Raw genomic sequence first — 55,345 nt, forward strand, 5'->3', positions numbered from 1 at the left:
GTGGAAGGCGTGGCTGTGCGCGTTCGCCAGGCCGGGCAGGGTGAGCCCGCGCAGGATCTCGGCGCCGGGCGGCGGCGTGGGCACGCCGGTGCGGACGGCGGTGATCCGGCCGTCCCGCGTCGTGAGGGCCACGCCCGGCTCGACGTGCGTGCCGAGCCAGGCGTGCTCCAGCCAGTAGGTCCGCGTGGTCACGTGCAGGCCAGCCCTTCCAGTACGTCGGCGAGCGCGTTCACCCCGGCCACGCAGTCGTCCTCGGCCGCGTACTCGGCCGGTGAGTGCGAGACACCGGTGGGGTTGCGCACGAACAGCATGGCGGTCGGGATGCTGCCGGAGAGGATTCCGGCGTCGTGTCCGGCACCGGTGCCCAGGACGGGCACCGTCAGGCCGGTGCCCTTGCCGAGGATGCGGCCGAGTTCGTCGCGCAGGGCGTGGTCGAACTCCACGACCGGCGTGAAGGACTCCCGGACGACGTCCAGGCCGGCGCCGTGGGCGTCGGCGTACTCGCGGGCCGCCTTCTCGATGCCGCCGACCACCGTGTCCAGGGTCTCCTGGTCGGCGGCGCGGGAGTCGAGCCAGCCGCGCACCAGCGAGGGGATCGCGTTGACCCCGTTCGGCTCCACCGCGATCTTGCCGAAGGTGGCGACGGCGCCGGCGAGTTCGGCCTCGCGGCGGGCGGCGAGGACGGTCTCGGCGTAGGACAGCATCGGGTCGCGGCGGTCCACCAGACGGGTGGTTCCGGCGTGGTTGGCCTCGCCCCGGAAGTCGAACCGCCAGCGGCCGTGCGGCCAGATGGCGCTGGCGACGCCGACCCGGTCGCCGGACAGGTCCAGCGCACGGCCCTGCTCGACGTGCAGCTCGACGAAGGCGCCGATCCGGGCCAGCCGCTCCGGATCGGCCCCGATGCCCTCGGGGTCGTACCCGGCGGCCTCCATGGCCTGCGGGAGGGTGACGCCGTTCCCGTCGGTGAGCCGGTGCGCCTGCTCGACGGTCAGCTGCCCCGCGGTGAGCCGGGAGCCGACGCAGGCGAGCCCGAACCGGGCGCCCTCCTCGTCGCCGAAGTTGACGACGGCGAGGGGCTTGGTGAACCGCGCTCCCCTGCCGCGCAGTTCGTCGAGGGCGGCGAAAGAGGACACGACTCCGAGGGGCCCGTCGAAGGCCCCGCCGTCCGGCACCGAGTCCAGGTGCGATCCGGTGACGACGGCGTCCCCGGCGGCCGGGTCCCCCAGCCAGGCCCACTGGTTGCCGTTCCGGTCGACCTCGTAGGCGAGCCCACGCGTCTCGGCCTGCTCCCTGAACCAGGCCCGGCAGTCGGCGTCGGCGCCGGTCCAGGCGTAGCGCCGGTAGCCGCCGGAGGCGGAGCTGCGGCCGACCGGCAGCAGCTCCGCCCACATGCTGTGGAAGCTCAACGCTCGCCGCCCTCACGCATGGGCACGCGCACGCCCCGCTCCCCGGCCACGGACTCCGCGATGTCGTACCCCGCGTCCACGTGCCGGATGACGCCCATGCCGGGGTCGTTGGTGAGCACGCGCCGGATCTTCTCGCCGCCCAGCTTCGTGCCGTCGGCCACCGTCACCTGGCCGGCGTGGATGGACCGTCCCATACCCACGCCGCCGCCGTGGTGGAGGGAGACCCACGAGGCGCCCGAGGCCACGTTGACCATGGCGTTGAGCAGCGGCCAGTCGGCGATCGCGTCGGAGCCGTCGAGCATGGCCTCGGTCTCGCGGTACGGGGAGGCGACGGAGCCGCAGTCGAGGTGGTCGCGGCCGATGGCCAGCGGTGCGGCCAGCTCGCCGGAGGCGACCATGTCGTTGAAGCGCTCGCCGGCCCTGTCGCGCTCGCCGTAGCCGAGCCAGCAGATGCGCGCGGGCAGGCCCTGGAAGTGGACGCGCTCGCCGGCCATCTTGATCCAGCGGGCGAGGGACTCGTTCTCGGGGAACAGGTCCAGGATCGCCTTGTCGGTCTTGGCGATGTCGGCCGGGTCGCCGGACAGGGCCGCCCAGCGGAAGGGGCCCTTGCCCTCGCAGAAGAGGGGGCGGATGTAGGCGGGGACGAAGCCGGGGAAGGCGAAGGCGCGGTCGTACCCGGCGAGCTGGGCCTCGCCGCGGATGGAGTTGCCGTAGTCGAAGACCTCGGCGCCGGCGTCCATGAAGCCGACCATGGCCTCGACGTGCTTGGCCATGGACTCGCGGGCCCGCGTGGTGAAGCCGGCCGGGTCCTTGGCGGCGGCGTCGGCCATGTCCTCGAAGGCGACGCCGACGGGCAGGTAGGCCAGCGGGTCGTGGGCGGAGGTCTGGTCGGTGACGATGTCGATGGGGGCGTTCATCGCGAGCAGCTGCGGGACCAGTTCGGCCGCGTTGCCGAGGACGCCGATGGACAGCGGCCTGCGCTGGTCGCGGGCCTCGGTGGCGAGCTGGAGCGCGTGGTCGAGGGAGTCGGCCCTCACGTCCAGGTACCGGTGCTCGATGCGGCGCTCGATGGCGCGCGGATCGCAGTCGATGCAGATGGCGACGCCGTCGTTCATGGTCACCGCGAGGGGCTGGGCGCCGCCCATGCCGCCGAGTCCGGCGGTGAGGGTGATGGTCCCGGCGAGGGTGCCGCCGAACTTCTTGGCGGCGACCGCGGCGAAGGTCTCGTAGGTGCCCTGGAGGATGCCCTGGGTGCCGATGTAGATCCAGGAGCCGGCGGTCATCTGGCCGTACATGGTCAGGCCGAGGGCCTCCAGGCGGCGGAACTCCTCCCAGTTGGCCCAGTCGCCGACGAGGTTGGAGTTGGCGATGAGGACGCGCGGGGCCCACTCGTGCGTCTGCATGACGCCGACCGGGCGGCCGGACTGGACCAGCATGGTCTCGTCCTGCTTGAGGGTGCGCAGCGTGCGGACCATCGCGTCGAAGGAGCGCCAGTCGCGGGCGGCCTTGCCGGTGCCGCCGTAGACGACGAGCTTGTCGGGGTGCTCGGCGACCTCGGGGTCGAGGTTGTTCTGCAGCATCCGCAGGGCGGCTTCCTGCTGCCATCCCAGGGTGCTCAGTTCCGTGCCGCGCGGTGCTCGTACGGGGCGGGGTCCCGACATCGTCTGCCTCCTCCTTGTTGCTGCGTCTATTCACATCCTGACCGCCTGAATAGAACTAGTCAATACATGGGGTCGGCCGCGTCCGCGCCCGGCAGGTGTTTGGCTGGAAGCACCGGTGGCCGAGAGGACGGGGAAGCGGTGGAGCACGACATCCACGACATCGAGGAAGCGGCCGGGGAGCGCGCCGGCCGGCGGGACCGGGCGGTGCGGGCGGCGGTCGAGCAGGGCCTGCTGGGCCCGGACGCGGCCGTGGTGGGGCTGCTGGACGTCACCGGCATCCGGCGGTCGGCGGCGGCCCTGCGGGCGGCGTTCGAAGCGGTGACGGCGCCCGGCACGCCGGTGCTGCACGCCTTCGCGGTGAAGGCGACCCCGCTGGTGCCGGTGCTGCGGCTGCTGCACGAGGCGGGGATCGGCGCGGAGGTGGCGAGCCCCGGCGAGCTGGCGCTGGCGCGGGCGGCGGGGGTGCCGCCCGCGCGGACGGTGCTCGACTCGCCCGCCAAGACGCCGGCGGAGCTGCGCGAGGCGCTGGCGCTCGGCATCGCCGTGAACGCCGACAATCCGCAGGAGCTGGACCGGCTGGACGACCTGATGCGGTCCGCGCCCAGCCGCTCCCCGCTCGGCATCCGGGTCAACCCGCAGGTCGGCGGCGGCTCGATCGGCGCCACGTCCACGGCGACCCGGACATCGAAGTTCGGGATCGCCCTGCGCGACGAGGGGGCGCGCGAGTGGGTCGTGCGGGCGTACCTGGAGCGGCCGTGGCTGACCCGGCTGCACGCGCACACCGGCTCGCAGGGCATCCCGCTCCCGTTGCTGGCGCGGGGCGTGGCGGAGACGTACGCGCTCGCCGAGGAGATCAACGGGCGCGCCGGGCGGCGGCAGGTCGACACCCTCGACATCGGCGGCGGGCTGCCGGTGAACTTCGCCGCCGAGGAGACGGCGCCGACCTACGCCGGGTTCGCGCGGCTGCTCGCCGAGGAGGTGCCGGGGCTGTTCGACGGCCGGTACGGGCTGGTGACCGAGTTCGGACGGTCGCTGCTGGCCAAGCACGGCACGGTGGTCGCGCGGGTGGAGTACACCAAGAGCGCGGGCGGCCGGCGGATCGCGGTGACGCACGCGGGCGTGCAGGTGGCGACGCGGACGGTCTACGCGCCGGGGGCCTGGCCGCTCAGGATCGCCGCCTACGACGCCGAGGGGCGCCCGAGGACGGGGCCGGAGGCGGTGCAGGACGTGGCGGGACCGGCCTGCTTCTCGGGCGACCTGCTGGCCGAGGGGCGCGCGCTGCCCGTGCTGGAGCAGGGCGACTACGCGGCCGCGCTCGACACGGGCGCGTACTACTTCGCGCACCACTACGCCTACAACTCCCTCGCCCGGCCGGCCATCCACGGCTTCGTGCCGGACGGTTCGGGCGGGATCGCCTTCGCGACCGTCCGGGAAGCGCAGACGATCGCCGAGGTCGTGGCCGAATCCGGCGGGGCGCACGCGTCCGCGCTCACCACCCCGCACGCGCCCGGGAGCCGTTGACACGCTCCCGCCGCCCCCGGACAGATGGAGCAACCGCCCTGGAAGACAGGTCAGTTGACCCACTCTAGTACGCCGGGCGCACGTTCCACCGGAAAATGCCAAAGGCCTCACCCGCCGCACATACGTTGCGTAGTCTCTCTGTCACTCAACCGGAGTCACAGGCGGGAGGGGAAGCCAAGGTGCCCGGAATCGACGAGTGCCTGCTGGAAGCGATGCGACTGCCCGGCGCCCGGGGGGCCGCGCTGGTGGACTGGACGAGCGGGCTGGCCCTCGGCACGGTCGGGGACGCCCCGGGCGGCGACCACGAGACGACCGCGGCCGAGGCCGCAGAACTGGCCCGGATGGCCGCCGAGCACGGCGCGTTCACCGCCGGGGGCCGGCCGGACGACCGGCCCGCGCTGGAGGACGTGATCGTCAGCAACCGCGACAGCTACCACCTGCTCCGGTTCGTGGACACGTCCTTCGACAGCAGCGTCTTCCTCCACCTCTGGCTCGGCCGCGAGGAGGGCAACCTCGCCCTCGCCCGCATCCGGCTCGGCGAGATGGCCGCCCGGCTGGTGCTGGGATGACCGCGCTGAGAACACCGCCGCCGCCCCTGCCGGTACGGGACAAGGCGGTCACGCGCGCGCTGTCCCCGATGCTGACCCGGCTGGCCGAGGAACGGGCCACCGGTGTCCTGCTGCGCGAACACGGCACCCTGTACCTCGCCGAGGGCCGGGTGGTGCACGCCGAGAGCGCGTTCGCCCCGGGCCTCGACGTGCTCCTCACGGCCCACGGCACCCTCGCCGGCGCCGCCTGGCAGCGGGCCGTCGCCGACACCCCGGGTCCGCTCCAGGCCGCCGAACTCCTCCTGGACCTGGGGCGGCTGCCGGCGGGCGCGCTGGAACTGTGCCATCTGGACGCGCTGTACGACGCCGGGTACTTCGCACTGGCGCCGAGCAGCAGCCCGGGCCGGTTCCGCTACGACAACACGCCCCGGCTCGGCCCCCTGCCCTCGGTCCCGGTCGTGGCGCTGGAACGCGAGACACTGCGCCGCCGCCTGCTGCTGCACCGGCTGTGGCCCGACCCGGCCACCGACAGCGCCCCGCTGGTGCGCGCGGAGCAGCGGAGCGCCTCACCGGTCACGCCCCGGCAGCGGGCGGTGCTGGACCGCGTGGACGGCGTCCGCACGGCCGCCGGGATCGCCCGGAACCTGGGCCGCCAGGCCTTCCACACGCTCGTCGACGTGCGCCGGCTCGCGGCGGCCGGCCACGTCGTCCCGGCGGCGCAGGTGTTCGCGCATCCCGCCCCGCCGCCCCCACCCCCGGTCACCGACCCCGACATCGCGCTGCTGAAGAGGCTCAGGGATGCGCTGGAGGCGCTTTGAACGGCACCGCCCCGCCGAGAGGAGAGAGCTGATGGTGTCCGAGGAGGACCACCGGACCGTCCTGGCCGAGCTGCACCGGCTGCGTAGCCGGGTGCCCCAGCTCACCGGCGCGCTCGCGGCCGGCGTCGACGGCCTCGTCGTCGCCCACGACACCCCCGGGGTCGACCCGGAGGGCCTGTCGGCGCTCACCGCCGCCGCGCTCGGCGTCTCGGTCCGGGTCGCCGACGCCACCGGACACGGCGGCCTGCGCGAACTGCTGGTACGCGGCGAGCGCGGCTACGTCGCCACCTACGCCGCCGGCCGCACCGCCGTGCTGACCCTGCTGGCCCAGGACCGGGTCAACGTCGGCCGGCTGCACCTCGAGGGACGCCGGGCCGGCGCCCGGATCGGGGAGCTGCTCGACGCGGCCGAAGCCGCGGCCCGGACCGCCCGCGCGGCCGAACGGCCACTGGGCGCCGTCAGCGCCGCACCCCCCACCCGTGTCCGAACCACCCGAACACCCCGCACCAACGGCGCCGACGCGCGCACCGCAACCGACAGTTGAACCCTCCGGGAGGAACCGCCATGGCCAACACCGAGACCGCGCTGAAGGAAGCCCTCACCTCCATCGAGGGCGCCACCGGGGTCGCGCTCGTCGACTACACCAGCGGCATGGCGCTGGGCACGATGGGCGGGAGCAAGACCTTCGACCTGAACGTGGCCGCCGCCGGCAACACCGACGTGATCCGCGCCAAGATGCGCACGATGGAGATGCTGGGCCTCAAGGGCGACATCGAGGACGTCCTCATCACCCTCTCGGACCAGTACCACCTGATCCGCCTGCTCAAGAGCCGCGGCGGCAACGGCCTCTTCCTCTACCTGGTCCTCGACGCGGCCCGGGCGAACCTGGCGATGGCCCGGCACCAGCTGAAGCGGATCGAGGCCGAGCTGGAGGTCTGAGGCCGCCCGCCGGACGGCGTCAGACCGGGGCAGCGGTACGGCGGCGGGCCCCGCCCGGGGCCGCGTCGCCGGCCGCGACGCCCGTGCCGCGCAGCCCCTTGACGGCCTTGCCCGCCGGGCCGCCGCCACACCGGTCGAGCCAGTCGACCCGCACCCACAGCAGCGTCTGCCCGGCCCGCTCGCGCCGTCCGAGCCACGCGGCCTTCAGCCGGAGCCCGGCACCGAGCCCGGCCAGCAGCATGCCGCCCGCCGCGGGCACGGCGAGGGAGCCGCCGAGCGCGGCCACGAAGGCCAGGAGCAGCCACCAGCGGTGCCCCCGGCGCCAGTTGCGCACGGTCACCGCCCGGTCCTGCAGTACGTCGTACCTGCCCGCGCGTACCACCCCGCGCAGCAGCGCGGTGTACCGGCGCCGCCGGACCAGCGCCGCTGCGGCCCCGCCCACCAGGAACAGCGCGGCGCCGGTCAGCACACCGATCCGGCGTCCGGTCACGCCGGGCACCAGCACACCCGTCCCCGCGGCGAACACCCCGAGCCACCACAGCGGTGCGGCCCCGGCCCGTACCACGACGGCCACCCGGGCCAGTCCCTGTCCTCCTCGTCCTCCACGCCCTGCGCGTTCTCCACGTTCCGCGCGCGCCACGTCGGCCTCCCGTGTCACGTCCGTGCCCAACACCCCTGTCGGGCAGGGAAGCTAGCGGCAGAACGTGAGACGAATATGAGAGCGCCCCCGCGTCACTCCACGAACAGGCCGCGCGAGGACGCCTTCGCGTCGAACTCCTCCAGGCGGGCCTGGGCGTCCGGCAGGTCGTCGCAGAGCGCCTCCAGCAGCACCCGGCCGAGCAGCATCGGCGCGCACGCCGTGTCGAAGGCCAGCCCGGTGCCGACCGCGGCGGGCAGCAGCAGGTCGGAGTGCCTGGCGACCGGCGCGAACGCCGAGTCGGCGACCGTGACGACGGTCAGGCCCGCGTCCTGGGCGTAGGCGAGGGTGTCGACGACCTCGCGCGGATGCCGGGGCAGCGCGAAGCACAGCAGCGCGGAGGCGCCCGCGCGTACGGCGGCGTCGATGCGGTCGTGGATCATCGTGCCGCCCTCGTTGAGCAGCCGGACGTCCGGGTGGACCTTGGCGGCGAAGTACGCGAAGCCGTAGGCCTGGGATGCGGCGGCGCGCAGCCCGAGCACCGGCAGCGGCCGGGACGCGGCGAGGATCCGGCCGGCCCGCTGCACCGGCCGGGGGTCGGCGAGCAGCTCGGCGAGGTGCCGGAGATTCTCGATCTCGGCCTCGACGGCCTGCTGGTACTCGTTGTACTCGCCGGCCCCGGCGGTGGGCTCGGCCGGGACGACCTCGCGCAGGTGCCTGCGCAGGGCGGGATAGCCGTCGAAGCCCAGGGCCACCGCGAACCGGGTCACCGAGGGCTGGCTGACCCCGGCCAGCTCGGCCAGCTCCACGCTGGACAGGAAGGGCACGTCGGCGGCCCGGCGCACCATGCTGTGCGCGATGCGGCGCTGGGTCGGCGTGAGCCGGTGGCCCTCGAACAGCGCCTGGAGCCGGGTGGCCGGGCTGTCGGCCGCACCGGACGTCCCGGCGGACGTCCCGGCGGCCGTCGCGGCCGTACTCCTGTCCACGCTCATGACGCGCTCCCCCTCCAGATGTCCGTCGGCCGGTCGAGCGGCGGAATCTGCCCCTCGGCGGGCGGGGCGCAGGCCGCGCGTACCCCGGTGCTCCGGGAGAGTACAGCGGTGCGGAACGGCATCGGGCCTCCTCCCGGAACCTATTCAGACACCATGAACTCTGCATGACTCTATGCATCCGGGCAAGGGGCGTCCGCCCCGGACAGGGGGGTTGTCCCCAGTGCGCCGGGGTCCGCCCGCTCCCTAAGGTGGCCTGCATGAGCGCACTGGACCCCCGGGACGTCGACCTCACGAAGGACCCGGACCTGAGGAAGGACCTCGACGCCACCGTGCGGGCACGCGCGGAACTGGGCGAGGAGTACGACTCCGCGCTGGCCGACTCCTTCCTGGAGCAGGTCGGGCGGCGCATCGACGACATGGTGGACCGGCGGGTCCGGCGGCACCTGGCCGAGGAGCAGATGGCCGCGGCACGCGGGAGCCGGCGGCCGAAACCGGCCGACTCCTGGGCCGAGCGGTACGGGTTCGCCCTGATCACGCTGGTCCTCGCGATCCCGCTGTCCTCGATCGCCGCGGCCCTGGCCGGCCTGGCCGGCCTCGTGGTGGCCTGGCTCGGCATCGTCGGCGTCAACGTCGTGCAGGCCGTCCGGCTCAACCCGGAGCTGTTCGCCGGCCGGCACACCACCCGGGACCGGCCCGCCGAGGACGACTGACCGCACCGGCCGCGGTGGCCGGCGCGGCCGGCGCGCTCGCCCGTCCGGGCCTCACTCCACGGTCACGGACTTCGCCAGGTTGCGCGGCTGGTCCACCTCGTTGCCCCGGGCGGTGGCCAGTTCGCACGCGAAGACCTGCAGCGGCACCGTCGCCACCAGCGGCTGCAGCAGCGTCGGCGTCACCGGGACGCGGATCAGATGGTCGGCGTAGGGGACCACCGCCTCGTCCCCCTCCTCCGCGATCACGATCGTACGGGCGCCCCGGGCCCGGATCTCCTGGATGTTGGAGACGATCTTGTCGTGCAGGACCGACCGGCCGCGCGGCGACGGCACGACCACGACCACCGGCACGTCCTCCTCGATCAGCGCGATCGGCCCGTGCTTGAGCTCGCCCGCCGCGAAGCCCTCGGCGTGCATATAGGCCAGCTCCTTGAGCTTGAGCGCGCCTTCGAGGGCCACCGGGTAGCCCACGTGCCGGCCCAGGAACAGCACCGTGTTCTTGGTGGCCAGGGTGCGGGCCAGGGCCCGTACCGGCTCCATCGTCTCCAGGACCCGCTCGACCTCCTCCGAGATGCGGGACAGGTCCCTGATGACCGCCTGGATCTCGTCGCCCCACTTGGTGCCCCGGACCTGCCCGAGGTACAGGGCCACCAGGTAGCAGGCGACGAGCTGGGTGAGGAAGGCCTTCGTGGAGGCGACGGCGACCTCCGGGCCCGCGTGCGTGTACAGCACCGCGTCCGACTCGCGCGGGATCGTGGAGCCGTTGGTGTTGCAGATCGCCAGCACCTTGGAGCCCTGTTCGCGGGCGTGCCTGAGGGCCATGAGGGTGTCCATGGTCTCGCCGGACTGGGAGATGGCGATCACCAGCGACCGCCCGTCCAGGATCGGGTCCCGGTAGCGGAACTCGCTGGCCAGCTCCACCTCGCACGGGATGCGCGTCCAGTGCTCGATGGCGTACTTGGCGATCAGGCCGGCGTGGAAGGCCGTACCGCAGGCGACGATGACGACCTTGTCGATCTCGCGCAGCTCGGAGGGGCTGATCCGCACCTCGTCCAGGGTCAGCGAGCCGGACGGGTCGATCCGCCCGAGGAGCGTGTCGGCGACCGCCTTGGGCTGCTCGGCGATCTCCTTGAGCATGAAGTAGTCGTAGCCGCCCTTCTCCGCGGCGGAGGCGTCCCAGTCCACGTGGTAGGAGCGGACGTCGGCCGGGCGGCCGTCGAAGCCGGTCACGGTGACGCCGTCGCGGCGCAGCTCCACCACCTGGTCCTGGCCCAGTTCGATCGCCGACCGCGTGTGGGCGATGAACGCGGCGACGTCGGAGGCCAGGAACGCCTCGCCCTCGCCGACGCCCACCACCAGCGGGGAGTTGCGCCGCGCGCCGACGACCACGTCCGGTTCGTCGGCGTGCACCGCCACCAGCGTGAACGCGCCCTCCAGCCGGCGGCACACCAGCCGCATCGCCTCCGCCAGGTCGGCGGTCGCCGAGAACTCCTCCGCCAGCAGGTGGGCGACCACCTCCGTGTCCGTCTCGGAGGCCAGCTCGTGGCCCCGCTCGGCCAGCTCCGCCCGCAGCACCGCGAAGTTCTCGATGATGCCGTTGTGGACCACCGCGACGCGGCCGGCGTTGTCCAGGTGCGGATGCGCGTTCGCGTCCGTGGGGCCGCCGTGCGTGGCCCAGCGCGTGTGGCCGATGCCCGTCGAGCCCGTCGGCAGCGGCCGCTCGACCAGGGCCTTCTCCAGGTTGACCAGCTTGCCGGCGCGCTTGGCCGCGGCCAGCCCGCCGTCCGCGAGCACGGCGACGCCCGCCGAGTCGTACCCGCGGTACTCCAGTCTCTTCAGCCCGGCCATCACGACATCGAGCGCCGACTGCGACCCTACGTATCCCACGATTCCGCACATGAGCGGCAGCCTACGGCGCGCCGACGCCCCGAACAGGGCTCCGTCTGCCCGAAAGCGGAAATTCCCACCGCCGTACGAAGGCGGCTTCCGGCCGGTACGGGTGCGTGACGGAGCCCACCCGCCGTCCCGTTCAAACTCCGTTAACAATGGACTGTGATCTCACCGGTCTCCTCGATGCCCCGGAGCGCCCACCGGCACAGGCCGGAGGCGACTCCCTACGTCGACCTCACCCGCGCCGAGTGGAGCGCGCTGCGCGACAAGACGCCGCTGCCGCTCACCGCCGAGGAGGTGGAGAAGCTCCGCGGCCTCGGCGACGTCATCGACCTCGACGAGGTGCGGGACATCTACCTGCCGCTCTCCCGGCTCCTCAATCTCTACGTCGGCGCCACCGACGGTCTGCGGGGCGCGCTGAACACGTTCCTCGGGGAGAAGGGCTCCCAGTCCGGCACCCCGTTCGTCATAGGGGTCGCCGGCTCCGTGGCCGTGGGCAAGTCCACCGTGGCCCGGCTGCTCCAGGCCCTGCTCTCCCGCTGGCCCGAACACCCGCGCGTGGAGCTGGTCACCACGGACGGCTTCCTGCTGCCCACCAGGGAGCTGGAGGCCCGCGGCCTGATGTCGCGGAAGGGTTTCCCCGAGTCCTACGACCGCCGGGCCCTCACCCGCTTCGTCGCCGACATCAAGGCCGGCAAGGACGAGGTCTCCGCGCCCGTCTACTCCCACCTCATCTACGACATCGTCCCCGGCGAGAAGCTCACCGTGCGCCGCCCGGACATCCTGATCGTCGAGGGCCTGAACGTCCTGCAGCCCGCCCTGCCCGGCAAGGACGGCCGCACCCGGGTCGGTCTCGCCGACTACTTCGACTTCAGCGTGTACGTCGACGCGAGCGCCGAGGACATCGAGCGCTGGTACCTCAGCCGCTTCCGGAAACTGCGCCGAACGGCCTTCCAGAACCCGAACTCGTACTTCCGCAAGTACACCCAGGTCTCCGAGGAGGAGGCCCTCGACTACGCCCGCAGCCAGTGGCGGACGATCAACAAGCCCAACCTGACCGAGAACATCGCCCCCACCCGCGGCCGCGCCGCCCTCATCGTGCGCAAGGGCGCCGACCACAAGGTGCAGCGGCTACGCCTGCGCAAGCTGTGACGTGTCCCTGCCGGGGCTGTTAGAAAGGGCGTCATGCTGCATCTGCGCCTGATCACCCCGGCCGGGACGACGGACGAGGTGGTGCGCCTGATCGACAAGACGGTCGGCACCGCACACCTCGTGGTCCTGCCGGGAGCCGCCCGCGATCCCGCCGGGGACGTCGTGCTGTGCGACGTGGCCCGCGAGGCGGGCGACGAACTGCTCACCTCGCTGCGCGAACTGGGACTGGACCGGACCGGGTCCATCGCGGTGGAGACCGTCGACCTCTCCTTGTCCCGGCGGGCGGACGAAGCGGAGCGGGAGGCCCCGGGTGAGGGCGCGGACGCGGTGCTGTGGGAGGGCCTGACCGACGCGACCCACGAGGAGTCGACGCTGTCGGTCACCTACGTGGCCTTCATCACCCTGGCCACCATGATCGCGGCCTGCGGCGTGGTGCTGGACAACGCCGTGCTGATCGTGGGCGCGATGGCGGTGGGCCCGGAGTTCGGCCCGCTGGCCGGCATCTCCACGGCGCTGGTGCAGCGGCACCCGCGTCTGGCCTGGCGGTCGGTGATCGCGCTGCTGGTGGGTTTCGCGGCCGCCATGGCGCTGACGTCCGCGTTCAGCCTGTTCATGGACGCGGTCGGGCTGTTCAGCAAGGACCGGCTGGAGGCCGACCGGCCCAACACCGGCTTCATCTACGCCCCGGACTGGTTCTCGTTCGTCGTGGCCGTGCTCGCCGGGATCGCCGGCACCCTGTCGCTGACGTCCGCCAAGTCCGGTGCCCTCGTCGGCGTCGCCATCTCCGTGACGACCGTGCCCGCCGCCGCCAACGCGGCCGTGGCACTCGTCTACGGCGACACCCACCAGGCCGTGCGTTCCTCCGAACAGCTGCTGCTCAACCTGCTCGGCATCGTCGTCGCCGGAACACTCACGCTGCTGGCCCAGAAGCACTTCTGGAAACGGCGGCGACAGCGGGCCTGAGAGCGGGGCGCCGGTGCGCCCCGCACCCGGGTCTCAGCCCAGCGCCGACTTCACGGCGTCCGCCAGCCGGCCGGCGACGGAGCGGGCCTGCTCGATGTCAGCGGCCTCGACCATGACCCGCACCAGCGCCTCGGTGCCCGAGGGCCGCAGCAGCACCCGGCCCGTCCCGCCCAGCTCACGCTCGGCCTCGGCGACGGCGGTGGCCAGGTCGGCGGAGGTCTTCACCCGGGACTTGTCCACGTCCGGCACATTGATCAGCACCTGCGGCAGCCGCTCCATGACGGACGCCAGCTCCCGCAGGGACCGCCCGGTCTGGGCGACCCGGGCCGCCAGCAGCAGGCCGGTCAGCGTGCCGTCACCGGTCGTCGCGTGGTCGAGGACGATCACGTGCCCGGACTGCTCGCCGCCCAGGGCGTAGCCGTGCGCCTTCATCTCCTCCAGCACGTACCGGTCGCCGACGGCGGTCTGCACGAACCGGATGCCCGCCCGCTCCATCGCCAGCTTGAAGCCGAGGTTGGACATCACGGTCGCGACGACCGTGTCGGCCCGCAGCTCGGAGCGCTCCCGCATCGCCAGCGCGAGCACGGCGAGGATCTGGTCGCCGTCGACCTCCTCGCCGGTGTGGTCCACGGCCAGGCACCGGTCGGCGTCGCCGTCGTGCGCGATGCCGAGGTGCGCACCGTGCTCGACGACGGCGGCCTTCAGCTTGCCCAGGTGGGTCGAGCCGCACCCGTCGTTGATGTTGAGCCCGTCCGGCTCGGCGCCGATCGTGACGACCTCGGCGCCCGCGCGGGAGAACGCCTGCGGCGAGACGCCCGAGGCCGCGCCGTGCGCCTCGTCCAGGACGATCCGCAGTCCGTCGAGCCGGTTGGGCAGCACCGACAGGAGGTGGGCGATGTACTGCTCGGCGCCCTCGTCGTACGGCCGCACGCGGCCGACCCCGGCACCCGTCGGCCGCTCCCAGGGCTCGCCGTGACGGTGCGACTCGTAGACCGCCTCGATCCGGTCCTCCAGCTCGTCGGCGAGTTTGTGCCCGCCGCGGGCGAAGAACTTGATGCCGTTGTCCGGCATGGCGTTGTGACTGGCGGAGAGCATCACGCCGAGGTCGGCGCCGAGCGCGCCGGTGAGGTGGGCGACGGCCGGGGTGGGCAGCACGCCGACGCTGAGCACGTCCACGCCCGCGCTGGCGAGGCCCGCGACCACGGCGGCCTCCAGGAACTCCCCGGACGCGCGTGGGTCCCGTCCGACCACCGCCGTCGGCTTGTGGCCCTCGAAGGTGCCCGACTCGGCCAGCACGTGCGCCGCGGCGACGGAGAGGCCGAGGGCCATCTCGGCCGTCAGATCCGCGTTGGCGACACCGCGCACGCCGTCCGTGCCGAAGAGTCGTCCCACTTGTCCTCCTGAGGAGCTGTCAGTTGCGATGGCGGTCGCCGCCTGAACATCCCATCACACTAGCCTTTGAGCGTCTTGTGCCGTTATACGCCCTTGGGCTGGGATAGACGAACGCCCCGGCAGCACAGTGGCGTGCCGCCGGGGCGTTCGGAGTACGAGCAGGCAGCTGTGATTAGCGCTTGCTGTACTGCGGAGCCTTGCGGGCCTTCTTCAGACCGGCCTTCTTGCGCTCGACCGCACGGTCGTCGCGCTTGAGGAAGCCGGCCTTCTTCAGCGGGCCGCGGTTGTTGTCGACGTCGGCCTCGTTCAGCGCACGGGCGACACCGAGACGGAGCGCACCGGCCTGACCGGAGACACCGCCACCCGCGATGCGGGCGATGACGTCGTAACGGCCCTCGAGCTCGAGCACCTTGAAGGGCTCGTTGACTTCCTGCTGGTGCACCTTGTTCGGGAAGTAGTCCTCGAGGGTGCGACCGTTGATCTTCCACTTGCCGGTGCCCGGGACGATCCGGACGCGGGCGATGGCGTTCTTGCGGCGGCCCAGGCCGGCGGCCGGCTGGGGCTCGCCGAAGCGGGAGGCCATGGACTCCGAGGTGTACTCGCCCTCGACGGGGACCTCGGACTCGGTGGTGTAGCTGTCGATGTCAAGCTCTTCGAGCGGCTGCTCGGCAGTGGTCTCGGCCACGATTCTCCTCAGATTCTCTTCAGTCTTAGGGGGTGGCCGGACTTACTGCGCGACCTGGGTGATCTCGAACGGCACCGGCTGCTGGGCAGCGTGCGGGTGCTGGTCACCCTTGTAGACCTTCAGCTTCGAGAGCATCTGACGGCCCAGGGAGTTCTTGGGGAGCATGCCCTTGACGGCCTTCTCGATGGCCTTCTCCGGGTTCTTGTCCAGCAGCTCGTCGTAGCGCACGGAGCGCAGACCGCCCGGGTAGCCCGAGTGGCGGTACGCCATCTTCTGGGTGCGCTTGTTGCCGGAGAGGTGCACCTTGTCGGCGTTGATGACGATGACGAAGTCACCAGCGTCGACGTGCGGCGCGTAGATCGGCTTGTGCTTGCCCCGGAGGAGGGTCGCTGCGGTAGTGGCGAGACGGCCCAGGACGACGTCCTGAGCGTCGATGACGTGCCACTGGCGCGTCACATCGCCGGGCTTGGGGCTGTACGTACGCACGGTTCGTAGCCTTCGCTTCGAGTGAATGGTCCTGAACAGGTCACCGAAACGATCACGACAGCCCTGACCGCACAGCGGTGACGCAAACCGCGTGCTGGTCGCTGGTCATCGGCCCGGTGGACCGGTGTAAGGGCCCGTCCCGTGAGAATGAGCAAGCCAATACACAACGAAGAAGCAGGTTACCTGGGCGCCCCCGGACGGGTCAAAACGAGGCCCTTCCCCCTCATGTCGCGGGACAAACGAGGCATGAGGGCAACGGCGCTCCTGCACCCCGCGCCCCCCGTCTAAGATGCGCCCCATGAGTTACGGGCAGGGGGGACCCCAGTCTCAGTGGGATCCCTGGAAACCTAATTCCCAGCAGCCGTGGAGCAGCGGGGGCGATGACGGGACTCCGGACTGGGCCGCGCTCGCGGAGGCCTCGGAGACCCGCACCAAGCGCCGCAAGCTGCTCTTCATCGGCGGTGGCGCACTCGCCACGGTCGCGGTCGGCACGGCCGTCGCGATGGCCGTCGTCTCCGCGAACGGCGGCGACGACCCGCAGGCCGGTCCCAGCAACCTGCCCGCCAGCGCCTCCGTGCCCGGTTCGGGCAGCGCGGAGCCGTCCTTCGAGCCGACCAGCGCCCCGCCGCCGCTGGACCCGAAGGACTTCATATCCAGCGCCAAGAAGGACACCGCCCCGCTCAGCCCCGTCACCCTGTTCCCGGGCACGCGGCTGACCATGGGCGACACGGTGTACAGGAAGGGCGCCACGGCCGACACCACGAACTGCGCCTCGGCCGTCGGCGGCAACCTGCCGAAGGTCCTCACGGCCAACGGCTGCACCCGCCTGATCCGCGCCAGCTACGCGAAGGACGGGATCGCGGTCACCGTCGGCGTCGCCGTCTTCGACACCGAGGCCCAGGCCACCAAGGCCAGGACCGAGGCCGGCAGCAAGAAGAGCCTGGTGCACTCCTTGCCCGGCAAGGGCATCAAGAACTTCTGCGACGCCGCGATCTGCCGCACCACGACCAACGCGTACGGCCGCTACGCCTACTTCACGATCAGCGGCTTCACCAACGGCAAGAACGTCACCACCAAGGACACCAAGGTCTTCGGCGCCGGTGACGACCTGGCCCAGTTCGCCTTCAACCAGATCCACCGCCGCGGTGAGGCCCAGGCCTCCGCGGCGGCGAACCACCAGTAGGTCAGCAGCACCCCGCCGAGGGGAGCGAGCGCTTGTTCCGCGCCTCCCTGCTGCGCGCGGCGAGCAGCTCGTCGGCGGGGTAGCCGACCTCCTCCAGGGTCAGCCCGTGCGGCCGTACGACGTGCACGGCGGAGTCCCGGACCCCGGCGGCCAGCACCTTCCCGGGCCACTCGGGCCCCCGGTGCCCGTCCCCGACGAACAGCAGCGCGCCGATCAGCGAGCGCACCATGTTGTGGCAGAAGGCGTCCGCCCGGACCGTCGCGGTGATGACCCCGTCCGCGCCCTTGACCAGGCTCAGCTCCTGGAGCGTGCGGATCGTGGTGGCGCCCTCGCGGCGCTTGCAGTAGGCGGCGAAGTCGTGCTCGCCGAGCAGCGCCCGCGCGGCCTCGTTCATGGCGTCGACGTCGAGCGGCCAGTCGTGCCACAGCACGTGGCCGCGCAGCAGCGGGTCCACGCCTCCGGGGTTGTCGGTGACCCGGTACGCGTAGCGCCGCCAGACCGCCGAGAAGCGGGCGTTGAAGCCGCTGGGCGCCTCCCTGAGCGCCCACACCCTGACGTCCCTGGGCAGCCGGCCGGCGAGCCGCTTGAGCAGCTTCTGGTGGTGCTCGCGCCAGACCGCCTCCGGCAGGTCGACGTGGGCCACCTGCCCGCGCGCGTGCACCCCGGCGTCGGTGCGGCCGGCGACCGTCAGCTCGTACGTCTCCCGGGACCTCGTGACGGTCCGCAGCGCGTCCTCGATCTCCCCCTGCACGGTCCGCCTGCCGCCGGCCTGCTTGGCCCAGCCGTGGAAAGCGGTGCCGTCGTAGGACAGGTCGAGGCGGACACGGACGCAGCCGGGCTGTACTTCATCGCTCACGTGGAAATCCTCTCAGTACGCGAAAGCGGGCCCGCCCACAAGGGGCGGACCCGCTCAGCGCGAGGGCGTGCCTCAGGCGTCCTTGGACTCCTCGGCAGCGGCCTCCTCGGCCGGAGCCTCGGTGGCCTCGGTCTCCTGCGCCTTGGCCTCGTCGGCCTCCTTGACCGCACGCTTGGTGGCGGCCTCGGCCTCACCCACGGCGTTCTGCTGCACCGTCAGCGCCTCGACCAGCTCGATGACGGCCATGGGCGCGTTGTCGCCACGGCGGTTACCGATCTTGGTGATGCGGGTGTAGCCACCGGGACGGTTCTCGTACCGCGGGCCGATCTCGGTGAAGAGCGTGTGGACGATGCCCTTGTCCGTGATGACCTGGAGCACCTGGCGGCGGTTGTGAAGGTCGCCCTTCTTCGCCTTGGTGATCAGACGCTCGGCGTACGGGCGCAGGCGGCGGGCCTTCGCCTCGGTGGTGGTGATGCGGCCGTGCTCGAACAGCGACTTCGCGAGGTTCGCGAGGAGCAGCTTCTCGTGCGCGGCGCTGCCGCCCAGACGGGCACCCTTGGTGGGCTTCGGCATGGTTCTTCTCCTGTGTGTCTGCTCCGGCCGTATCAGGTACCGGAGTCAGTATCCGAGCAGACGGTCGTCTGTCGAAGATCCGGGCGCCTTTCAGGCGCCCGGAGGGCCCGCGCCCCTGGGGGCGCGGGGAACTGCGCGACCGGCCACGACCGGCCCGCAGCCGCAGTACGGCCCTCCTCGCGGAGCGCTCAGTACTGCTCGGTCTCCACGAAACCGGCGTCCGCGTCGTCGTCGGCACCGAACGCGTCGGCCGCGGCGGTCGGGTCGAATCCGGGCGGGCTGTCCTTCAGGGCCAGGCCCATGCCGGCCAGCTTCGCCTTGACCTCGTCGATGGACTTCGCACCGAAGTTGCGGATGTCCAGGAGGTCGGCCTCGGAGCGGGCGACGAGCTCACCCACGGAGTGGATGCCCTCACGCTTGAGGCAGTTGTAGGAGCGGACCGTGAGCTCCAGCTCCTCGATCGGCAGCGCGAGGTCGGCGGCCAGGGCGGCGTCCGTGGGGGACGGGCCCATGTCGATGCCCTCGGCGTCGATGTTCAGCTCGCGGGCGAGACCGAACAGCTCGACCAGCGTCTTGCCGGCGGAGGCCATGGCGTCACGCGGACGCATCGCCTGCTTGGTCTCGACGTCGACGATCAGCTTGTCGAAGTCGGTGCGCTGCTCGACACGCGTGGCCTCGACCTTGTACGTGACCTTCAGCACCGGCGAGTAGATGGAGTCGACCGGGATACGGCCGATCTCCTGGCCCAGCTGCTTGTTCTGCACGGCGGAGACGTAGCCGCGGCCGCGCTCGACGGTCAGCTCCATCTCCAGCTTGCCCTTGCCGTTGAGCGTGGCGAGGACCAGGTCGGGGTTGTGCACCTCGACACCGGCCGGGGGCGCGATGTCGGCGGCGGTGACCAGACCCGGGCCCTGCTTGCGCAGGTACATCACGACCGGCTCGTCGTGCTCCGAGGAGACGACCAGCTGCTTGATGTTGAGGATCAGGTCGGTGACGTCCTCCTTGACGCCCGGCACGGTGGTGAACTCGTGCAGCACGCCGTCGATGCGGATGCTGGTGACAGCGGCACCCGGGATCGAGGACAGGAGGGTACGGCGCAGGGAGTTGCCGAGGGTGTAGCCGAAGCCCGGCTCCAGCGGCTCGATCACGAACCGGGAGCGGAACTCGTCGACGACCTCTTCGGTCAACGAGGGACGCTGAGCGATCAGCATGTGTGGATCAGATCCTTCATTCGTGGACGCCCGCTATTTGACGCCCGACGGAATCCGCGCCCGGGAAAAGCGCGGGTACTGCAAGGGTACGGGCGGCACGGCCCGAAGGAGCCGTACCGCCCGAAGTCCGGAGCCGGACGAAGCAGCCGTGCGTCAGACGCGGCGGCGCTTCGGGGGACGGCAGCCGTTGTGCGGGGTCGGGGTGACGTCCTGGATGGAGCCGACCTCGAGGCCCGTGGCCTGCAGGGAGCGGATCGCGGTCTCACGACCGGAACCCGGGCCCTTGACGAACACGTCGACCTTGCGCATGCCGTGCTCCTGGGCGCGGCGGGCGGCCGACTCGGCGGCCATCTGCGCGGCGAACGGCGTGGACTTCCGGGAGCCCTTGAAGCCGACGTGGCCGGCGGAGGCCCAGGAGATCACGTTGCCGGACGGGTCCGTGATGGAGACGATCGTGTTGTTGAACGTGCTCTTGATGTGCGCGTGGCCGTGAGCGACGTTCTTCTTTTCCTTGCGGCGCACCTTCTTGGCAGCGCCCTGACGTCCCTTGGGGGGCATCTACTAACTCCTACGGGAGGTGGTCGGTCCTACAGCGAAGACCGTGGACAGGTGTCCGCTGCGGACTACTTCTTGCCCGGCTTCTTCTTGCCGGCGATGGCGCGACGCGGGCCCTTGCGGGTACGGGCGTTGGTGCTGGTGCGCTGACCGCGGACGGGCAGACCGCGACGGTGACGGAGACCCTGGTAGCAGCCGATCTCGACCTTGCGGCGGATGTCGGCCTGGATCTCGCGACGGAGGTCACCCTCGGTCTTGATGTTGTTGTCGACGTACTCGCGGATCGCGACCAGCTGCTCTTCGGTCAGGTCACGGACGCGAGTGTTCGGGTCGATGCCGGTCTCGGCCAGCGTCTGCTGGGAGAGGGTCCGGCCGATGCCGAACACGTAGGTGAGGGCGACCTCCACGCGCTTTTCGCGCGGGATGTCAACACCGGAAACGCGTGCCATTCAATGGCTCCTGGTGAATCTTCGGAGGTCTTCCGCAGAACCGGCTCCCAGCTCGCCGTACCAGGTACGAACCGGGTCCCCGGCCTCCGAACCGGGGGTGTCGAGCCCTGTACGGACTCGGGTCCTGCGTATGAACAAATTCAGCTTGCGTCGCGCGAATCTCTGCGATGGCAGAGGGATCGGTCGTGCGTCAGCCCTGGCGCTGCTTGTGGCGCGGGTTCTCGCAGATGACCATGACCCGACCGTGACGGCGGATCACCCTGCACTTGTCGCAGATCTTCTTGACGCTCGGCTTGACCTTCATGGGGTGAGGTTCTCCGGGTCAGTGCCATCGCTCCGGGTGACCCCGGGGCGCGGGCAAGATCTACTTGTACCGGTAGACGATCCGGCCACGCGTCAGGTCGTAAGGAGACAGCTCCACCACGACCCGGTCGTCAGGGAGGATGCGGATGTAGTGCATGCGCATCTTGCCGCTGATGTGTGCCAGGACCTGGTGGCCGTTCTGGAGCTCGACCTTGAACATGGCGTTCGGCAGAGACTCGACGACAGTGCCCTCGATCTCGATGGCACCTTGCTTCTTGGCCACGCTTCGCCCTTCGAATCGACTACCTTGATCGACTCCCTGACCTGCCCCGGGGGGCAGGTGCGAGCGCATGCGGACATGCGGGTGCACGAGAGCCGACGAGTCAGTCTACGTCGGCGCACCCGGAAAGGCGAATCGAGGAAGTCTGCCCCAAGAGGGTGATCGTCATGCGAGGGGGTCGGGCGCGGTCTGGATCCCGTACTCCGCGAGCTTGGCCCTGCCGCCGTCCGGGGCGGTCAGTACCAGCGGGCCCTGTTCCGTCAGCGCGACCGAGTGCTCCCAGTGGGAGGACCAGGTGCCGTCCGTGGTGATGACCGTCCAGTCGTCCGACAGGACCTCGGTGCGCGGGGTGCCGAGGGAGACCATCGGCTCGATCGCCAGGCAGAAGCCGGGCACCAGCTTGGGGCCCTTGCCGCGGCGGCGGTCGACGTAGTTCAGCAGGTGCGGGTCCATGTGCATCTCGGTGCCGATGCCGTGGCCGCCGTAGTCCTCGATGATGCCGTAGCGGCCGCCGCCGGGCTTGGGCTGGCGGCGGATGTACGTCTCGATGGCCCGGGAGACGTCGACGAGCCGGTTGCCCTGCTTCATGGCCGCGATGCCGGCCCACATCGACTCCTCGGTGACCCGGGACAGCTCGACCAGTTCCGGGGCGTGACCGGAGCCCACGAAGGCCGTGTAGGCGGCGTCGCCGTGCCAACCGTCGACGATCGCGCCGCAGTCGATGGAGATGATGTCGCCGTCCTTCAGGACGACGTCGTCGGACGGGATGCCGTGGACGACCACGTCGTTGACCGAGGTGCAGATGGTCGCCGGGAAACCGCCGTAGCCGAGGAAGTTCGACTTGGCGCCGTGCTCGGCGAGCACCTTGCGGGCGACCTCGTCCAGGTCCTTGGTGCTCGCACCCGGCACCGCCGCCTCCCGGGTGGCCGCGTGGATCGCGGCGACCACCAGCCCCGCCGCACGCATCTTCGCGATCTGCTCGGGGCTCTTGATCTGCACCATGGGGGGCCTGCGCTCTCCGTCACTCACGTCGGCTGGGTTACGAACACAACAGTACGGCCGCGGCGCCCGGGCGGGCACCGCGGCCGGAAGGACCGCGATCTACTTGTTCTCGGCCTTCTCCGCCTTCAGCGCCTCCAGCGCCCGCTCGGTGATCTCGTCCACCGGGCCCAGCGAGGAGATCGTGCGGACCAGGCCCTGCGACTTGTAGTAGTCGATGATCGGCTCGGTCTGCGTGTGGTAGACCTCAAGCCGCTTGCGGACGGTCTCCTCGGAGTCGTCGTCGCGCTGGTACAGCTCACCGCCGCAGACGTCGCAGACGCCCTCCTGCTTCGCCGGGCTGTACGTCACGTGGAAGACGTGCGACGAGTCGTTGCGGCAGATGCGCCGGCCGGCGATCCGCTTGACGACCTCCTCCTCCGGGACCTCCAGGTCCAGGACGGCGTCCAGCGTGATGGCCTCGCTCTGCAGCAGCCGGTCCAGCGCCTCCGCCTGCGAGACGTTCCGCGGGAAGCCGTCCAGCAGGAACCCGCCCTCGGCGTCCGGCTGCTCCATGCGGTCCTTGGCCATCGCGATGGTGACCTCGTCGGGCACCAGGTTGCCGGCGTCCATGTACGACTTCGCGAGCTTGCCCAGCTCCGTCTGCCGGCTGATGTTGGCGCGGAACAGGTCGCCCGTCGAGATGTGCGGGACGGCGAGCTTCTCGGCGAGTCGGACGGCCTGCGTTCCCTTGCCTGCACCCGGCGGTCCGACGAGGACGATACGCATCAGCGGAGGAACCCTTCGTAATTGCGCTGCTGGAGCTGGCTCTCGATCTGCTTCACCGTCTCCAGGCCGACACCCACGATGATGAGGATGCTGGTCCCACCGAACGGGAAGTTCTGGTTCGCGTCGAACCCGACCAACGCCATTGTCGGCACGAGAGCGATCAGCCCCAGATACAGCGAACCCGGCCAGGTGATCCGGTTGAGCACGTAGCTGAGGTACTCAGCGGTCGGTCGGCCAGCCCGGATGCCCGGGATGAAGCCACCATACTTCTTCATGTTGTCGGCGACTTCCTCGGGGTTGAAGGAGATCGCCACGTAGAAGAACGCGAAGAACACGATGAGCAAGAAGTACGTAACGATGTAAATCGGGTGGTTGCCCTTGGACAGGTTCTGCTCGATCCAGGTCTTCCAGCCCGAGTTGCTCCCCGAGAACTGCGCGATCAGCGCCGGGATGTAGAGCAGCGACGAGGCGAAGATGACGGGAATCACACCCGCCTGGTTCACCTTGAGGGGGATGTACGTGGACGTTCCGCCGTAGGAGCGGCGGCCGATCATGCGCTTCGCGTACTGCACCGGGATGCGGCGCTGGGCCTGCTCCACGAAGACCACGAGCGCGACCATGACCAGGCCCACCAGGACCACGGTGCCGAACTCGATCCAGCCGCCGGCCAGGCTGCCCTGCTTCTTGATGGCCCACAGCGCGGACGGGAACGTGGCGGCGATCGAGATGAACATCAGGATCGACATGCCGTTGCCGATGCCGCGGTCGGTGACCAGCTCACCGAGCCACATCACGACGGCCGTACCGGCGGTCATGCAGACGACCATCGTGATCGTCGTGAAGATCGCCTGGTCCGGGACGATGCTCGACGCCACGGAGCAGCCGTTGAACAGCGCGCCGCTGCGGGCGGTGGCGACCAGGCCGGTGCCCTGCAGGATGGCGAGCGCCACGGTCAGGTAGCGGGTGTACTGCGTGATCTTCGCCGTACCGGCCGAGCCCTCCTTCTTCAGGGCTTCCAGGCGCGGGATGACCACGGTCAGCAGCTGAAGGATGATGCTGGCCGTGATGTACGGCATGATGCCGAGCGCGAAGACCGTGATCTGCAGCAGCGCACCGCCGCTGAACATGTTGACGAGACCGAACAGGCCCTGGTTGGCCCCCGCCTCGGTCACACACTGCTGGACGGCCTTGTAGTTGACGCCGGGGATCGGGATGTGGGTACCGACCCGGTAGACCACGATGATGCCCAGCGTGAAGAGCAGCTTCTTGCGCAGGTCGGGCGTCCTGAACGCCCGGGCGAACGCGGTGAGCACGGTGCCTCCTGCGACCCCCGCGCAACTGCGTCAAGGGTGACGGTCTTGAGAGTCCGATAAGAACTACGACATAGATAACGGTCGACTGCCGCTCAGGGTGCCCCATGGGAAGCACCCGGTGAAAGTGGGCAGTGCAGGCCACCTTACCGGCGAGAGCACCACCCTTGGAACGACCGACCGGGGATACCCCTTTTGTGGAGTATCCCCGGTCGGGATCGTTCACGTCATCGAGAGACCTGAGGGGCTCAGACCAGCTCGGTGACCGTACCGCCGGCGGCGGTGATCTTCTCCTTGGCGGAGCCGGAGACGGCGTCGACCGTCACCTGCAGCGCCACGGAGACCTCGCCCTGGCCGAGGACCTTGACGAGGCTGTTCTTGCGAACGGCACCCTTGGCCACCAGACCCTCGACCGTGACCTCGCCACCCTCGGGGTAGAGCGCGGCCAGCTTGTCGAGGTTCACGACCTGGTACTCGGTCTTGAACGGGTTCTTGAAGCCCTTCAGCTTCGGGAGGCGCATGTGCAGCGGCATCTGGCCGCCCTCGAAGCGCTCCGGAACCTGGTAGCGGGCCTTGGTGCCCTTGGTACCACGACCGGCCGTCTTACCCTTCGACGCCTCACCACGACCGACACGGGTCTTGGCGGTCTTGGCGCCCGGGGCGGGACGGAGGTTGTGGATCTTGAGCGGGTTCTGCTCCGCCATGATCAGTCGACCTCCTCGACCGTCACGAGGTGGCGGACGGTGTGCACCATGCCGCGGAACTCGGGGCGGTCCTCCTTGACGACCTGCGTGTTGATGCCCTTGAGACCAAGGGAGCGCAGGGTGTCACGGTGGTTCTGCTTGCTGCCGATGTAGGACTTGACCTGCGTGATCTTGAGCTGCGCCATGATCACACCCCCGCCCCGGCACGCGCACGCAGCAGGGCCGCGGGGGCGACGTCCTCGAGCGGCAGGCCACGGCGGGCCGCGACCTCCTCGGGACGCTGCAGGCCCTTCAGGGCCTCCACGGTCGCGTGCACGATGTTGATCGCGTTGTCGGAGCCGAGCGACTTCGACAGGATGTCGTGGATACCGGCGCACTCGAGCACGGCACGCACCGGGCCACCGGCGATAACACCGGTACCGGGGGACGCGGGCTTGAGCAGCACGACGCCGGCAGCCTTCTCACCCTGGATCGGGTGCGGGATGGTGCCCTGGATACGGGGGACCTTGAAGAAGTGCTTCTTGGCCTCCTCAACACCCTTGGCGATGGCGGCCGGCACCTCCTTGGCCTTGCCGTAACCGACACCCACGGTGCCGTCACCGTCGCCCACCACGACCAGCGCGGTGAAGCTGAAGCGACGACCACCCTTCACAACCTTGGCGACGCGGTTGATCGCGACGACGCGCTCGACGTACGCGGTCTTCTCGGCGGCAGCAGCGCCGCCGTCACGGCCCTTCCGGTCCCGCCGCTCGCCGCCACCGGCACCGCCACCGCGGCGCTGGGGTCCAGCCATTGGAATTACCTCTCTCTGTTTCCGCTAGCTACGGCAGGCTCAGAACTTGAGCCCGGCTTCGCGGGCGGCGTCCGCCAGGGCGGCGATGCGCCCGGCGTACTGGTTGCCACCACGGTCGAACACGACAGCCTCGACACCGGCGGCCTTGGCACGCTCGGCGACCAGGGCGCCGACCTGCTTGGCCTGCGAGGACTTGTCGCCCTCGCCCCCGCGGACGGACGCGTCCAGGGTGGACGCGGACGCCAGGGTGTGGCCCTTGAGGTCGTCGATCACCTGCGCCACGATGTGGCGGTTGGAGCGGGTCACGACCAGACGCGGACGCTCCGCCGTACCGGAGATGCTCTTGCGAATCCGGATGTGGCGGCGCTTGATCGCGGCGCGCTTGTAGGCGTCGCCCTTGAGGATCTTCTGTCCGTATGCCATGGCTTACTTACCCGCCTTTCCGACCTTGCGGCGGATGACTTCGCCCTCGTACTTGACGCCCTTGGCCTTGTACGGGTCGGGCTTGCGCAGCTTGCGGATGTTGGCCGCAACCTCGCCGACCTTCTGCTTGTCGATGCCCTCGACCTGGAAGCGGGTCGGGGTCTCCACCTTGAAGGTGATGCCCTCGGGCGCCTCGACGACGATCGGGTGGCTGTAGCCGAGCGCGAACTCGAGGTTCGAGCCCTTGGCCGTCACGCGGTAACCGACACCGCTGATCTCGAGCTTCTTCACGTAACCCTGGGTCACGCCGGTGATCATGTTCGCCACCAGCGTGCGGGACAGGCCGTGGAGGGCCTTGTTCTGACGCTCGTCGTTCGGACGGGTGACGTTGAGCACGCCGTCCTCACCCTTGACGATGTCGATCGGCGCGACGACGGTGTGGGTCAGCGTGCCCTTGGGGCCCTTGACCGAGACCGTACGGCCGTCGATGGTGACGTCCACGCCGGCGGGAACCGTGATGGGGAGCTTGCCAATACGCGACATAGCTGTTTCCTCCGTTCCCTTCCGCTACCAGACGTAGGCGAGGACTTCCCCACCCACGCCCTTCTTGCCGGCCTGCTTGTCGGTGAGGAGCCCGTGCGACGTGGAGATGATCGCCACGCCGAGGCCGCCCAGCACCTTCGGCAGGTTGGTGGACTTCGCGTACACCCGGAGACCGGGCTTGGAGATCCGCTTGATGCCCGCGATGGAGCGCTCACGGTTCGGGCCGAACTTCAGCTCGAGGACGAGGTTCTTGCCGACCTCGGCGTCCTCGACCTTCCAGCCCGTGATGAAGCCCTCCTGCTGGAGGATCTCCGCGATGTGCGACTTGATCTTCGATGCCGGCATCGTCACGGAGTCGTGGTATGCCGAGTTCGCGTTCCGCAGACGCGTAAGCATGTCTGCGATCGGATCAGTCATGGTCATGAATTGGCCTTCGGCCTCTCTCGCCGGGGTTTCCTGGTGCGCCATCCCTCTCCCCGATCCGAGACGGGACGGGTGCGGCGCGGTGGACCTACGGCGTAGTAAGTCGTACGGGCGCGGCAGGCGCCCAACCCCACAAGCCTACGGCATGCGGAGAAGGGCCCCTGCCGACCCAGATGCTTACCGAGAGCTTCAGGAATCCCCTATTACAGGGATTACCAGGAGCTCTTGGTCACGCCCGGCAGCTCGCCACGGTGAGCCATCTCACGAAGGCACACGCGGCACAGGCCGAACTTGCGGTACACGGAGTGCGGGCGGCCACAACGCTGGCAGCGGGTGTAGCCACGCACGCCGAACTTGGGCTTGCGAGCAGCCTTAGCGATCAGAGCCTTCTTCGCCATCTCGCTCACGCCTCCTTGAACGGGAAGCCGAGGTGACGAAGGAGCGCGCGGCCCTCAGCGTCGTTGGTCGCCGTGGTCACCACGGTGATGTCCATACCCCGGGTGCGGTCGATCTTGTCCTGGTCGATCTCGTGGAACATGACCTGCTCCGTGAGACCGAAGGTGTAGTTGCCACGGCCGTCGAACTGCTTGGGGGACAGGCCGCGGAAGTCGCGGATGCGCGGCAGCGCGAGCGACAGGGTGCGGTCCAGGAACTCCCACATGCGGTCGCCACGGAGCGTGACGTGGGCACCGATCGGCTGGCCCTCACGCAGCTTGAACTGCGCGATGGACTTGCGGGCCTTGGTGACGGCCGGCTTCTGACCGGTGATGGTGGTCAGGTCGCGGATCGCGCCCTCGATCAGCTTCGAGTCACGGGCGGCGTCGCCGACACCCATGTTGACCACGATCTTGACGAGGCCGGGAACCTGCATGACGTTCTCGTACTTGAACTCGTCACGCAGCTTGCCCGCGATCTCCTCGCGGTACTTCGTCTTCAGACGCGGAGTGGTGGTGGTAGCCATCAGATGTCCTCACCCGTCCGCTTGGCAACGCGGATCTTGTTGCCCTCGTCGTCGAAGCGGTAACCGACACGCGTGACGACCTTCTGGCCGTCCTTCTCAACGACCAGCTGGACGTTGGAGACGTGGATCGGCGCCTCGGTCGTGACGATGCCGCCGGCCTGCGAACCGCTGGCGGTCGGACCGGCCTTGGTGTGCTTCTTGACCCGGTTGACACCCTCGACCAGGACGCGCTCATCGCGCGGGTAAGCGGCAATGACCTTGCCCTGCTTGCCCTTGTCCTTACCGGTGATGACCTGGACCAGGTCGCCCTTCTTGATCTTCATGCTTACAGCACCTCCGGCGCGAGCGAGATGATCTTCATGAACTTCTTCTCGCGCAGCTCACGGCCGACCGGGCCGAAGATACGGGTGCCGCGAGGGTCGCCGTCGTTCTTCAGAATGACGGCGGCGTTCTCGTCGAAGCGGATGTACGAGCCGTCCGGACGGCGGCGCTCCTTGACGGTGCGAACGATGACCGCCTTGACGACGTCACCCTTCTTCACGTTGCCACCGGGGATCGCGTCCTTGACGGTGGCGACGATGACGTCACCGATGCCCGCGTAGCGGCGACCGGAGCCACCGAGCACACGGATGCAAAGGATTTCCTTCGCACCAGTGTTGTCGGCGACGCGCAGTCGCGACTCCTGCTGGATCACGTCTATCTCCTGTTTGTCTGCCGGTTCCCGGCAGGGGCCTCAGTGACGAGCGCCCCTGCCGAGCCTGGCGGAACTGACCTGCGGGGTTTGCCCCGCAGGAATTACTTGGCCTTCTCGAGGATCTCGACGACGCGCCAGCGCTTCGTCGCGGACAGCGGCCGGGTCTCCATGAGGAGGACGCGGTCGCCGACACCCGCGGCGTTCTGCTCGTCGTGTGCCTTGAGCTTGTTGGTACGACGGATGACCTTGCCGTACAGCGCGTGCTTCACACGGTCCTCGACGGCGACGACGACGGTCTTGTCCATCTTGTCGCTGACGACCAGACCCTCACGGGTCTTACGGAAGCCACGGGCCTCAGTGTTCTCAGTCACGTTGCTCTCGCTCATCAGGCGCTCTCCACCGTCTCGATGCCCAGCTCGCGCTCACGCATCAGGGTGTAGATCCGCGCGATGTCCTTACGGACGGCCTTCAGCCGACCGTGGTTCTCGAGCTGACCGGTCGCCGCCTGGAAGCGGAGGTTGAACAGCTCTTCCTTGGCCTCGCGGAGCTTGCCCAGAAGCTCCTCGTTGCCCAGCTCGCGCAGCTCGGACGCCTTGGTACCGGCCGACATCACGCTTCACCTGCCTCGCGCTTGACGATCCGGCACTTCATCGGCAGCTTGTGGGCCGCACGAAGGAGCGCCTCACGGGCGATCTTCTCGTTGGGGTACGACAGCTCGAACATCACGCGTCCGGGCTTGACGTTGGCGATCCACCACTCCGGGGAACCCTTACCGGAACCCATGCGGGTCTCGGCAGGCTTCTTGGTGAGGGGACGGTCCGGGTAGATGTTGATCCAGACCTTGCCACCACGCTTGATGTGACGCGTCATGGCGATACGAGCGGCCTCGATCTGACGGTTCGTCACGTACGCCGGGGTGAGCGCCTGGATACCGTACTCGCCGAACGCAACCTGCGTGCCGCCCTTGGCAGCGCCGCTGCGCTTCGGGTGGTGCTGCTTGCGGTGCTTGACCCTACGGGGGATCAGCATTTCGGTCAGGCCTCCGTTCCGGTGCTCTCAGCCGGAGCGGCGGCGGGGGCCTCGGCCTTGGGGGCCTCGGCGCCGGCAGCCTGCTGCGGCTTGCGACCGCGCCGCTCGCCACCGCGGCCACCACGGGCCGGGCGGTCGGCACCGCCACGGGCCGGGCGGTTACCCGCACGGGCCGCAGCGTTCTCGGCGCGGACCTCGGCGATGTTCTTGACGTCGCCCTTGTAGATCCAGACCTTCACGCCGATGCGGCCGAAGGTCGTCTTGGCCTCGAAGAAGCCGTAGTCCACGTTCGCGCGGAGCGTGTGCAGGGGCACGCGGCCCTCGCGGTAGAACTCCGAGCGGGACATCTCGGCGCCGCCGAGGCGGCCACCGCACTGGATCTTGATGCCCTTGGCGCCGGCCTTCATGGCGGACTGCATGCTCTTGCGCATGGCCCGACGGAAGGAGACGCGGGAGGAGAGCTGCTCGGCGACGGCCTGGGCCACGAGCTGAGCGTCGGTCTCGGGGTTCTTGACCTCGAGGATGTTCAGCTGGACCTGCTTGCCCGTGAGCTTCTCGAGGTCACCGCGGATGCGGTCGGCCTCGGCGCCACGGCGGCCGATGACGATGCCCGGACGAGCGGTGTGGATGTCCACACGCACGCGGTCACGGGTGCGCTCGATCTCAACCTTCGAGATGCCGGCGCGCTCCATGCCGGACGTCATCATCCGACGGATGGCGACGTCTTCCTTGACGTAGTCCTTGTACAGCTTGTCGGCGTACCAACGCGACTTGAAGTCGGTCGTGACACCGAGCCGGAACCCGTGCGGGTTTACCTTCTGGCCCATTACCGGGTTCCTTCCTTGCTGCTGACGACCACGGTGATGTGGCTGGTCCGCTTGCGGATCCGGTAGGCACGGCCCTGGGCACGCGGACGGAACCGCTTCAGGGTCGGGCCCTCGTCGACGTACGCCTCGGAGATGAAGAGGCTGTCGGCGTCGGTGTGGTCGTAGTTGTGCGCGGCGTTGGCGATGGCGCTGTCGAGCACCTTGCCGACGGGCACTGAGGCGGCCTGCGGAGCGAATCGCAGGACCGCCTGAGCCTCCGTGGCGTCCATGCCACGGATAAGGTCCACCACGCGGCGGGCCTTCATGGGCGTAACGCGGATGTACCGCGCCTGGGCCCTGGCTTCCATGGTTGTCCCTCTCAGTTACTTACGTGTCTGAATGCGATCCGCGATTAGCGGCGCTTCGACTTCCGGTCGTCCTTGACGTGACCCCGGAAGGTGCGCGTCGGCGAGAACTCGCCGAGCTTGTGGCCGACCATCGACTCGGTGACGAACACCGGGATGTGGGTCTTGCCGTTGTGCACCGCGAGCGTGTGGCCCAGCATGGCCGGGACGATCATGGAGCGACGGGACCAGGTCTTGATGACGTTCTTGGTGCCGGCTTCGTTCTGGGCGTCCACCTTCTTGATCAGGTGGTCGTCGACGAAGGGCCCCTTCTTCAGGCTACGAGGCATCTCAACCCGTCCTTAGCGCTTCTTGTTCGTCTTGCGGCGGCGGACGATGTACTTGTTCGACGCCTTCTTGGGCGAACGAGTACGGCCTTCCTTCTTGCCCCACGGGGACACGGGGTGACGACCACCGGAGGTCCGGCCCTCACCACCACCGTGCGGGTGGTCAACCGGGTTCATGACGACACCACGGACGGTCGGGCGAACGCCCAGCCACCGCTTACGGCCGGCCTTACCCCAGTTGATGTTGCTCTGCTCGGCGTTGCCGACCTCGCCGATGGTGGCGCGGCAGCGGACGTCGACCAGGCGGATCTCACCGGACGGCATGCGGAGGTGGGCCATCGAGCCCTCCTTCGCGAGCAGCTGCACGGAGGCACCGGCGGAGCGGGCGAACTTGGCACCGCCACCGGGACGGAGCTCGATCGCGTGGATCGTGGTACCGACCGGGATGTTGCGGAGCGCCAGGTTGTTGCCCGGCTTGATGTCGGCCCCGGGACCGTTCTCGACGCGGTCACCCTGCTGCAGGTTGCGCGGGGCGAGGATGTAGCGCTTCTCGCCGTCGGCGTAGTGCAGCAGCGCGATGCGCGCGGTGCGGTTGGGGTCGTACTCGATGTGCGCGACCTTCGCCGGCACGCCGTCCTTGTCGTGACGACGGAAGTCGATCACGCGGTAGGCGCGCTTGTGTCCGCCACCCTGGTGGCGAACGGTCACACGACCGGCGTTGTTACGGCCGCCCTTGCTGTGCAGGGGGCGGACCAGCGACTTCTCCGGCGTGGACCGCGTGACCTCGACGAAGTCGGCGACGCTGGCGCCACGACGGCCCGGCGTAGTCGGCTTGTACTTGCGGATTCCCATTTCTCAGTCCTCGTCCGATATCGGACGATCCGACCCGCTTACGCGGTCGGACCGCCGAAGATGTCGATACGGTCGCCCTCGGCGAGGGTCACGATCGCGCGCTTGCTGCCGGCACGCTGACCGAAACCGGTCTTCGTGCGCTTGCGCTTGCCCTGGCGGTTGATCGTGTTGACCCCGGTGACCTTGACGTCGAAGACCGCCTGGACGGCCTGCTTGATCTGGGTCTTGTTGGCGTTCGGGTCGACGATGAACGTGTACTTGTTCTCGTCGAGGAGCGCGTAGCTCTTCTCGGAGACGACCGGCTTCAGCAGGACGTCACGGGGGTCCGTGTACGACTTGCTCAGCGGGGTCTCGACGGTGTTCTTGCCCTCGGTGGCGTGGCGACGCGCCTTGGCGACGCGCGCGGCCTTGGCGGCCTTGGCGGCCTTCGAGGCAATGCTCGGGTGACGCGTAGCCATCAGGCCTCGCTCCCTTCGGTGTCAGCGGCCTTGGGGCCAGACACGAAGGACTCGAAAGCGGCCTGGGTGAAGACCACGTCGTCCGAGACGAGAACGTCGTACGTGTTCAGCTGGCCCGGCTCCAGGATGTGGACCTGGGGCAGGTTGCGGGCGGACAGCCACGCGGCCTCGTCGGCGCGCTCGACGACCAGGAGCAGGTTCTTGCGCTCCGAGATCTTGCCGAACAGGCTCTTCGCGGCCTTGGTGGACGGGTTCGCACCCTCGACCACGCCGGAGACGACGTGGATGCGGTTGTGACGCGCCCGGTCGGTGAGGGCACCGCGCAGGGCGGCGGCCTTCATCTTCTTCGGGGTGCGCTGCGAGTAGTCACGCGGCACGGGACCGTGCACGACGCCACCACCGGCGAACTGCGGCGCGCGGGTCGAGCCCTGACGGGCGCGGCCGGTGCCCTTCTGGCGGTACGGCTTCTTGCCGCCACCACGGACCTCGCCACGGGTCTTCGTCTTGTGCGTGCCCTGACGGGCAGCGGCCAGCTGCGCGACGACGACCTGGTGGATCAGCGGAACGCTGACCTTGGCGTCGAAGATCTCCGCGGGGAGCTCGACGGAACCGGCCTTGTCGCCCGCCGGCGAAAGGATGTCAACAGTGCTCATCGGTTACCTCAGGCCCCCTTGGCCGCGGTGCGGACCAGGACGAGGCCGCCGTTCGGACCGGGAACCGCGCCCTTGATGAGCAGCAGACCCTTCTCCGCGTCAACGGCGTGGACGGTCAGGTTCTGGGTGGTGACCCGCTCGTTGCCCATGCGACCCGCCATGCGGAGGCCCTTGAACACGCGGCCCGGGGTGGCGCAGCCACCGATGGAACCGGGCGAGCGGTGCTTGCGCTGGGTGCCGTGTCCGGCGCCGAGGCCCTTGAAGTTGTGACGCTTCATGACACCGGCGAAGCCCTTGCCCTTGCTCTTGCCGGTGACGTCGACCTTGATACCGGCCTCGAACACCTCAGCGGTGATCTCCTGGCCGAGCGTGTACTCGGAGGCGTCCGCGGTGCGGATCTCGACGAGGTGACGACGCGGGGTGACGTCGGCCTTGGCGAAGTGGCCCTTGAGGGGCTTGTTCACCTTGCGCGGGTCGATCTCGCCGAAGGCGATCTGGACCGACTCGTAGCCGTCGACATCGTTCGTACGAACCTGGGTGACGACGTTGGGGCCGGCCTTGACGACGGTGACCGGAACAACACGGTTGTTCTCGTCCCACACCTGCGTCATGCCGAGCTTCTCGCCCAGGATGCCCTTGATCTGCTTAGCCATCTCTCAGATCACCGGCCTCAGAGCTTGATCTCGATGTCGACACCGGCCGGGAGGTCGAGTCGCATCAGAGAGTCAACGGTCTTGGGGGTCGGGTCGAGGATGTCGATCAGGCGCTTGTGCGTGCGCATCTCGAAGTGCTCGCGCGAGTCCTTGTACTTGTGCGGCGACTTGATGACGCAGTACACGTTCTTCTCAGTGGGCAGCGGCACCGGGCCCGCGACCGACGCACCAGTGCGGGTCACCGTCTCGACGATCTTCTTCGCCGAGGAGTCGATGACCTCGTGGTCGTAGGCCTTGAGCCGGATGCGGATCTTCTGTCCCGCCATGGCTACTCAGTAGTCCTGTCTCTTCTAACGCTCCGGAACCCGGCGGTTTGAGTACCTTCTCTCCGACCCACGCGGTCGGGCGTGTCGCGCTCCCGCTGACACAGATGTCCCTTGTCCGAACATCCCTGCGGGAATGCACACGGCCCTTCCGGAACCGCAAGCCGGGGGCGGAAGGCCCACCGGGCGCCTGGCCGGTGCCGCGCCCACGCTTCCCGGAAGATTCCCGTACGTCCGCCCCTGATCAGGGGCGACGAGTACTGTGGGACTCGCTTCCGGTCCTCCCGGCGGGAGGCGCGCAGCATCAACACTCGACCGAGCAACTCGGACAGTCTGCCACATGGAGTGGGGGGCTGGCCAATCGGGCCGAAGACATTACCCCCGGAGTGACGAAGGTCAAACCCGGCCTCATGCTACGCACACCCGAGCGTCCTGACGGTGGCGGGGAAGTAGGCCCGCATGAACGCCTCGATGTCACGCCGATGCGACTGGTCTCCGGGCCTCACCTGGGGGAGCTGGAGGGTGAGGGTGAAGTAGTTTCCACCCTTGGTTTTGCAACGGGTCTGAGAGAGGGCACCATCTGTGCCCACGAGCGTCTTGTCGGGAGCGTCCCTTACATAGCGTGGGGCTGTCACGTTTGAGACTGTTCCGGTACCCGTCGCCAAGTACATGAGGTCGGTTGCACGGTCGTCCCATGAGAAGCGGAATTCAAGCACTGGATCTCGTCCCGAAATGAGAACACAGGGTGCAGTGATTGCCTCAGTGCGATCAATCCGGGTGAACTCGTGCAGGCCGTCGGGAGATGTCACGAGCCGACGCGTAAGGCCGGGATGGATGCGCGTTCCGCAGATGACCTTTGGAATCTTTCGATCGACAGGCCTGCCGCAGGACACCTCGCACACAGCCAGTGACAGCACCGTCAGGCCGATGAGGCCCGCTCGAAGGAATGACTTCATTTAGGCTGCTCGCCGGACATCCCGGATGCATGAGTCGCTCCAAACCGAGCAGATTGAGTGATCTCTTCCTTCGGGTCGAAGTACGGAGTCACCACCCGATGGCCCTTCCCCCACTCAGCCGATAGGGCCATCAACTGTCCGTTCCTCTTGGAATAATCCTCGATGTTGTCGTCCGCCCGCTGGTCATCGATTCGCTTCTGCTCGTCCGCGAGCCACCGCGCTGTCACGTAGTCGAAGCCGGCTTGCACATCGTCGCCGGCGACCGGGATGTAGCTGATGGCCTTGTCGAACAGCGGCTTGCTCTCGAACTGTGCACCCTTGGGGGCTCCCGCCGCCTGATTTCGGGCCTCCTCCAGGAATCCGACGGTTCGGCCTGCGCGGGTCAGGGACTCCGCTGAATGGGAGTGATCCGAATGGATGGCGGAGACCATCGCCTGGTTGAGGCCGCCGTTGAGCGTCCCGTAGGCGTCCTTGTCCTTGGACACCTGCTTCGCGACCTCGAAAAGCTCGTCCTGCTTCAGCGGGGACTTCGAGATGTCGATCTCGCTCATCGACGCATGCACGGTCCCCCCGTGGTTCACCAGGATCGAAGCCATCGGCTGTCGCAGTGAAGGGGGGAACTTGTCGCCGCTCTCGGACAGGTGGCTCATCGCCGACCTGAGGACCGCCTCGTTCTGCTGGGAGTGGGCGACATAGTGCGCGTGCCTGTCGGACGGGTCGATTCCCGTGGTCGCCGCCTGGAGGGCCCTGCCGAAGCCCGCGCGGTCGTCCTTGTCGAGGCCGGCCGCGTACGTGCTGGTCTTGAGGCCCTCGTGCTCGTGCAGGACGACGTTCCAGTCCCTGTCCTTGACCAGGTACCTCATGCGCGCGTCGGAGTCGAGGTAGTCCGCCGCCGTGTGGGGGTCGCGGCTCATGATGCCCAGCGCGCCGTCCACCGGGTCGTTGGCGAACCAGCCCCCGTGCCTGCCGCTGTACTCGCCCTTGAGCCGCCAGATGCCCGGGTCCCGCCGCTCCGCCGCGATCATGTCGTCGGTCAGGTTCTCCAGCATCGCCGGGGAGTAGCCGTGGCCCTTGCCCATCAGCGTGACGAGGGACTGGTAGCCCACCGCCTTGTCCAGGCGTTCGCCCTGCGCGTCCGTGGCGTAGTGGGCGGTGCCGGCGTGCCGCATCGAGGTGCGCCAGTGCCTGTACCAGGCCGAGTCCGTGTCCCGCGTCGCCGTCGCCAGCGTGTCCGCCAGGCCCGACTCGATCGTCGAGTACGTCCCCGTGCCCGGTCCGCCCTTCACGTGGATCAGATCGTTCAGTTCGTTCGTCAGGGTGATCGTGCCCGCCGCGCCCAGGTCGTCCAGCAGGGTGCGGGAGAACGCCTCGTCGTGGGAGTTGTCGCGGAACGTCCGCTCCAGTTCCGCCAGTTCACGGCGCGACAGGTGCTCGCCCCGGCTCAGTCTGCGCAGCGCGTCCTCGGCGGCCAGCGCCTCGTACTTCTCGACGTCCCCCATCGCCCGCCCGTTGAAGCCCCGGCCGCCGACCAGCGGACCGGAGTCGACCACCGCTGCCTTCAGAGCGGTCTCGACTCCCGTGTCCGCGTCCGTCACGGCCCGTACCGCCGCGTCGATGCGGTCCTGCCAGGACCGTACGGTCGCCTCGTCCCGCTCCTTCGCGTGCGCGGGGTCCGCGCTCACCAGGCCCCGGTCCGACACCCGCATCCCGGCCGCGACGGCCTCCTTGCGTGCCGTCGTCAGCCTGCCCTTCAGTCCCGTGAACTGGGTGTGCGCGTCCCGGAGCAGGGCGGCGATCGCCTTCGCCTCCGTCTGCGCGTACTGGAACTCCGTGAGCGTGACGCCGAAGCGGCCGTGCGCCGCCTCCGCGCTCATGCCACTCCAGGTGGCGCCCGTCGAGATGCCGTGTACGTCGCGACGGTAGGCCTTCTCCTGCTTCCCGAACTCCGCGGCCATGCCCTCCCAGCGCTCGGCCGCGCTGGTGAGGGCGCCGAGGTCGGTGCTCATGATCTCGTGGTACGTCGGCATGTCCCGGCCGCTCCCCCGTCAGTACCGGTCGAGCGCGGACGTGCGCCGCAGCTCCGACCCGACGGCCAGGTCGGAGCTGGTGAGGACCGTGTTCGTCCGGTGCAGCGCGTCCTTCTCCGCACCCAGCCGGTCCATCAGGTTCCTGACCTGGTCGCCCCAGGTGCCGTGGGCCTTGCGCAGTGCGGTGGCGGTGAGCCAGCCGTGTCCGTCGCGGGCGCCGAACGCCTTCACCGCCTTCCCCGTCTCGTCGTCCGCCCACTCGCCGGCCCTGCGGGTGTCCGGCTCGATGTGGTCGTGCAGCGCCCTGGCCGCCGCCCGCTTCTCGGCGGGGGTGGACGCGAGTCTCCCCGCGCCGTGACCGTGTGCGCCGTGAGCTCCTGCCGGACCGTCCACCGCTCGCCCCTCGCCGTATCGCCGTCCACCACCGCCTCTTCAACCGGTGGACGCCGATCTTCGTCACGGGGTGTTTCGCGGCCGCCGCGTTGACGTCGCCCGGCGTGGCGCCGTCCCTCAGCCGGCCCGCCACAGCGCCGGGACCGACGGGGGCTCCCAGCCGGGCTGGGCCGTGTGGGCCTGGAGGCAGACGTAGGCACGGCCCCCGTACGTCACCCGGTCACCGGCCTTGTAGGCGGTGCCCGCGGCCCAGGTGGTGCCGGGCGACGGGGTGCCGGGGCCGCCCGGGCCGGGGTCCTGCGGGACGTCCAGCACGAAGTCGAAGGCCGCCTCGCGGCCGCCGTCGCCGTCCCGCACGGTCATCAGCAGCCGTGGGTCGAAGATCGTGTCGGTGTTGTTGCGCGGTTCGTTCGGGAAGTACAGCTGCGTCGTCAGGACGGGGCGGCCCGGGGCCTGCACCTTGACGTGGATGTGCCGGGTGCGGCCGGGGTAGAGGCCCGGGACGATCGTGGTCAGCGCGAAGGAGCCGCGCGAGTCGGTGTACTGGTGCCCACGCAGCCGGAACCCGGTGTTGTCGTAGGTGCCGTCGGTGTCGGCCTGCCAGAAGTCCAGCAGGGCGCCGGCGACGGGGAGGCAGGCGCGGCCGAAGACGTAGCCGGTCACGGTGAGGCGGGTGCCGGGCAGACCGGGCTCCAGCAGGCTGGTGCGCTGCGGCGAGTTCGGCTTGAAGTACGGGCCCTCGATCTGGTCCGGCGTGGGGTCGTCGCCGTCGTCGCAGGACGGGGTGAGCGGCACCGCCGCTCCGGTGGTGCCGAGGGTCCGGGCGAGGGCCGGCCCGCCGATGAGGGCGACGGGGAACGCGGCGGTGGCCGCCACCGCCGCGCGCAGCACGGTCTTGCGGGTCACGTGCCGAGGGTGCTCGGGATGCGGGGAGTGCGTCTCGCTGTCCATGCCTGCTCCTTGTGGGGGCCGTCGGATCGGCAACGAACCTAGGCGCGTGTCTCCGGTGCTTCGATGGACTGGTGACGGCGGCTGTGGTGCTTTCGGAAGTCGCCGGGGCTGGTGCCGGTCTCCCGCCGGAAGAAGCGGCAGAAGTAGGCGGGGTCGGCGCATCCGACCCGGGCGGCGACCTGCCGTACCGGCAGGTCGGTGTGGGCGAGCAGCCGCTGGGCCTGGTACACGCGGGCCTCGATCAGCAGCCGGCCCGGGCTGCGGCCGGTGGCCGCGCGCACGGCCTGGGTGAGGTGGCCGGGGGTCACCCCGAGCCGTCCGGCGCACTCCCGCACCGTCCAGGCCGGCGCCTCCGGCCGGGCCACGAGCCGGGCGAACGCCTCGGCCAGCGGGCCGCTCCCCTCCGACGGGTCCCCCGCGTCGTCCGCCACGCCCCTCCTATCCCCCGCGCCACCACCGGCGGCGACCGGCAGTCGCGCCGCCTGGACGACCAGGACGTGCAGCAGCGCGCGCAGCACGCTCTCGTACCCCGGCGCCCGCTCCCGTCGCTCGGTCACCAGGTCGGCCATCAGCCGGGCGGTCCGGGCGTCGGCCTCGGCGTCCAGGGCGAACCAGCACGCCCTGCCGAGCCGCCGCAGCAGCCGGCGGTCGTCGGGGTGGCCGACCAGGAAGTCCTCGGTGAAGAGGGCCAGCGTGCCGTCCAGTCCGCGGTCGTCCTGCCAGTGGTGGATCTGCCCGGGCAGGATCACGGTCAGGTGCGGGGGGCGCACCGGCCACCGGGCCAGATCGACGACGTGGGTGCCCGAGCCGGCCGTGACGTGGACGATCTCGTAGAACGTGTGGCGGTGCGGGTGGTTCGTCCGGGATAGGGGGCCCACCTCCTCGAAGGATCCCGCGACGAACGGCACCGCGCCCGGGCCGGCCACCTCCAGCCGGTGCAGGGGCGGCTCCCCGGCGCGCGGGGTGGGGCAGGGCGTTCCCGGTAGGACGGTGGTGTTCCGCATCGACCCCCCAGATCAGGTCCAGACCATTCGGTGAGGAGGTGTCACGATGCCACAGCCGTACGTGCCGCGACAGGGACCGCCATCGGTCCGTACCAACCCCTTGTCCCGCTCCTCCCCCGCGTCGCAAGCTCCTTCCATGGAGCTGGAGTTGCGGCATCTGAGGGCCATCCGGACGATCGCCGAGGCGGGCAGCCTCACGAGGGCCGCGACGCGGCTCGGGCTGGCGCAGCCGGCGTTGAGCGCCCAGCTCAAGCGGATCGAGAAGGCGCTGGGCGGGCCGCTGTTCGAGCGGGGACGGCACGGCGTGCGGGCCACCGCGCTGGGCGAGCTGGTGCTGGAGCGCACCCGCATCGTGCTGCCGGCGGTGAACGAGCTGCAGCGGGAGGCACACCGGTTCGCCCGGACCCCGCACGAGCCGGAACGCCTGCGGCTCGGCGGCACGCACGGCCCCCTGCTGGGCGCGCTGGTGGACCGGCTGGCCGACGCCGTGCCCGGCGCCACGGTGACCACCCGCGCCTCCTGGTCCGAGCGGGAGCTGGCCGGGCTGCTGGCCGAGGGCCGGCTGGACTTCGCGCTGGCCGGTACCTGCGGCTCCGCCGCCCCGCCCGACGCCGCGCAGCTGGTGTGGAGGGAGTTCGCGGTGGATCCGGTGTTCGTGATGCTGCCCGACCGCCATCCGCTGGCCGCGTCCGCCGAGGTCCCCCTGGCCGCGCTGGCCGGCGAGGACTGGGCCTGCGTACCGGGTGACGGCTGCTTCGCGGACTGCTTCACCGCGGCCTGCGCACGGGCCGGGTTCGCCCCGCGCCGGATGTACGAGACGGACACCGCGTCCTGCGTGCATCTGGTGCAGGTGGGCCGGGCGGTGGGTCTGTGCCGGGCCACCTTCCCTTCGACGCCCGGCGTCGCCACCCGGCCGCTCGCCGGCACCCCCCTGGTCTGGCGGCACGTGCTGGGCTGGCACCCGGCGGCACAGGCGCCGGACACCGCGGCGACCGTGCTGGCCGAGGCGCGCGGCGCACACGCCGGCGCGGCGGCGCGCAGCGACAGCTACGCGCACTGGCTCGCCGCGCACGACGAACCCGCGGCGCCCTGACCCGCCGGTGGGGCAAGCGCGTTCCATAACGCCGGGGCAGGGGGCCGGCTGAGCCTTATGCGGGCCGATCGGCTTTCCCTACGGTTTCGGCACCCCACCGAAACCGAGGAGATGCCCCATGCTCCACAGACCTGCCCGAGCCGCCGGCGCCGCAGTGGCGGCGGCGGGTGTCCTGTTCGCGGCCGGGCTCAGCGGCTCCGCGAGCGCGGACACCCGCCCGCCGGGCCCGTCCACCGCACCGGCCGCCCCCACCGCGGCGCAGACCCTGCGCACCGCCGACGCCCCGGCCGGCCTGCTGCGCGCAATGCGGCGGGACCTCGGCCTGAACGAGCGACAGGCGCGGCAGCGGCTGGCGAACGAGGCCGAGGCGGGTGCCACCGCGGGCCGGCTGCGCGCGGCCCTGGGCCCGCGCTTCGCCGGCGCCTGGGTGCGGGGCGCCGAGTCGGGCACGCTGACCGTGGCGACGACCGACGCGCGCGACACCGCCGCGATCCGGGCGCGCGGCGCCCGGGCGGTGGTCGTCCGCCACTCCCTGGCCTCGCTGGACGCGGCCAAGGCCCGGCTGGACCGCGCCGCGGCCCACCGCGCCGCCACCGACACGCCGGTCTGGTACGTCGACGTGCGCACCAACACCCTCGTGGTGCAGGCGATACGCCCCGCGGCCGTACCGCCCCTGCTGGCGGCGGCCGGCGTCGACGGCGCCCTCGTGCGCACCGTGAAGTCGGCCGAGCGCCCCCGGCCGCTGTACGACCTGCGGGGCGGCGACGCGTACTACATCGACAACAGCAGCCGGTGCTCGATCGGGTTCCCGGTGACGCGGGGCACCCAGCAGGGCTTCGCCTCGGCCGGTCACTGCGGCCGGGCGGGCAGCACCACCACCGGGTCCAACCGGGTGGCGCAGGGCACCTTCCAGGCGTCGGTGTTCCCCGGCAACGACATGTCGTGGGTGGCCACCAACGCCAACTGGACGGCGACCCCGAACGTCAACGGCGCGAGCGCCCAGGTCGCCGGGTCCACGCAGGCCACGGTGGGCGCGTCGGTGTGCCGCTCGGGCTCGACCACGGGCTGGCACTGCGGCACCGTGCAGCAGCTGAACACGAGCGTGGCCTACCAGGAGGGCACGGTCAGCGGCGTCACCCGCACCTCGGTGTGCGCAGAGCCCGGCGACTCGGGCGGCTCCTTCATCTCCGGCAGCCAGGCGCAGGGGGTCACCTCGGGCGGCTCGGGCGACTGCACCGGCGGAGGCACGACGTTCTTCCAGCCGATCAACCCGATCCTCCAGGCGTACGGCCTCACCCTGAAGACGGCCACGAGCGGCCCCGGTGACCCGGGAGACCCCGGCGACCCCGGCAATCCGGGCGGCACCTGGTCGGCGGGCACGGTCTACCAGGCGGGCGACACGGTGACCTACGGCGGTGCCGGCTACCGCTGTCTCCAGGGCCACCAGGCCCAGCCGGGCTGGGAACCGCCGAACGTGCCGGCCCTGTGGCAGCGGCTGTGAACCGCTGACGACCGGGCGACCGGACCACCCTTAGGCGGACCATCGGTCACCGGGGTGGAAGGGGGGAAGGGCGGGCCCGGGTGCGACCACTGTGCGCACCCGGGCCCGCCCGCTGCTGCGCCCAGGGTGCGGCGGCCGCGGTGCGGCGGCCCGCGCCGCCCGTGACGTCTCCGGGAAAAGCGAAGAGGCCCGTACGACCGAAGTCGTACGGGCCTCCTCTAGGTCAGCTGATGACCCTCAAGCAAGCGGAACCTACTTGACGATCTTGGTGACCTGGCCGGCGCCCACGGTGCGGCCACCCTCACGGATGGCGAACTTCAGGCCCTCCTCCATGGCGACGGGCTGGATGAGCGACACCGTCATCTCGGTGTTGTCACCCGGCATGACCATCTCGGTGCCCTCGGGGAGGGTCACCACGCCGGTCACGTCCGTCGTACGGAAGTAGAACTGCGGGCGGTAGTTGTTGAAGAACGGCGTGTGGCGGCCACCCTCGTCCTTGGACAGGATGTAGGCCTGGGCCTCGAACTCGGTGTGCGGGGTGACCGAGCCCGGCTTGATGATGACCTGGCCGCGCTCGACGTCCTCGCGCTTGATGCCGCGGAGGAGCAGACCGACGTTCTCACCGGCCTGGCCCTCGTCGAGCAGCTTGCGGAACATCTCGATGCCCGTGACCGTGGTGGTGGTCTTCTCGGTCTTGATACCGATGATGTCCACGGTCTCGTTGACCTTGAGGATACCGCGCTCGATACGACCGGTGACGACGGTGCCACGACCGGTGATCGTGAAGACGTCCTCGATCGGCATGAGGAACGGCTTGTCGACGTCGCGCTCCGGCTGCGGGATCGACTCGTCGACGGCCTTCATCAGGTTGAGGACGGACTCCACCCACTCCGACTCGCCCTCGAGGGCCTTGAGCGCGGAGACCTTGACGACCGGAACGTCGTCGCCGGGGAACTCGTACTCGGTGAGGAGCTCACGGACCTCGAGCTCGACGAGCTCCAGGATCTCCTCGTCGTCCACCATGTCGGCCTTGTTCAGGGCGACGACGATGTACGGAACGCCGACCTGGCGGGCCAGGAGCACGTGCTCCTTGGTCTGCGGCATCGGGCCGTCGGTGGCGGCGACCACCAGGATCGCGCCGTCCATCTGCGCGGCACCGGTGATCATGTTCTTGATGTAGTCCGCGTGACCCGGGCAGTCGACGTGGGCGTAGTGACGCGCCTCGGTCTGGTACTCGACGTGCGCGATGGAGATGGTGATACCGCGCTGGCGCTCCTCGGGCGCCTTGTCGATGTTGTCGAACGGGGTGGCCTCGTTCAGGTCCGGGTACGCGTCGTGCAGCACCTTGGTAATGGCGGCCGTGAGGGTCGTCTTACCGTGGTCGATGTGACCGATGGTGCCGATGTTGACGTGCGGCTTAGTCCGCTCGAACTTCGCCTTCGCCACTGGGGTCCTCCTGTGGAGTGGTTCTGTACGCCTTACTTCATCGGCGCCAGGTGATCTTTGCTGTAAAGGCCCGGAACCCGGGGCAAACGCTCACGATTGCGGACGTTTGCCCCTTGAGGCTCCGGAGTCAAGCCTACGGCGTGTGAACGCTGTGCGTTACTCGCCCTTGGCCTTCGCGATGATCTCCTCGGCGACGTTCCGCGGAACCTCGGCGTAGGAGTCGAACTGCATCGAGTAGCTTGCGCGACCCGACGTCTTGCTGCGGAGGTCGCCGACGTAGCCGAACATCTCCGACAGGGGCACGAGGCCCTTCACGACGCGGGCACCAGCCCGCTCCTCCATGGCCTGGATCTGGCCACGGCGGGAGTTGATGTCGCCGATGACCTCACCCATGTAGTCCTCGGGCGTGGTGACCTCGACGGCCATCATCGGCTCGAGGAGCACGGGCGAAGCCTTGCGCGCGGCCTCCTTGAAGGCCTGCGAGCCGGCGATCTTGAAGGCCAGCTCGGAGGAGTCGACCTCGTGGTAGGCGCCGTCGTGGAGGATGACGCGCACGCCGGTCATCTCGTAACCGGCGAGGATGCCGAACTGCATGGCCTCCTGCGCACCGGCGTCGACCGAAGGGATGTACTCCTTCGGGATACGGCCACCGGTCACCTTGTTCACGAACTCGTACGAGGTGTCGCCACCCTCGAGCGGCTCGATGCCGATCTGCACCTTCGCGAACTGACCGGTACCACCGGTCTGCTTCTTGTGGGTGTAGTCGACGCGCTCGACGGCCTTGCGGATCGTCTCGCGGTACGCCACCTGCGGCTTGCCGACGTTGGCCTCGACCTTGAACTCACGGCGCATACGGTCGACCAGCACCTCGAGGTGCAGCTCGCCCATACCACCGATGATGGTCTGGCCGGTCTCCTCGTCCGAGTGGACCTGGAACGACGGGTCCTCCTCGGCCAGGCGCTGGATCGCGACGCCGAGCTTCTCCTGGTCGCCCTTCGACTTGGGCTCGATGGCGACCTGGATGACCGGGGCCGGGAAGTCCATGGACTCCAGGATGACCGGGTTCTTGTCGTCGGACAGCGTCTCACCGGTGGTGGTCTGCTTCAGGCCCATGACGGCGACGATGTCGCCGGCGCCCACCGACTCGATCTCCTCACGCTTGTTGGCGTGCATGCGGTAGATCTTGCCGATGCGCTCCTTCTTGCCCTTGACGGAGTTCAGCACCGAGGTGCCGGACTCCAGGCGGCCCGAGTAGACCCGGACGAAGGTGAGCTTGCCGAGGTGCGGGTCGCTCATGATCTTGAACGCCAGCGCCGAGAGGGGCTCCTCGTCGGACGGCTTGCGCTTGACGACGACCTCGGGGTCCTTGACGTCGTGGCCCTCGATGGCCTCGATGTCGACCGGCGACGGCAGGTAGCGCACGACCGCGTCGAGCAGGGGCTGGACGCCCTTGTTCTTGAACGCGGTGCCGCAGAACACCGGGGTCACCGTGGTGCCGGTGCCCTTGCCGGACGCGATGGTGATACGACGGATCGCGGCGTACAGCTGCTCCACGGAAGGCTCCTCGCCCTCCAGGTACAGCTCCATGATCTCCTCGTCGTTCTCGGCCACGGCCTCGAGCAGCTTGCCGCGGTACTCCTCGGCAGCCTCGGTGTGCGTGTCCGGGATGTCGACGACGTCGTACATCTCGCCCTTGGTGGCCTCGGCGGACCAGACCAGGGCCTTCATCGTCACGAGGTCGACGACGCCCTTGAAGTCGGCCTCGGCGCCGATCGGGAGCTGCATGACGATCGGCTGCGCGCCCAGGCGGTCGCTGATCATGTCGACGCAGCGGTGGAACTCGGCACCGGTCCGGTCGAGCTTGTTGACGAAGCAGATGCGCGGCACGCCGTAGCGGTCCGCCTGACGCCACACGGTCTCGGACTGCGGCTCAACGCCGGCGACACCGTCGAACACCGTCACGGCACCGTCGAGCACACGCAGGGAGCGCTCCACCTCGACGGTGAAGTCGACGTGACCCGGGGTGTCGATGATGTTGATCGTGTGGTCGACGTTCTCCAGCGGCCAGTGACAGGTGGTGGCAGCAGAGGTGATCGTGATGCCACGCTCCTGCTCCTGCTCCATCCAGTCCATGGTGGCGGCGCCGTCGTGGACCTCACCGATCTTGTACGAGACGCCGGTGTAGAACAGGATCCGCTCAGTGGTGGTCGTCTTGCCCGCGTCGATGTGGGCCATGATGCCGATGTTGCGCACCTTGGCCAGGTCAAGTGAAGTGGTAGCCATAAGGCTTCAGTCTTCTCTCGGTCTCGATGTGGGTAGCGACTACCAGCGGTAGTGCGCGAAGGCCTTGTTGGACTCGGCCATCTTGTGGGTGTCCTCGCGCTTCTTCACAGCGGCACCGAGGCCGTTGGAGGCGTCGAGAAGCTCGTTGAGCAGACGCTCGGTCATGGTCTTCTCGCGACGGGCGCGGGAGTAACCGACGAGCCAGCGCAGCGCGAGCGTGTTGGCACGACCGGGCTTGACCTCGATCGGAACCTGGTACGTCGCACCACCGACACGGCGGGACTTGACCTCGAGGGTCGGCTTGATGTTCTCCAGCGCGCGCTTCAGCGTGATGATCGGGTCGTTGCCCGTCTTCTCACGCAGACCCTCCATGGCGCCGTAGACGATGCGCTCGGCGGTGGAGCGCTTGCCGTTCAGCAGCACCTTGTTGATGAGCGACGTGACCAGAGGAGAACCGTAGACCGGGTCGATGATGACCGGGCGCTTCGGGGCGGGGCCCTTACGAGGCATTCTTACTTCTCCTTCTTGGCGCCGTAGCGGGAACGGGCCTGCTTGCGGTTCTTGACACCCTGGGTGTCGAGGGAGCCACGGATGATCTTGTAGCGAACACCCGGCAGGTCCTTCACACGGCCGCCGCGCACGAGCACGATGGAGTGCTCCTGCAGGTTGTGTCCCTCACCCGGAATGTAGGCCGTGACCTCGATGCCGCTGGTCAGACGCACACGCGCGACCTTACGCAGGGCCGAGTTCGGCTTCTTCGGGGTGGTCGTGAACACACGCGTGCAGACGCCACGACGCTGAGGGGAACCCTCGAGTGCGGGCGTCTTGTTCTTCTCGACCTTGTCCTGCCGGCCCTTGCGGACCAGCTGCTGGATCGTAGGCACTACTTCTCCGGTTTCTGTGTGCCGATAGGTACAGCTAACCTGGAACTTCTCCGACCCACGCGGTCGGGTGTGTCGAATCCCGCGGATTCCCGCCGCGAAGCGGAAAGGGCGCGGATTGCGGTGGCCGATGACGGCTCGCTGTGCGGTCGAAGGCACGCACGAGAGCCAGGGCACACCCCAGGCACAAGGTCTGAGCGTACCTACCTCATTCGCTGCGGTCAAAACAAATGGGACCCGGCCGCCCCCGCGTGCGGAGCTTGTCAAGCCCCGTTACCCTACGTGATCTTCGAATCCACGGTTCCGGGCTCCCACGTGCGGCCCTGACGGCCCCTGACAGGCCCTGCCGCCGCGCCCCGCGTCCCGCGGAGCCCCGCCGCGCCGTCGCCCGCCCCGACACGCCCTGCAGGGCCTCAGGGACCCAAGTGGCGCCGGCCCGGCACCCTGACGCACCGGTGCACCGGAGACGCCGAAGGGCGGCCACCCCGTGTCCGGGGTGGCCGCCCTTCGGACTGCCCGCTTACTGGTTGTACGGACCGTAGTCGTAGTCCTCCAGCGGAACGGCCTGGCCGGAGCCGGTGCCGAACGGCGAGTAGTCGATGTCGTCGTAGCCGACGGCCGAGTACATCGCGGCCTTGGCCTCCTCGGTCGGCTCGACCCGGATGTTGCGGTAGCGGGACAGGCCCGTACCGGCCGGGATGAGCTTACCGATGATGACGTTCTCCTTGAGGCCGATGAGGCTGTCGGACTTGGCGTTGATCGCCGCGTCCGTCAGGACTCGGGTCGTCTCCTGGAAGGAGGCGGCCGACAGCCAGGACTCCGTCGCCAGCGAGGCCTTGGTGATACCCATCAGCTGCGGGCGACCGGAGGCCGGGTGACCGCCCTCCTGGACCACACGACGGTTCTCGGTCTCGAACTTCGAGCGCTCGACCAGCTCGCCGGGCAGCAGCTCGGCGTCGCCCGACTCGATGATCGTCACACGGCGCAGCATCTGCCGGATGATGATCTCGATGTGCTTGTCGTGGATCGACACACCCTGCGAGTTGTACACCTTCTGGACCTCGCCGACCAGGTGGACCTGGACGGCGCGCTGGCCCAGGATGCGCAGCACGTCGTGCGGGTTGGTGGCACCCACGGTGAGCTGCTGGCCCACCTCGACGTGCTCGCCCTCCTTCACCAGGACCTTGGCACGCTTCGAGATCGGGTACGCCGTCTCGTCGCTGCCGTCGTCCGGGGTGACGACGAGCTTCTTGGTCTTCTCGGTCTCCTCGATCCGCACGCGGCCGGAGGCCTCGGAGATCGGGGCGACACCCTTCGGGGTACGGGCCTCGAAGAGCTCGACGACACGGGGCAGACCCTGGGTGATGTCGTCACCGGCCACACCACCGGTGTGGAAGGTACGCATCGTCAGCTGGGTACCGGGCTCACCGATGGACTGGGCGGCGATGATGCCGACCGCCTCACCGATGTCGACCAGCTTGCCGGTGGCCAGCGAACGGCCGTAGCACATGGCACAGGTGCCGACGTGCGACTCGCAGGTCAGGATCGAGCGGGTCTTGACCTCCTCGATGCCGTGGTGCACCAGCTGGTCGATGAGCACGTCGCCGAGGTCCACGTTGGCCGGCGCGATCACCTTGCCGTCGATGACGACGTCCTCGGCGAGCATGCGGGCGTAGACGCTGGTCTCGACGTCGTCGGCCTTGCGCAGCACACCGTCGGCGCCGCGGTGGGCGATCCGCAGCTTCAGACCGCGCTCGGTGCCGCAGTCCTCCTCGCGGATGATGACGTCCTGCGAGACGTCCACCAGACGACGGGTCAGGTAACCCGAGTCGGCGGTACGCAGGGCGGTGTCCGCCAGACCCTTACGGGCACCGTGCGTGGAGATGAAGTACTCCAGCACGGACAGGCCCTCACGGAAGGACGCCTTGATCGGACGCGGGATGGTCTCGTTCTTCGCGTTCGACACCAGACCGCGCATACCGGCGATCTGCCGCATCTGCATCATGTTTCCTCGGGCACCCGAGTCAACCATCATGAAGATGGGGTTCGTCTTGGGGAAGTTCTCGTTCATCGCCTCGGCGACCTCGTTGGTCGCCTTGGTCCAGATCGCGATGAGCTCCTGCGTGCGCTCTTCCTTGGTGATCAGACCGCGCTCGTACTGCTTCTGGACCTTCTCGTCCTGCGCCTCGTAGCCGCGGACGATCTCCTTCTTCGCCTCGGGAACGACGACGTCGGAGATGGCCACGGTGACGCCGGAACGGGTCGCCCAGTAGAAGCCGGCCGCCTTCAGGTTGTCGAGCGTCGCCGCCACGATGACCTTGGGGTAGCGCTCGGCCAGGTCGTTGACGATCTCGGAGAGCTGCTTCTTGCCCACCGAGTAGTCGACGAACGGGTAGTCCTCGGGCAGCAGCTCGTTGAAGAGCGCGCGGCCCAGGGTGGTGCGCAGGCGGAACGAGTCACCCTGCTGCCACTCGGGCTCGCCCTCCTCGCGCGCCGGCGGCATCCAGCCGCGCGGCGGGATGGTGCCCACCGGGAAGCGGATGTCGATCGGCGACTGCAGCGCGAGCTCGCCGGCGTCGAAGGCCATGATCGCCTCGGCCGTGGAGCCGAACGCGCGGCCCTCGCCCTTGGTGTCACGCAGCTCGCCGTCGGTGGTGAGGAAGAACAGACCGAGGACCATGTCCTGGGTCGGCATCGTCACCGGACGGCCGTCGGCCGGCTTGAGGATGTTGTTCGAGGACAGCATCAGGATGCGGGCCTCGGCCTGCGCCTCCGCGGACAGCGGCAGGTGCACGGCCATCTGGTCACCGTCGAAGTCCGCGTTGAACGCGGTGCAGACGAGCGGGTGGATCTGGATGGCCTTGCCCTCGACCAGCTGCGGCTCGAAGGCCTGGATGCCGAGGCGGTGCAGGGTGGGAGCACGGTTCAGCAGCACCGGGTGCTCGGCGATGACCTCTTCGAGGACGTCGTACACGACCGTGCGGCCGCGCTCCACCATGCGCTTGGCGCTCTTGATGTTCTGCGCGTGGTTCAGGTCGACCAGGCGCTTCATCACGAACGGCTTGAAGAGCTCCAGCGCCATGGCCTTGGGCAGACCGCACTGGTGCAGCTTCAGCTGCGGGCCGACGACGATGACGGAACGCGCCGAGTAGTCGACTCGCTTGCCGAGCAGGTTCTGACGGAAACGGCCCTGCTTGCCCTTCAGCATGTCGCTGAGGGACTTCAGCGGGCGGTTGCCGGGGCCGGTGACCGGACGGCCGCGACGGCCGTTGTCGAAGAGGGCGTCAACAGCCTCCTGAAGCATGCGCTTCTCGTTGTTGACGATGATCTCCGGGGCACCGAGGTCCAGGAGCCGCTTCAGACGGTTGTTCCGGTTGATCACACGGCGGTACAGGTCGTTCAGGTCGGAGGTCGCGAAGCGGCCACCGTCCAGCTGCACCATCGGACGCAGGTCCGGCGGGATGACCGGGACGCAGTCCAGGACCATGCCCTTGGGGCTGTTGGAGGTCTGCAGGAACGCGGAGACGACCTTCAGCCGCTTGAGCGCACGGGTCTTCTTCTGGCCCTTGCCGGTGCGGATGATCTCGCGGAGGCGCTCGGCCTCCTCGTCGAGGTCGAAGGACTCCAGGCGCTTCTGCAGCGCCGCGGCACCCATCGAGCCGTCGAAGTACGTGCCGAAGCGGTCACGCAGCTCGCGGTAGAGCAGTTCGTCGCCCTCGAGGTCCTGGACCTTGAGGTTCTTGAACCGGGTCCACACCTCGTCCAGGCGGTCGATCTCGCGCTGCGCGCGGTCGCGCAGCTGCTTCATCTCGCGCTCGGCACCCTCGCGCACCTTGCGGCGCACGTCGGCCTTGGCGCCCTCGGCCTCGAGCTCGGCCAGGTCGGTCTCGAGCTTCTTGGCGCGGGCCTCCAGGTCGGCGTCCCGGCGGTTCTCGATCTGCTGGCGCTCGACCGAGACGTGCGCCTCCAGGGAGGGCAGGTCGCGGGTACGGCGCTCCTCGTCGACGTACGTGATCATGTACGCCGCGAAGTAGATGACCTTCTCGAGGTCCTTGGGCGCCAGGTCCAGCAGGTAGCCGAGGCGCGAGGGGACACCCTTGAAGTACCAGATGTGCGTGACGGGCGCGGCCAGCTCGATGTGGCCCATCCGCTCACGGCGCACCTTGGCGCGCGTGACCTCGACGCCACAGCGCTCGCAGATGATGCCCTTGAAGCGGACGCGCTTGTACTTGCCGCAGTAGCACTCCCAGTCCCGGGTCGGACCGAAGATCTTCTCGCAGAAGAGTCCGTCCTTCTCGGGCTTGAGGGTGCGGTAGTTGATGGTCTCGGGCTTCTTGACCTCACCGTGGCTCCACTGACGGATGTCGTCAGCGGTGGCCAGGCCGATCCGGAGCTCGTCGAAGAAGTTGACGTCGAGCACTATGCGTCAATCCCTCTCAGGGTCGAAAGTCTTTGGTCTGAAACGGGGGCCTGGGGGTCGGCGGGGCCCTGGTGGTTCAGGGCCCCGCCGGACTCCCGTCAGACCTCTTCGACGCTGCTCGGCTCGCGCCGGGACAGGTCGATGCCGAGCTCCTCCGCAGCGCGGAAGACGTCCTCGTCGGTGTCACGCATCTCGATGGACATACCGTCGCTGGACAGCACCTCCACGTTCAGGCAGAGCGACTGCATCTCCTTGATGAGCACCTTGAAGGACTCGGGGATGCCGGGCTCGGGGATGTTCTCGCCCTTGACGATGGCCTCGTAGACCTTCACGCGGCCGGTGACGTCGTCGGACTTGATGGTCAGCAGCTCCTGGAGGGCGTACGCGGCGCCGTAGGCCTCGAGGGCCCACACCTCCATCTCGCCGAAGCGCTGGCCACCGAACTGCGCCTTACCACCCAGCGGCTGCTGGGTGATCATGGAGTACGGACCGGTCGAGCGGGCGTGCAGCTTGTCGTCGACCAGGTGGTGCAGCTTCAGGATGTACATGTAGCCGACCGAGATCGGGTCCGGGAACGGCTCACCGCTGCGGCCGTCGAACAACCGCGCCTTGCCGGTCGGGAGCACCATGCGCTCGCCGTCCCGGTTCGGGATGGTGTGCTGCAGCAGACCCGCCAGCTCGTCCTCGCGCGCACCGTCGAACACCGGGGTGGCGACGTTGGTGCCCGGGGCGACCTGGTCGGCGCCGATGACCTGCAGACGCTGGGCCCACTCGTCCGCGAGGCCGGAGACGTCCCAGCCGCGGCTGGCGAGCCAGCCGAGGTGGATCTCCAGGACCTGTCCCGGGTTCATTCGGGACGGCACACCCAGCGGGTTGAGGATGATGTCGACCGGGGTGCCGTCCTCCAGGAACGGCATGTCCTCGATCGGCAGGATCTTGGAGATGACACCCTTGTTGCCGTGGCGGCCGGCGAGCTTGTCACCGTCGGTGATCTTGCGCTTCTGCGCGACGTAGACGCGCACCAGCTGGTTGACACCGGGGGGAAGCTCGTCGCCCTCCTCGCGGTCGAAGACGCGCACGCCGATGACCTTGCCGGTCTCGCCGTGCGGCACCTTCAGCGAGGTGTCACGGACCTCACGGGCCTTCTCACCGAAGATCGCGCGCAGCAGGCGCTCCTCGGGGGTCAGCTCGGTCTCGCCCTTCGGGGTGACCTTGCCGACGAGGATGTCGCCGGCGATGACCTCGGCGCCGATGCGGATGATGCCGCGCTCGTCGAGGTCGGCGAGGACCTCCTCGGAGACGTTCGGGATGTCCCGGGTGATCTCCTCGGGGCCGAGCTTGGTGTCACGGGCGTCGACCTCGTGCTCCTCGATGTGGATCGAGGAGAGGACGTCGTCCTGCACGAGGCGCTGCGACAGGATGATCGCGTCCTCGTAGTTGTGACCCTCCCACGGCATGAACGCCACGAGCAGGTTCTTGCCGAGGGCCATCTCGCCGTTCTGGGTGGCCGGGCCGTCGGCGAGCACCTGGCCCGTGATGATCCGGTCGCCCTCGTTGACGATGACCTTCTGGTTGACCGAGGTGCCCTGGTTGGAGCGGGAGAACTTGTGCAGGCGGTACGTGATGTACGTGCCGTCGTCGTTCGCGGTGGTGATGTAGTCCGCGGAGACCTCCTGGACCACACCGTCCTTCTCCGCCTTGACCACGTCGCCGGCGTCGACCGCGGAGCGGTACTCCATGCCGGTGCCGACGAGCGGGGCCTCGGACTTGATGAGCGGAACGGCCTGACGCATCATGTTCGCGCCCATGAGGGCACGGTTGGCGTCGTCGTGCTCGAGGAACGGGATCATGGCGGTCGCGACCGACACCATCTGGCGCGGCGAGACGTCCATGTAGTCGACGTCCTCGGGGCTGACGTAGTCGACCTCGCCGCCACGGCGGCGGACCAGGACACGCGCCTCGGCGAACCGCAGATCGTCGCCCAGCGTGGCGTTGGCCTGCGCGATGACGAAGCGGTCCTCCTCGTCGGCGGTCAGGTAGTCGACCTCGTCGGTGACCTGGCCGTCGATGACCTTGCGGTACGGGGTCTCGACGAAACCGAACGCGTTGACGCGGCCGTAGGAGGCGAGCGAGCCGATCAGACCGATGTTCGGGCCTTCGGGCGTCTCGATCGGGCACATGCGGCCGTAGTGCGACGGGTGCACGTCACGGACCTCGAAGCCGGCCCGCTCACGGGAGAGACCACCCGGGCCAAGGGCCGACAGACGGCGCTTGTGGGTGAGACCCGACAGCGGGTTGTTCTGGTCCATGAACTGCGACAGCTGGCTGGTGCCGAAGAACTCCTTGATGGAGGCGACGACCGGCCGGATGTTGATCAGGGTCTGCGGCGTGATCGCCTCGACGTCCTGGGTCGTCATGCGCTCGCGCACGACGCGCTCCATACGGGCGAGACCCGTACGGACCTGGTTCTGGATCAGCTCACCGACGCTGCGCAGACGACGGTTGCCGAAGTGGTCGATGTCGTCCGTCTCGACGACGATCGTGTCGCCGTTGTCGCCGGTGGTCTCGGTCTCGCCGGCGTGCAGCTGCACCAGGTACTTGATCGTCGAGATGATGTCCTCGACGGTCAGGATGCCCGCGTCCAGCGGAGCGTCCGCACCGAGCTTCTTGTTGACCTTGTAACGGCCGACCTTGGCGAGGTCGTAGCGCTTGGGGTTGAAGTAGAGGTTCTCAAGGAGCGTCTGCGCGGCCTCACGCGTGGGGGGCTCGCCCGGACGCAGCTTGCGGTAGATGTCGAGCAGCGCGTCGTCCTGGCCCTGGGTGTGGTCCTTCTCCAGGGTGGCGCGCATCGACTCGTAGTCGCCGAACTCCTCGAGGATCTGCTCGGTCGTCCAGCCGAGCGCCTTCAGCAGAACGGTGACCGACTGCTTGCGCTTGCGGTCGATGCGGACACCGACCATGTCGCGCTTGTCGATCTCCATCTCCAGCCAGGCACCCCGGGACGGGATGATCTTGGCGGAGAAGATGTCCTTGTCGGACGTCTTGTCGATGGAGGAGTCGAAGTAGACACCGGGGGAACGGACCAGCTGCGACACCACGACACGCTCGGTGCCGTTGATGACGAAAGTGCCCTTGTTCGTCATGAGCGGGAAGTCGCCCATGAAGACCGTCTGGGACTTGATCTCACCGGTCTCGTTGTTGGTGAACTCGGCGGTGACGAAGAGCGGGGCCGCGTACGTGAAGTCGCGCTCCTTGCACTCGTCGATGGAGTTCTTCGGCGGCTCGAAGCGGTGGTCCCGGAACGTCAGGGACATCGACCCGGAGAAGTCCTCGATCGGGGAGATCTCCTCGAAGATCTCCTCCAGACCGGACTTGGTGGGGACGTCCTGACCGTTCTCAAGAGCCTCCTCGACCCGACTCTGCCAGGCGGTGTTGCCGAGCAGCCAGTCAAAGCTCTCGGTCTGCAGCGCGAGCAGGTTCGGAACCTCGAGAGGCTCCTTGATCTTTGCAAAGGAGATGCGCAGCGGGGCGGTGCTGGCGCCGTTGTTCGTATTCGCGGTCGAGGCGTTGCGCGAGGCGGCCAAGAGGGGGTCCTTCCGAGGGCTCGGACTCACTACGCGCGTACCGGTCCCTCTCCCGCGCACAGGGATGGAAACCCCAGGTCAGGGGGGCTTCGGTCGACTGTGCTCAAGTGAGGGCAGACCCCTGGTGACGGGCAGGGGACAGCTAACAGGCAGCGCAAAGGGTCAGTGTAGCCATTTGGCACACTGATGTCCAGTGCGGGTTCTTCGAGACCCTCGCCGTGCTCACCGCTCTCGTCAACGCCCTCGGCATGCCTGCCCTCAACGCACGTTGATACTGCCCTCTTCGTCGTCGATCCATGCCTCGGATTCGGATCCTTGTGACGACGCGTCCTGAGAATTGCGCGCTGCGTGCGGTTCGTCAAGGCCCCCCAGCCCGAAGCGGGCCGGCCGGGTCCCAGGACGAAGATCACCCTACCCCTCGCCGTCGCGAGTGCAAGGCAACCGTGGTCGTCCGTCGCATACGCCGAAGAGCGACCACCCGGATGGATGATCGCTCTTCGGTGCGTGCGCGTT

At 69.3% G+C, this 55,345-nt stretch carries 61 protein-coding genes (1 of these 61 cut by a window edge); 11 read left to right on the forward strand and 50 right to left on the reverse strand.

Annotated elements, in window-relative coordinates:
• The 3 genes in view from IE177_RS30655 to hutU are tightly spaced (each overlapping or abutting the next) and all read right to left on the reverse strand, a layout consistent with a single transcriptional unit that may run on beyond the window.
• On the reverse strand, positions 1-192 hold the 5' end (the start) of the coding sequence (locus IE177_RS30655) for a formimidoylglutamate deiminase (protein WP_190018738.1). Its footprint begins 1,146 nt before the window's first position; only the first 192 of its 1,338 coding nucleotides appear in the window; the start codon lies at positions 190-192; the stop codon falls past the left edge of the window.
• Positions 189-1,406 carry an allantoate amidohydrolase gene (locus tag IE177_RS30660; protein ID WP_190018739.1) on the reverse strand — a complete coding sequence of 406 codons (1,218 nt, stop codon included), beginning with the start codon at positions 1,404-1,406 and terminating at the stop codon, positions 189-191. The genes IE177_RS30655 and IE177_RS30660 overlap by 4 nt, the downstream gene beginning before the upstream one ends.
• The gene (hutU, locus tag IE177_RS30665) at positions 1,403-3,067 is read right to left on the reverse strand and encodes a urocanate hydratase (RefSeq protein WP_190018740.1); all 1,665 of its coding nucleotides are present in this window, start codon (positions 3,065-3,067) and stop codon (positions 1,403-1,405) included. The genes IE177_RS30660 and hutU overlap by 4 nt, the downstream gene beginning before the upstream one ends.
• A gap of 138 nt (positions 3,068-3,205) precedes the next feature.
• On the opposite strand from hutU, the gene IE177_RS30670 reads away from it, so the two are divergent.
• The 5 genes from IE177_RS30670 to IE177_RS30690 all read left to right on the forward strand — a co-directional run bounded on the left by IE177_RS30670 (position 3,206) and on the right by IE177_RS30690 (position 6,893).
• Positions 3,206-4,588: a type III PLP-dependent enzyme domain-containing protein gene (locus tag IE177_RS30670; RefSeq protein WP_229816342.1), complete on the forward strand. Its 1,383-nt coding sequence runs from the start codon at positions 3,206-3,208 to the stop codon at positions 4,586-4,588.
• A gap of 179 nt (positions 4,589-4,767) precedes the next feature.
• A complete protein-coding gene (locus IE177_RS30675) occupies positions 4,768-5,157 on the forward strand; it encodes a hypothetical protein (protein WP_190018742.1) in 390 nt (129 codons plus the stop codon).
• Positions 5,154-5,954, forward strand: coding sequence for a transcriptional regulator (locus IE177_RS30680; RefSeq protein WP_190018743.1), 801 nt, complete (start codon positions 5,154-5,156; stop codon positions 5,952-5,954). Before IE177_RS30675 ends, IE177_RS30680 begins: the two co-directional genes overlap by 4 nt.
• Before the next feature lie 31 nt (positions 5,955-5,985).
• A complete protein-coding gene (locus tag IE177_RS30685) occupies positions 5,986-6,498 on the forward strand; it encodes a roadblock/LC7 domain-containing protein (RefSeq protein WP_190018744.1) in 513 nt (170 codons plus the stop codon).
• A gap of 20 nt (positions 6,499-6,518) precedes the next feature.
• On the forward strand, positions 6,519-6,893 hold the full coding sequence (locus IE177_RS30690) for a roadblock/LC7 domain-containing protein (RefSeq protein ID WP_190018745.1): 375 nt from the start codon (positions 6,519-6,521) through the stop codon (positions 6,891-6,893).
• A 19-nt stretch (positions 6,894-6,912) separates the two neighbouring features.
• Here IE177_RS30690 and IE177_RS30695 read toward each other — a convergent pair whose 3' ends face one another.
• Both IE177_RS30695 and IE177_RS30700 read right to left on the reverse strand, forming a co-directional pair.
• On the reverse strand, positions 6,913-7,467 hold the full coding sequence (locus IE177_RS30695) for a hypothetical protein (RefSeq protein WP_190018746.1): 555 nt from the start codon (positions 7,465-7,467) through the stop codon (positions 6,913-6,915).
• A 158-nt stretch (positions 7,468-7,625) separates the two neighbouring features.
• Positions 7,626-8,522, reverse strand: a complete 897-nt coding sequence (locus IE177_RS30700) for a MurR/RpiR family transcriptional regulator (protein ID WP_229816343.1) — start codon at positions 8,520-8,522, stop codon at positions 7,626-7,628.
• A gap of 257 nt (positions 8,523-8,779) precedes the next feature.
• Here IE177_RS30700 and IE177_RS30705 point away from each other — a divergent pair, with 257 nt between their 5' ends.
• Positions 8,780-9,232 carry a hypothetical protein gene (locus IE177_RS30705; RefSeq protein WP_190018747.1) on the forward strand — a complete coding sequence of 151 codons (453 nt, stop codon included), beginning with the start codon at positions 8,780-8,782 and terminating at the stop codon, positions 9,230-9,232.
• A gap of 51 nt (positions 9,233-9,283) precedes the next feature.
• Here the strand turns inward: IE177_RS30705 and glmS are convergent, their stop codons facing one another.
• On the reverse strand, positions 9,284-11,131 hold the full coding sequence (glmS, locus tag IE177_RS30710) for a glutamine--fructose-6-phosphate transaminase (isomerizing) (protein ID WP_190018748.1): 1,848 nt from the start codon (positions 11,129-11,131) through the stop codon (positions 9,284-9,286).
• Between the two features lie 174 nt (positions 11,132-11,305).
• On the opposite strand from glmS, the gene coaA reads away from it, so the two are divergent.
• Complete coding sequence (coaA, locus tag IE177_RS30715; RefSeq protein WP_190018796.1) at positions 11,306-12,274, forward strand: type I pantothenate kinase; 969 nt, start codon at positions 11,306-11,308, stop codon at positions 12,272-12,274.
• A gap of 33 nt (positions 12,275-12,307) precedes the next feature.
• The gene (locus IE177_RS30720; protein WP_190018749.1) at positions 12,308-13,237 is read left to right on the forward strand and encodes a DUF389 domain-containing protein; all 930 of its coding nucleotides are present in this window, start codon (positions 12,308-12,310) and stop codon (positions 13,235-13,237) included.
• A 33-nt stretch (positions 13,238-13,270) separates the two neighbouring features.
• On the opposite strand, the gene glmM is transcribed toward IE177_RS30720, so the two are convergent.
• The 3 genes from glmM to rplM all read right to left on the reverse strand — a co-directional run bounded on the left by glmM (position 13,271) and on the right by rplM (position 15,800).
• The gene (gene glmM, locus IE177_RS30725; protein WP_190018750.1) at positions 13,271-14,629 is read right to left on the reverse strand and encodes a phosphoglucosamine mutase; all 1,359 of its coding nucleotides are present in this window, start codon (positions 14,627-14,629) and stop codon (positions 13,271-13,273) included.
• Positions 14,630-14,801: 172 nt separating this feature from the next.
• A complete protein-coding gene (gene rpsI / locus IE177_RS30730) occupies positions 14,802-15,314 on the reverse strand; it encodes a 30S ribosomal protein S9 (protein ID WP_004927169.1) in 513 nt (170 codons plus the stop codon).
• A 42-nt stretch (positions 15,315-15,356) separates the two neighbouring features.
• Positions 15,357-15,800 carry a 50S ribosomal protein L13 gene (gene rplM / locus IE177_RS30735; protein ID WP_143627871.1) on the reverse strand — a complete coding sequence of 148 codons (444 nt, stop codon included), beginning with the start codon at positions 15,798-15,800 and terminating at the stop codon, positions 15,357-15,359.
• A 298-nt stretch (positions 15,801-16,098) separates the two neighbouring features.
• Here rplM and IE177_RS30740 point away from each other — a divergent pair, with 298 nt between their 5' ends.
• Positions 16,099-16,983 (forward strand): hypothetical protein, encoded by an 885-nt coding sequence (locus IE177_RS30740; RefSeq protein ID WP_190018751.1) that lies wholly within the window; start codon positions 16,099-16,101, stop codon positions 16,981-16,983.
• A gap of 1 nt (position 16,984) precedes the next feature.
• Here IE177_RS30740 and truA read toward each other — a convergent pair whose 3' ends face one another.
• The 35 genes from truA to IE177_RS30915 all read right to left on the reverse strand — a co-directional run bounded on the left by truA (position 16,985) and on the right by IE177_RS30915 (position 39,624).
• Complete coding sequence (gene truA / locus IE177_RS30745) at positions 16,985-17,839, reverse strand: tRNA pseudouridine(38-40) synthase TruA (protein ID WP_190018752.1); 855 nt, start codon at positions 17,837-17,839, stop codon at positions 16,985-16,987.
• 72 nt (positions 17,840-17,911) lie between these two features.
• Positions 17,912-18,412, reverse strand: coding sequence for a 50S ribosomal protein L17 (gene rplQ, locus IE177_RS30750; RefSeq protein ID WP_190018753.1), 501 nt, complete (start codon positions 18,410-18,412; stop codon positions 17,912-17,914).
• 188 nt (positions 18,413-18,600) lie between these two features.
• The gene (locus IE177_RS30755; RefSeq protein ID WP_069171149.1) at positions 18,601-19,623 is read right to left on the reverse strand and encodes a DNA-directed RNA polymerase subunit alpha; all 1,023 of its coding nucleotides are present in this window, start codon (positions 19,621-19,623) and stop codon (positions 18,601-18,603) included.
• Between the two features lie 153 nt (positions 19,624-19,776).
• Positions 19,777-20,181, reverse strand: coding sequence for a 30S ribosomal protein S11 (gene rpsK / locus IE177_RS30760; RefSeq protein ID WP_003956432.1), 405 nt, complete (start codon positions 20,179-20,181; stop codon positions 19,777-19,779).
• 65 nt (positions 20,182-20,246) lie between these two features.
• Positions 20,247-20,627 (reverse strand): 30S ribosomal protein S13, encoded by a 381-nt coding sequence (rpsM, locus tag IE177_RS30765; RefSeq protein WP_031167100.1) that lies wholly within the window; start codon positions 20,625-20,627, stop codon positions 20,247-20,249.
• 190 nt (positions 20,628-20,817) lie between these two features.
• Positions 20,818-20,931 carry a 50S ribosomal protein L36 gene (gene rpmJ / locus IE177_RS30770; RefSeq protein WP_003998809.1) on the reverse strand — a complete coding sequence of 38 codons (114 nt, stop codon included), beginning with the start codon at positions 20,929-20,931 and terminating at the stop codon, positions 20,818-20,820.
• Positions 20,932-20,991: 60 nt separating this feature from the next.
• Positions 20,992-21,213 (reverse strand): translation initiation factor IF-1, encoded by a 222-nt coding sequence (infA, locus tag IE177_RS30775; protein ID WP_003948620.1) that lies wholly within the window; start codon positions 21,211-21,213, stop codon positions 20,992-20,994.
• Positions 21,214-21,375: 162 nt separating this feature from the next.
• Positions 21,376-22,212: a type I methionyl aminopeptidase gene (gene map / locus IE177_RS30780; RefSeq protein WP_190018797.1), complete on the reverse strand. Its 837-nt coding sequence runs from the start codon at positions 22,210-22,212 to the stop codon at positions 21,376-21,378.
• A gap of 99 nt (positions 22,213-22,311) precedes the next feature.
• Positions 22,312-22,977, reverse strand: a complete 666-nt coding sequence (locus IE177_RS30785; protein ID WP_190018754.1) for an adenylate kinase — start codon at positions 22,975-22,977, stop codon at positions 22,312-22,314.
• A complete protein-coding gene (gene secY / locus IE177_RS30790; RefSeq protein ID WP_190018755.1) occupies positions 22,977-24,290 on the reverse strand; it encodes a preprotein translocase subunit SecY in 1,314 nt (437 codons plus the stop codon). Before secY ends, IE177_RS30785 begins: the two co-directional genes overlap by 1 nt.
• Positions 24,291-24,535: 245 nt before the next feature.
• Positions 24,536-24,991 carry a 50S ribosomal protein L15 gene (gene rplO / locus IE177_RS30795; RefSeq protein ID WP_030745257.1) on the reverse strand — a complete coding sequence of 152 codons (456 nt, stop codon included), beginning with the start codon at positions 24,989-24,991 and terminating at the stop codon, positions 24,536-24,538.
• Positions 24,992-24,993: 2 nt separating this feature from the next.
• A complete protein-coding gene (gene rpmD, locus IE177_RS30800; RefSeq protein ID WP_003974250.1) occupies positions 24,994-25,176 on the reverse strand; it encodes a 50S ribosomal protein L30 in 183 nt (60 codons plus the stop codon).
• A 2-nt stretch (positions 25,177-25,178) separates the two neighbouring features.
• Entirely contained in the window at positions 25,179-25,784 is a 606-nt protein-coding gene (gene rpsE / locus IE177_RS30805) for a 30S ribosomal protein S5 (RefSeq protein ID WP_190018756.1), read from the reverse strand.
• A gap of 39 nt (positions 25,785-25,823) precedes the next feature.
• Positions 25,824-26,207 carry a 50S ribosomal protein L18 gene (gene rplR, locus IE177_RS30810; protein ID WP_190018757.1) on the reverse strand — a complete coding sequence of 128 codons (384 nt, stop codon included), beginning with the start codon at positions 26,205-26,207 and terminating at the stop codon, positions 25,824-25,826.
• A gap of 3 nt (positions 26,208-26,210) precedes the next feature.
• A complete protein-coding gene (gene rplF, locus IE177_RS30815; protein WP_067299853.1) occupies positions 26,211-26,750 on the reverse strand; it encodes a 50S ribosomal protein L6 in 540 nt (179 codons plus the stop codon).
• 24 nt (positions 26,751-26,774) lie between these two features.
• On the reverse strand, positions 26,775-27,173 hold the full coding sequence (gene rpsH, locus IE177_RS30820) for a 30S ribosomal protein S8 (RefSeq protein WP_007384075.1): 399 nt from the start codon (positions 27,171-27,173) through the stop codon (positions 26,775-26,777).
• A 212-nt stretch (positions 27,174-27,385) separates the two neighbouring features.
• Complete coding sequence (locus IE177_RS30825) at positions 27,386-27,571, reverse strand: type Z 30S ribosomal protein S14 (RefSeq protein ID WP_003948630.1); 186 nt, start codon at positions 27,569-27,571, stop codon at positions 27,386-27,388.
• 5 nt (positions 27,572-27,576) lie between these two features.
• Positions 27,577-28,134 (reverse strand): 50S ribosomal protein L5, encoded by a 558-nt coding sequence (rplE, locus tag IE177_RS30830; protein WP_015658460.1) that lies wholly within the window; start codon positions 28,132-28,134, stop codon positions 27,577-27,579.
• Complete coding sequence (rplX, locus tag IE177_RS30835) at positions 28,134-28,457, reverse strand: 50S ribosomal protein L24 (protein WP_133043289.1); 324 nt, start codon at positions 28,455-28,457, stop codon at positions 28,134-28,136. The genes rplE and rplX overlap by 1 nt, the downstream gene beginning before the upstream one ends.
• Positions 28,458-28,459: 2 nt before the next feature.
• Entirely contained in the window at positions 28,460-28,828 is a 369-nt protein-coding gene (gene rplN / locus IE177_RS30840) for a 50S ribosomal protein L14 (RefSeq protein WP_003998823.1), read from the reverse strand.
• A 101-nt stretch (positions 28,829-28,929) separates the two neighbouring features.
• On the reverse strand, positions 28,930-29,214 hold the full coding sequence (rpsQ, locus tag IE177_RS30845) for a 30S ribosomal protein S17 (RefSeq protein ID WP_014674375.1): 285 nt from the start codon (positions 29,212-29,214) through the stop codon (positions 28,930-28,932).
• Positions 29,214-29,438 (reverse strand): 50S ribosomal protein L29, encoded by a 225-nt coding sequence (gene rpmC, locus IE177_RS30850; protein WP_030174543.1) that lies wholly within the window; start codon positions 29,436-29,438, stop codon positions 29,214-29,216. The genes rpsQ and rpmC overlap by 1 nt, the downstream gene beginning before the upstream one ends.
• Positions 29,438-29,857, reverse strand: a complete 420-nt coding sequence (gene rplP, locus IE177_RS30855; protein WP_143627890.1) for a 50S ribosomal protein L16 — start codon at positions 29,855-29,857, stop codon at positions 29,438-29,440. The genes rpmC and rplP overlap by 1 nt, the downstream gene beginning before the upstream one ends.
• Positions 29,858-29,862: 5 nt before the next feature.
• Positions 29,863-30,684 (reverse strand): 30S ribosomal protein S3, encoded by an 822-nt coding sequence (rpsC, locus tag IE177_RS30860; RefSeq protein ID WP_014674374.1) that lies wholly within the window; start codon positions 30,682-30,684, stop codon positions 29,863-29,865.
• Entirely contained in the window at positions 30,684-31,031 is a 348-nt protein-coding gene (rplV, locus tag IE177_RS30865; RefSeq protein WP_003974262.1) for a 50S ribosomal protein L22, read from the reverse strand. Before rplV ends, rpsC begins: the two co-directional genes overlap by 1 nt.
• Positions 31,032-31,075: 44 nt before the next feature.
• Positions 31,076-31,357, reverse strand: coding sequence for a 30S ribosomal protein S19 (gene rpsS, locus IE177_RS30870; protein WP_003992359.1), 282 nt, complete (start codon positions 31,355-31,357; stop codon positions 31,076-31,078).
• Positions 31,358-31,369: 12 nt separating this feature from the next.
• Entirely contained in the window at positions 31,370-32,206 is an 837-nt protein-coding gene (gene rplB, locus IE177_RS30875) for a 50S ribosomal protein L2 (RefSeq protein WP_031167077.1), read from the reverse strand.
• Between the two features lie 38 nt (positions 32,207-32,244).
• Positions 32,245-32,664, reverse strand: a complete 420-nt coding sequence (gene rplW, locus IE177_RS30880; RefSeq protein WP_190018758.1) for a 50S ribosomal protein L23 — start codon at positions 32,662-32,664, stop codon at positions 32,245-32,247.
• On the reverse strand, positions 32,664-33,317 hold the full coding sequence (gene rplD / locus IE177_RS30885; RefSeq protein WP_190018759.1) for a 50S ribosomal protein L4: 654 nt from the start codon (positions 33,315-33,317) through the stop codon (positions 32,664-32,666). Before rplD ends, rplW begins: the two co-directional genes overlap by 1 nt.
• Positions 33,318-33,325: 8 nt before the next feature.
• Positions 33,326-33,970, reverse strand: coding sequence for a 50S ribosomal protein L3 (gene rplC / locus IE177_RS30890; RefSeq protein WP_020135811.1), 645 nt, complete (start codon positions 33,968-33,970; stop codon positions 33,326-33,328).
• 17 nt (positions 33,971-33,987) lie between these two features.
• Positions 33,988-34,296, reverse strand: coding sequence for a 30S ribosomal protein S10 (gene rpsJ, locus IE177_RS30895; RefSeq protein ID WP_003948644.1), 309 nt, complete (start codon positions 34,294-34,296; stop codon positions 33,988-33,990).
• Between the two features lie 949 nt (positions 34,297-35,245).
• Entirely contained in the window at positions 35,246-37,276 is a 2,031-nt protein-coding gene (locus tag IE177_RS30900) for a hypothetical protein (protein ID WP_190018760.1), read from the reverse strand.
• Positions 37,277-37,294: 18 nt separating this feature from the next.
• Complete coding sequence (locus tag IE177_RS30905) at positions 37,295-37,669, reverse strand: hypothetical protein (RefSeq protein WP_190018761.1); 375 nt, start codon at positions 37,667-37,669, stop codon at positions 37,295-37,297.
• Positions 37,670-37,786: 117 nt separating this feature from the next.
• Entirely contained in the window at positions 37,787-38,620 is an 834-nt protein-coding gene (locus IE177_RS30910; RefSeq protein WP_190018762.1) for a dioxygenase family protein, read from the reverse strand.
• 38 nt (positions 38,621-38,658) lie between these two features.
• Positions 38,659-39,624, reverse strand: coding sequence for an AraC family transcriptional regulator (locus IE177_RS30915; RefSeq protein WP_190018763.1), 966 nt, complete (start codon positions 39,622-39,624; stop codon positions 38,659-38,661).
• Between the two features lie 136 nt (positions 39,625-39,760).
• Between IE177_RS30915 and IE177_RS30920 the strand changes: the two genes are divergently transcribed.
• Together IE177_RS30920 and IE177_RS30925 are read left to right on the forward strand one after the other, a co-directional pair.
• Positions 39,761-40,717 (forward strand): LysR family transcriptional regulator, encoded by a 957-nt coding sequence (locus IE177_RS30920; protein WP_190018764.1) that lies wholly within the window; start codon positions 39,761-39,763, stop codon positions 40,715-40,717.
• Positions 40,718-40,835: 118 nt separating this feature from the next.
• Positions 40,836-42,218, forward strand: a complete 1,383-nt coding sequence (locus IE177_RS30925) for an alpha-lytic protease prodomain-containing protein (protein ID WP_190018765.1) — start codon at positions 40,836-40,838, stop codon at positions 42,216-42,218.
• 252 nt (positions 42,219-42,470) lie between these two features.
• Here the strand turns inward: IE177_RS30925 and tuf are convergent, their stop codons facing one another.
• From tuf to rpoB, 6 genes are all read right to left on the reverse strand, one after another.
• Positions 42,471-43,664 (reverse strand): elongation factor Tu, encoded by a 1,194-nt coding sequence (tuf, locus tag IE177_RS30930; RefSeq protein WP_190018766.1) that lies wholly within the window; start codon positions 43,662-43,664, stop codon positions 42,471-42,473.
• A 156-nt stretch (positions 43,665-43,820) separates the two neighbouring features.
• The gene (fusA, locus tag IE177_RS30935) at positions 43,821-45,947 is read right to left on the reverse strand and encodes an elongation factor G (protein ID WP_190018767.1); all 2,127 of its coding nucleotides are present in this window, start codon (positions 45,945-45,947) and stop codon (positions 43,821-43,823) included.
• 39 nt (positions 45,948-45,986) lie between these two features.
• Positions 45,987-46,457 carry a 30S ribosomal protein S7 gene (rpsG, locus tag IE177_RS30940; protein ID WP_003992340.1) on the reverse strand — a complete coding sequence of 157 codons (471 nt, stop codon included), beginning with the start codon at positions 46,455-46,457 and terminating at the stop codon, positions 45,987-45,989.
• 2 nt (positions 46,458-46,459) lie between these two features.
• The gene (gene rpsL / locus IE177_RS30945) at positions 46,460-46,831 is read right to left on the reverse strand and encodes a 30S ribosomal protein S12 (protein WP_003948652.1); all 372 of its coding nucleotides are present in this window, start codon (positions 46,829-46,831) and stop codon (positions 46,460-46,462) included.
• A 517-nt stretch (positions 46,832-47,348) separates the two neighbouring features.
• A complete protein-coding gene (locus tag IE177_RS30950; protein WP_190018768.1) occupies positions 47,349-51,248 on the reverse strand; it encodes a DNA-directed RNA polymerase subunit beta' in 3,900 nt (1,299 codons plus the stop codon).
• A gap of 98 nt (positions 51,249-51,346) precedes the next feature.
• On the reverse strand, positions 51,347-54,832 hold the full coding sequence (gene rpoB / locus IE177_RS30955) for a DNA-directed RNA polymerase subunit beta (protein WP_190018769.1): 3,486 nt from the start codon (positions 54,830-54,832) through the stop codon (positions 51,347-51,349).
• Positions 54,833-55,345 lie beyond the last annotated feature (513 nt).

The organism is Streptomyces lucensis JCM 4490, from assembly GCF_014650035.1.
In the GTDB taxonomy this organism is placed as follows: Bacteria; Actinomycetota; Actinomycetes; order Streptomycetales; family Streptomycetaceae; genus Streptomyces; species Streptomyces lucensis.

Coding starts and splice junctions, on each gene's coding strand:
- rpsM (WP_031167100.1), bottom strand. CDS start 20,627: ATGGCACGCGTTTCCGGTGTTGACATCCCGCGCGAAAAGCGCGTGGAG.
- rplE (WP_015658460.1), bottom strand. CDS start 28,134: ATGGCTACCACCACCACTCCGCGTCTGAAGACGAAGTACCGCGAGGAG.
- IE177_RS30825 (WP_003948630.1), bottom strand. CDS start 27,571: ATGGCGAAGAAGGCTCTGATCGCTAAGGCTGCTCGCAAGCCCAAGTTC.
- rpmJ (WP_003998809.1), bottom strand. CDS start 20,931: ATGAAGGTCAAGCCGAGCGTCAAGAAGATCTGCGACAAGTGCAGGGTG.
- rplD (WP_190018759.1), bottom strand. CDS start 33,317: ATGAGCACTGTTGACATCCTTTCGCCGGCGGGCGACAAGGCCGGTTCC.
- glmS (WP_190018748.1), bottom strand. CDS start 11,131: ATGTGCGGAATCGTGGGATACGTAGGGTCGCAGTCGGCGCTCGATGTC.
- hutU (WP_190018740.1), bottom strand. CDS start 3,067: ATGTCGGGACCCCGCCCCGTACGAGCACCGCGCGGCACGGAACTGAGC.
- rplV (WP_003974262.1), bottom strand. CDS start 31,031: ATGGAAGCCAGGGCCCAGGCGCGGTACATCCGCGTTACGCCCATGAAG.
- IE177_RS30740 (WP_190018751.1), top strand. CDS start 16,099: ATGAGTTACGGGCAGGGGGGACCCCAGTCTCAGTGGGATCCCTGGAAA.
- rpsE (WP_190018756.1), bottom strand. CDS start 25,784: ATGGCTGGACCCCAGCGCCGCGGTGGCGGTGCCGGTGGCGGCGAGCGG.
- IE177_RS30925 (WP_190018765.1), top strand. CDS start 40,836: ATGCTCCACAGACCTGCCCGAGCCGCCGGCGCCGCAGTGGCGGCGGCG.
- rpmC (WP_030174543.1), bottom strand. CDS start 29,438: ATGTCGGCCGGTACCAAGGCGTCCGAGCTGCGCGAGCTGGGCAACGAG.
- rplO (WP_030745257.1), bottom strand. CDS start 24,991: ATGGCGGAGCAGAACCCGCTCAAGATCCACAACCTCCGTCCCGCCCCG.
- IE177_RS30900 (WP_190018760.1), bottom strand. CDS start 37,276: ATGCCGACGTACCACGAGATCATGAGCACCGACCTCGGCGCCCTCACC.
- IE177_RS30700 (WP_229816343.1), bottom strand. CDS start 8,522: ATGAGCGTGGACAGGAGTACGGCCGCGACGGCCGCCGGGACGTCCGCC.
- IE177_RS30705 (WP_190018747.1), top strand. CDS start 8,780: ATGAGCGCACTGGACCCCCGGGACGTCGACCTCACGAAGGACCCGGAC.
- rpsC (WP_014674374.1), bottom strand. CDS start 30,684: ATGGGCCAGAAGGTAAACCCGCACGGGTTCCGGCTCGGTGTCACGACC.
- rplX (WP_133043289.1), bottom strand. CDS start 28,457: ATGAAGATCAAGAAGGGCGACCTGGTCCAGGTCATCACCGGTAAGGAC.
- rpsG (WP_003992340.1), bottom strand. CDS start 46,457: ATGCCTCGTAAGGGCCCCGCCCCGAAGCGCCCGGTCATCATCGACCCG.
- rplP (WP_143627890.1), bottom strand. CDS start 29,857: ATGCTGATCCCCCGTAGGGTCAAGCACCGCAAGCAGCACCACCCGAAG.
- coaA (WP_190018796.1), top strand. CDS start 11,306: ATGCCCCGGAGCGCCCACCGGCACAGGCCGGAGGCGACTCCCTACGTC.
- IE177_RS30680 (WP_190018743.1), top strand. CDS start 5,154: ATGACCGCGCTGAGAACACCGCCGCCGCCCCTGCCGGTACGGGACAAG.
- rpsS (WP_003992359.1), bottom strand. CDS start 31,357: ATGCCTCGTAGCCTGAAGAAGGGGCCCTTCGTCGACGACCACCTGATC.
- IE177_RS30685 (WP_190018744.1), top strand. CDS start 5,986: ATGGTGTCCGAGGAGGACCACCGGACCGTCCTGGCCGAGCTGCACCGG.
- IE177_RS30785 (WP_190018754.1), bottom strand. CDS start 22,977: ATGCGTATCGTCCTCGTCGGACCGCCGGGTGCAGGCAAGGGAACGCAG.
- IE177_RS30920 (WP_190018764.1), top strand. CDS start 39,761: ATGGAGCTGGAGTTGCGGCATCTGAGGGCCATCCGGACGATCGCCGAG.
- rplC (WP_020135811.1), bottom strand. CDS start 33,970: ATGGCTAAGCAGATCAAGGGCATCCTGGGCGAGAAGCTCGGCATGACG.
- rplW (WP_190018758.1), bottom strand. CDS start 32,664: ATGGCTACGCGTCACCCGAGCATTGCCTCGAAGGCCGCCAAGGCCGCC.
- rpsJ (WP_003948644.1), bottom strand. CDS start 34,296: ATGGCGGGACAGAAGATCCGCATCCGGCTCAAGGCCTACGACCACGAG.
- IE177_RS30910 (WP_190018762.1), bottom strand. CDS start 38,620: ATGGACAGCGAGACGCACTCCCCGCATCCCGAGCACCCTCGGCACGTG.
- IE177_RS30720 (WP_190018749.1), top strand. CDS start 12,308: ATGCTGCATCTGCGCCTGATCACCCCGGCCGGGACGACGGACGAGGTG.
- rplF (WP_067299853.1), bottom strand. CDS start 26,750: ATGTCGCGTATTGGCAAGCTCCCCATCACGGTTCCCGCCGGCGTGGAC.
- rpmD (WP_003974250.1), bottom strand. CDS start 25,176: ATGGCGCAGCTCAAGATCACGCAGGTCAAGTCCTACATCGGCAGCAAG.
- IE177_RS30915 (WP_190018763.1), bottom strand. CDS start 39,624: ATGCGGAACACCACCGTCCTACCGGGAACGCCCTGCCCCACCCCGCGC.
- rplR (WP_190018757.1), bottom strand. CDS start 26,207: ATGGCATACGGACAGAAGATCCTCAAGGGCGACGCCTACAAGCGCGCC.
- fusA (WP_190018767.1), bottom strand. CDS start 45,947: ATGGCTACCACTTCACTTGACCTGGCCAAGGTGCGCAACATCGGCATC.
- rplQ (WP_190018753.1), bottom strand. CDS start 18,412: ATGCCGAAGCCCACCAAGGGTGCCCGTCTGGGCGGCAGCGCCGCGCAC.
- rpsQ (WP_014674375.1), bottom strand. CDS start 29,214: ATGAGCGAGAGCAACGTGACTGAGAACACTGAGGCCCGTGGCTTCCGT.
- IE177_RS30755 (WP_069171149.1), bottom strand. CDS start 19,623: ATGCTGATCGCTCAGCGTCCCTCGTTGACCGAAGAGGTCGTCGACGAG.
- IE177_RS30690 (WP_190018745.1), top strand. CDS start 6,519: ATGGCCAACACCGAGACCGCGCTGAAGGAAGCCCTCACCTCCATCGAG.
- rplB (WP_031167077.1), bottom strand. CDS start 32,206: ATGGGAATCCGCAAGTACAAGCCGACTACGCCGGGCCGTCGTGGCGCC.
- map (WP_190018797.1), bottom strand. CDS start 22,212: ATGGTGCAGATCAAGAGCCCCGAGCAGATCGCGAAGATGCGTGCGGCG.
- rpsK (WP_003956432.1), bottom strand. CDS start 20,181: ATGCCCCCCAAGGGACGTCAGGGCGCTGCCAAGAAGGTGCGCCGCAAG.
- rpsH (WP_007384075.1), bottom strand. CDS start 27,173: ATGACCATGACTGATCCGATCGCAGACATGCTTACGCGTCTGCGGAAC.